The organism is Actinomadura coerulea (assembly GCF_014208105.1).
GTDB classification, from domain to species: Bacteria; Actinomycetota; Actinomycetes; order Streptosporangiales; family Streptosporangiaceae; genus Spirillospora; species Spirillospora coerulea.
In genome coordinates this window covers 5,893,779-5,947,398 of the sequence record NZ_JACHMQ010000001.1, presented here as the reverse complement: position 1 = coordinate 5,947,398, position 53,620 = coordinate 5,893,779, and the positions used below count along the sequence as shown (strand labels likewise).

Annotated in this window: 61 protein-coding genes, 2 tRNA genes, 1 other RNA gene and 1 pseudogene (1 of these 65 running past the window's edge); 31 read left to right on the top strand and 34 right to left on the bottom strand. The window is 72.4% G+C overall.

From position 1 onward, the window contains the following. On the bottom strand, window positions 1–220 hold the start of the coding sequence (locus BKA00_RS27410; RefSeq protein WP_185029643.1) for a DUF4097 family beta strand repeat-containing protein. It extends 233 nt beyond the left edge of the window; only the first 220 of its 453 coding nucleotides appear in the window; it begins with the start codon at window positions 218–220; its stop codon lies beyond the left edge, outside the window. A 102-nt stretch (window positions 221–322) separates the two neighbouring features. Here BKA00_RS27410 and BKA00_RS27405 point away from each other — a divergent pair, with 102 nt between their 5' ends. Then, window positions 323–1,711, top strand: a complete 1,389-nt coding sequence (locus BKA00_RS27405) for an MFS transporter (RefSeq protein WP_185029640.1) — start codon at window positions 323–325, stop codon at window positions 1,709–1,711. A 9-nt stretch (window positions 1,712–1,720) separates the two neighbouring features. Next, the gene (locus BKA00_RS27400) at window positions 1,721–2,476 is read left to right on the top strand and encodes an SDR family NAD(P)-dependent oxidoreductase (RefSeq protein WP_185029637.1); all 756 of its coding nucleotides are present in this window, start codon (window positions 1,721–1,723) and stop codon (window positions 2,474–2,476) included. A gap of 68 nt (window positions 2,477–2,544) precedes the next feature. On the opposite strand, the gene BKA00_RS27395 is transcribed toward BKA00_RS27400, so the two are convergent. Further along, on the bottom strand, window positions 2,545–2,907 hold the full coding sequence (locus BKA00_RS27395; RefSeq protein ID WP_185029635.1) for a nuclear transport factor 2 family protein: 363 nt from the start codon (window positions 2,905–2,907) through the stop codon (window positions 2,545–2,547). A gap of 91 nt (window positions 2,908–2,998) precedes the next feature. On the opposite strand from BKA00_RS27395, the gene BKA00_RS27390 reads away from it, so the two are divergent. The 3 genes from BKA00_RS27390 to dnaN all read left to right on the top strand — a co-directional run bounded on the left by BKA00_RS27390 (window position 2,999) and on the right by dnaN (window position 6,299). Then, the gene (locus BKA00_RS27390; protein WP_476692263.1) at window positions 2,999–4,558 is read left to right on the top strand and encodes an AlkA N-terminal domain-containing protein; all 1,560 of its coding nucleotides are present in this window, start codon (window positions 2,999–3,001) and stop codon (window positions 4,556–4,558) included. Window positions 4,559–4,568: 10 nt separating this feature from the next. Continuing rightward, a complete protein-coding gene (locus tag BKA00_RS27385; protein WP_185029632.1) occupies window positions 4,569–5,078 on the top strand; it encodes a methylated-DNA--[protein]-cysteine S-methyltransferase in 510 nt (169 codons plus the stop codon). Between the two features lie 75 nt (window positions 5,079–5,153). Continuing rightward, window positions 5,154–6,299, top strand: coding sequence for a DNA polymerase III subunit beta (gene dnaN / locus BKA00_RS27380; RefSeq protein WP_185029628.1), 1,146 nt, complete (start codon window positions 5,154–5,156; stop codon window positions 6,297–6,299). Here the strand turns inward: dnaN and BKA00_RS27375 are convergent. Beyond that, complete coding sequence (locus BKA00_RS27375) at window positions 6,296–7,135, bottom strand: hypothetical protein (RefSeq protein WP_185029625.1); 840 nt, start codon at window positions 7,133–7,135, stop codon at window positions 6,296–6,298. The genes dnaN and BKA00_RS27375 overlap by 4 nt on opposite strands. 456 nt (window positions 7,136–7,591) lie before the next feature. Then, window positions 7,592–8,155 carry a helix-turn-helix domain-containing protein gene (locus tag BKA00_RS27370; protein WP_185029623.1) on the bottom strand — a complete coding sequence of 188 codons (564 nt, stop codon included), beginning with the start codon at window positions 8,153–8,155 and terminating at the stop codon, window positions 7,592–7,594. 169 nt (window positions 8,156–8,324) lie between these two features. Between BKA00_RS27370 and BKA00_RS27365 the strand changes: the two genes are divergently transcribed. Both BKA00_RS27365 and BKA00_RS27360 read left to right on the top strand, forming a co-directional pair. Next, entirely contained in the window at window positions 8,325–8,996 is a 672-nt protein-coding gene (locus BKA00_RS27365; RefSeq protein WP_230298632.1) for a B3/B4 domain-containing protein, read from the top strand. Continuing rightward, on the top strand, window positions 8,996–9,871 hold the full coding sequence (locus tag BKA00_RS27360; RefSeq protein WP_185034869.1) for an EamA family transporter: 876 nt from the start codon (window positions 8,996–8,998) through the stop codon (window positions 9,869–9,871). Before BKA00_RS27365 ends, BKA00_RS27360 begins: the two co-directional genes overlap by 1 nt. A gap of 106 nt (window positions 9,872–9,977) precedes the next feature. On the opposite strand, the gene BKA00_RS27355 is transcribed toward BKA00_RS27360, so the two are convergent. The 3 genes from BKA00_RS27355 to BKA00_RS27345 form a co-directional block, all read right to left on the bottom strand. Then, window positions 9,978–10,062 (bottom strand) — tRNA-Ser (locus BKA00_RS27355). A 10-nt stretch (window positions 10,063–10,072) separates the two neighbouring features. Next, window positions 10,073–10,510: a tRNA adenosine(34) deaminase TadA gene (tadA, locus tag BKA00_RS27350; RefSeq protein ID WP_185034867.1), complete on the bottom strand. Its 438-nt coding sequence runs from the start codon at window positions 10,508–10,510 to the stop codon at window positions 10,073–10,075. Window positions 10,511–10,547: 37 nt separating this feature from the next. Further along, window positions 10,548–10,985 (bottom strand): tRNA adenosine deaminase-associated protein, encoded by a 438-nt coding sequence (locus BKA00_RS27345; protein ID WP_185029620.1) that lies wholly within the window; start codon window positions 10,983–10,985, stop codon window positions 10,548–10,550. A 185-nt stretch (window positions 10,986–11,170) separates the two neighbouring features. On the opposite strand from BKA00_RS27345, the gene BKA00_RS27340 reads away from it, so the two are divergent. After that, window positions 11,171–12,490: an alkaline phosphatase family protein gene (locus tag BKA00_RS27340; protein ID WP_185029614.1), complete on the top strand. Its 1,320-nt coding sequence runs from the start codon at window positions 11,171–11,173 to the stop codon at window positions 12,488–12,490. A gap of 39 nt (window positions 12,491–12,529) precedes the next feature. Here BKA00_RS27340 and BKA00_RS27335 read toward each other — a convergent pair whose 3' ends face one another. Next, complete coding sequence (locus BKA00_RS27335) at window positions 12,530–13,015, bottom strand: tRNA adenosine deaminase-associated protein (RefSeq protein ID WP_185029612.1); 486 nt, start codon at window positions 13,013–13,015, stop codon at window positions 12,530–12,532. A 154-nt stretch (window positions 13,016–13,169) separates the two neighbouring features. Further along, window positions 13,170–13,382, bottom strand: a complete 213-nt coding sequence (locus BKA00_RS27330) for a hypothetical protein (RefSeq protein ID WP_185035393.1) — start codon at window positions 13,380–13,382, stop codon at window positions 13,170–13,172. A 191-nt stretch (window positions 13,383–13,573) separates the two neighbouring features. Here BKA00_RS27330 and upp point away from each other — a divergent pair, with 191 nt between their 5' ends. From upp to BKA00_RS27295, 7 genes and pseudogenes are all read left to right on the top strand, one after another. Continuing rightward, a complete protein-coding gene (gene upp, locus BKA00_RS27325; protein WP_185029610.1) occupies window positions 13,574–14,212 on the top strand; it encodes a uracil phosphoribosyltransferase in 639 nt (212 codons plus the stop codon). Window positions 14,213–14,377: 165 nt separating this feature from the next. Beyond that, the gene (locus tag BKA00_RS27320; protein ID WP_185029609.1) at window positions 14,378–14,638 is read left to right on the top strand and encodes a hypothetical protein; all 261 of its coding nucleotides are present in this window, start codon (window positions 14,378–14,380) and stop codon (window positions 14,636–14,638) included. Between the two features lie 101 nt (window positions 14,639–14,739). Next, on the top strand, window positions 14,740–14,898 hold the full coding sequence (locus BKA00_RS27315) for a hypothetical protein (protein ID WP_185029606.1): 159 nt from the start codon (window positions 14,740–14,742) through the stop codon (window positions 14,896–14,898). Window positions 14,899–14,904: 6 nt separating this feature from the next. After that, window positions 14,905–15,414 (top strand): annotated as a pseudogene (locus BKA00_RS27310) (PH domain-containing protein); the annotation flags it as partial. Between the two features lie 665 nt (window positions 15,415–16,079). Continuing rightward, window positions 16,080–17,522 carry a helix-turn-helix domain-containing protein gene (locus BKA00_RS27305; protein WP_185029597.1) on the top strand — a complete coding sequence of 481 codons (1,443 nt, stop codon included), beginning with the start codon at window positions 16,080–16,082 and terminating at the stop codon, window positions 17,520–17,522. Window positions 17,523–17,743: 221 nt separating this feature from the next. Further along, complete coding sequence (locus BKA00_RS27300; protein WP_185029584.1) at window positions 17,744–18,442, top strand: FadR/GntR family transcriptional regulator; 699 nt, start codon at window positions 17,744–17,746, stop codon at window positions 18,440–18,442. A 165-nt stretch (window positions 18,443–18,607) separates the two neighbouring features. Then, entirely contained in the window at window positions 18,608–19,861 is a 1,254-nt protein-coding gene (locus BKA00_RS27295; RefSeq protein WP_185029568.1) for a CynX/NimT family MFS transporter, read from the top strand. On the opposite strand, the gene BKA00_RS27290 is transcribed toward BKA00_RS27295, so the two are convergent. From BKA00_RS27290 to BKA00_RS27280, 3 genes are all read right to left on the bottom strand, one after another. Next, window positions 19,862–20,170 (bottom strand): type II toxin-antitoxin system VapB family antitoxin, encoded by a 309-nt coding sequence (locus tag BKA00_RS27290; protein ID WP_185029566.1) that lies wholly within the window; start codon window positions 20,168–20,170, stop codon window positions 19,862–19,864. It lies immediately after the preceding gene. Between the two features lie 139 nt (window positions 20,171–20,309). Further along, entirely contained in the window at window positions 20,310–20,699 is a 390-nt protein-coding gene (locus BKA00_RS27285) for a cytidine deaminase family protein (protein ID WP_185029564.1), read from the bottom strand. 388 nt (window positions 20,700–21,087) lie between these two features. After that, on the bottom strand, window positions 21,088–22,032 hold the full coding sequence (locus tag BKA00_RS27280; protein ID WP_185029562.1) for an NADP-dependent oxidoreductase: 945 nt from the start codon (window positions 22,030–22,032) through the stop codon (window positions 21,088–21,090). Window positions 22,033–22,357: 325 nt separating this feature from the next. Here BKA00_RS27280 and BKA00_RS27275 point away from each other — a divergent pair, with 325 nt between their 5' ends. Together BKA00_RS27275 and BKA00_RS27270 are read left to right on the top strand one after the other, a co-directional pair. Beyond that, complete coding sequence (locus tag BKA00_RS27275) at window positions 22,358–22,810, top strand: AsnC family transcriptional regulator (RefSeq protein ID WP_230298633.1); 453 nt, start codon at window positions 22,358–22,360, stop codon at window positions 22,808–22,810. Between the two features lie 59 nt (window positions 22,811–22,869). After that, a complete protein-coding gene (locus BKA00_RS27270) occupies window positions 22,870–23,880 on the top strand; it encodes a hypothetical protein (RefSeq protein WP_185029560.1) in 1,011 nt (336 codons plus the stop codon). A gap of 253 nt (window positions 23,881–24,133) precedes the next feature. On the opposite strand, the gene BKA00_RS27265 is transcribed toward BKA00_RS27270, so the two are convergent. After that, window positions 24,134–24,218 (bottom strand) — tRNA-Ser (locus BKA00_RS27265). A 10-nt stretch (window positions 24,219–24,228) separates the two neighbouring features. After that, complete coding sequence (locus BKA00_RS27260; RefSeq protein WP_185029558.1) at window positions 24,229–24,573, bottom strand: DUF952 domain-containing protein; 345 nt, start codon at window positions 24,571–24,573, stop codon at window positions 24,229–24,231. Between the two features lie 59 nt (window positions 24,574–24,632). On the opposite strand from BKA00_RS27260, the gene ffs reads away from it, so the two are divergent. The 5 genes from ffs to BKA00_RS27235 all read left to right on the top strand — a co-directional run bounded on the left by ffs (window position 24,633) and on the right by BKA00_RS27235 (window position 28,703). Next, window positions 24,633–24,728, top strand: an RNA gene (gene ffs / locus BKA00_RS27255) — signal recognition particle sRNA small type. Window positions 24,729–24,813: 85 nt separating this feature from the next. Continuing rightward, window positions 24,814–26,955 carry a DNA polymerase III subunit gamma and tau gene (locus BKA00_RS27250; protein ID WP_185029556.1) on the top strand — a complete coding sequence of 714 codons (2,142 nt, stop codon included), beginning with the start codon at window positions 24,814–24,816 and terminating at the stop codon, window positions 26,953–26,955. A 187-nt stretch (window positions 26,956–27,142) separates the two neighbouring features. Further along, window positions 27,143–27,511: a YbaB/EbfC family nucleoid-associated protein gene (locus tag BKA00_RS27245; protein ID WP_089310737.1), complete on the top strand. Its 369-nt coding sequence runs from the start codon at window positions 27,143–27,145 to the stop codon at window positions 27,509–27,511. Window positions 27,512–27,553: 42 nt separating this feature from the next. Beyond that, entirely contained in the window at window positions 27,554–28,153 is a 600-nt protein-coding gene (gene recR / locus BKA00_RS27240; protein WP_185029554.1) for a recombination mediator RecR, read from the top strand. Next, window positions 28,146–28,703, top strand: a complete 558-nt coding sequence (locus BKA00_RS27235) for a DUF5063 domain-containing protein (protein ID WP_185029552.1) — start codon at window positions 28,146–28,148, stop codon at window positions 28,701–28,703. Before recR ends, BKA00_RS27235 begins: the two co-directional genes overlap by 8 nt. 16 nt (window positions 28,704–28,719) lie before the next feature. On the opposite strand, the gene BKA00_RS27230 is transcribed toward BKA00_RS27235, so the two are convergent. Further along, window positions 28,720–29,019, bottom strand: a complete 300-nt coding sequence (locus BKA00_RS27230) for a hypothetical protein (protein WP_185029550.1) — start codon at window positions 29,017–29,019, stop codon at window positions 28,720–28,722. 480 nt (window positions 29,020–29,499) lie between these two features. Here BKA00_RS27230 and BKA00_RS27225 point away from each other — a divergent pair, with 480 nt between their 5' ends. Then, on the top strand, window positions 29,500–30,348 hold the full coding sequence (locus BKA00_RS27225; protein ID WP_185029548.1) for an LLM class flavin-dependent oxidoreductase: 849 nt from the start codon (window positions 29,500–29,502) through the stop codon (window positions 30,346–30,348). 92 nt (window positions 30,349–30,440) lie between these two features. On the opposite strand, the gene BKA00_RS27220 is transcribed toward BKA00_RS27225, so the two are convergent. The 3 genes from BKA00_RS27220 to BKA00_RS27210 all read right to left on the bottom strand — a co-directional run bounded on the left by BKA00_RS27220 (window position 30,441) and on the right by BKA00_RS27210 (window position 33,168). Beyond that, a complete protein-coding gene (locus BKA00_RS27220) occupies window positions 30,441–30,701 on the bottom strand; it encodes a peptidoglycan-binding domain-containing protein (RefSeq protein WP_230298634.1) in 261 nt (86 codons plus the stop codon). Between the two features lie 13 nt (window positions 30,702–30,714). Next, window positions 30,715–31,878 (bottom strand): hypothetical protein, encoded by a 1,164-nt coding sequence (locus BKA00_RS27215; RefSeq protein ID WP_185029544.1) that lies wholly within the window; start codon window positions 31,876–31,878, stop codon window positions 30,715–30,717. A 270-nt stretch (window positions 31,879–32,148) separates the two neighbouring features. Beyond that, window positions 32,149–33,168 (bottom strand): hypothetical protein, encoded by a 1,020-nt coding sequence (locus tag BKA00_RS27210; protein WP_185029542.1) that lies wholly within the window; start codon window positions 33,166–33,168, stop codon window positions 32,149–32,151. 218 nt (window positions 33,169–33,386) lie between these two features. On the opposite strand from BKA00_RS27210, the gene BKA00_RS27205 reads away from it, so the two are divergent. Both BKA00_RS27205 and BKA00_RS27200 read left to right on the top strand, forming a co-directional pair. Further along, window positions 33,387–34,661, top strand: coding sequence for an aspartate kinase (locus tag BKA00_RS27205; protein ID WP_185029540.1), 1,275 nt, complete (start codon window positions 33,387–33,389; stop codon window positions 34,659–34,661). Window positions 34,662–34,835: 174 nt separating this feature from the next. Further along, a complete protein-coding gene (locus BKA00_RS27200; RefSeq protein ID WP_185029531.1) occupies window positions 34,836–35,930 on the top strand; it encodes an aspartate-semialdehyde dehydrogenase in 1,095 nt (364 codons plus the stop codon). Here the strand turns inward: BKA00_RS27200 and BKA00_RS27195 are convergent. Further along, window positions 35,920–36,339 carry a nuclear transport factor 2 family protein gene (locus BKA00_RS27195; RefSeq protein WP_185029519.1) on the bottom strand — a complete coding sequence of 140 codons (420 nt, stop codon included), beginning with the start codon at window positions 36,337–36,339 and terminating at the stop codon, window positions 35,920–35,922. The two genes, BKA00_RS27200 and BKA00_RS27195, sit on opposite strands and share 11 nt — an antisense overlap. 92 nt (window positions 36,340–36,431) lie before the next feature. Between BKA00_RS27195 and BKA00_RS27190 the strand changes: the two genes are divergently transcribed. Then, the gene (locus BKA00_RS27190) at window positions 36,432–37,100 is read left to right on the top strand and encodes a TetR/AcrR family transcriptional regulator (RefSeq protein WP_185029517.1); all 669 of its coding nucleotides are present in this window, start codon (window positions 36,432–36,434) and stop codon (window positions 37,098–37,100) included. On the opposite strand, the gene BKA00_RS27185 is transcribed toward BKA00_RS27190, so the two are convergent. The 3 genes from BKA00_RS27185 to BKA00_RS27175 all read right to left on the bottom strand — a co-directional run bounded on the left by BKA00_RS27185 (window position 37,078) and on the right by BKA00_RS27175 (window position 40,391). After that, complete coding sequence (locus tag BKA00_RS27185) at window positions 37,078–37,806, bottom strand: hypothetical protein (RefSeq protein ID WP_185029515.1); 729 nt, start codon at window positions 37,804–37,806, stop codon at window positions 37,078–37,080. The two genes, BKA00_RS27190 and BKA00_RS27185, sit on opposite strands and share 23 nt — an antisense overlap. Window positions 37,807–37,953: 147 nt before the next feature. After that, complete coding sequence (locus BKA00_RS27180; protein ID WP_185029513.1) at window positions 37,954–39,717, bottom strand: S9 family peptidase; 1,764 nt, start codon at window positions 39,715–39,717, stop codon at window positions 37,954–37,956. A gap of 293 nt (window positions 39,718–40,010) precedes the next feature. Next, a complete protein-coding gene (locus BKA00_RS27175) occupies window positions 40,011–40,391 on the bottom strand; it encodes a hypothetical protein (protein ID WP_185029511.1) in 381 nt (126 codons plus the stop codon). A 63-nt stretch (window positions 40,392–40,454) separates the two neighbouring features. Here BKA00_RS27175 and BKA00_RS27170 point away from each other — a divergent pair, with 63 nt between their 5' ends. Further along, window positions 40,455–40,943, top strand: coding sequence for a MarR family winged helix-turn-helix transcriptional regulator (locus BKA00_RS27170; protein WP_185029509.1), 489 nt, complete (start codon window positions 40,455–40,457; stop codon window positions 40,941–40,943). Between the two features lie 28 nt (window positions 40,944–40,971). On the opposite strand, the gene BKA00_RS27165 is transcribed toward BKA00_RS27170, so the two are convergent. Continuing rightward, window positions 40,972–41,835 carry a serine hydrolase gene (locus BKA00_RS27165; protein WP_185029507.1) on the bottom strand — a complete coding sequence of 288 codons (864 nt, stop codon included), beginning with the start codon at window positions 41,833–41,835 and terminating at the stop codon, window positions 40,972–40,974. Between the two features lie 68 nt (window positions 41,836–41,903). Further along, complete coding sequence (locus BKA00_RS27160) at window positions 41,904–42,677, bottom strand: MerR family transcriptional regulator (RefSeq protein WP_230298635.1); 774 nt, start codon at window positions 42,675–42,677, stop codon at window positions 41,904–41,906. A gap of 129 nt (window positions 42,678–42,806) precedes the next feature. On the opposite strand from BKA00_RS27160, the gene BKA00_RS27155 reads away from it, so the two are divergent. Continuing rightward, on the top strand, window positions 42,807–43,037 hold the full coding sequence (locus BKA00_RS27155; RefSeq protein ID WP_185029503.1) for a hypothetical protein: 231 nt from the start codon (window positions 42,807–42,809) through the stop codon (window positions 43,035–43,037). A 30-nt stretch (window positions 43,038–43,067) separates the two neighbouring features. On the opposite strand, the gene BKA00_RS27150 is transcribed toward BKA00_RS27155, so the two are convergent. The 3 genes from BKA00_RS27150 to BKA00_RS27140 form a co-directional block, all read right to left on the bottom strand. Beyond that, entirely contained in the window at window positions 43,068–43,211 is a 144-nt protein-coding gene (locus tag BKA00_RS27150; protein WP_185029501.1) for a hypothetical protein, read from the bottom strand. Between the two features lie 13 nt (window positions 43,212–43,224). Beyond that, window positions 43,225–43,497 carry a hypothetical protein gene (locus BKA00_RS27145; protein WP_185029499.1) on the bottom strand — a complete coding sequence of 91 codons (273 nt, stop codon included), beginning with the start codon at window positions 43,495–43,497 and terminating at the stop codon, window positions 43,225–43,227. 99 nt (window positions 43,498–43,596) lie between these two features. Then, window positions 43,597–43,767 (bottom strand): hypothetical protein, encoded by a 171-nt coding sequence (locus BKA00_RS27140; protein WP_338072166.1) that lies wholly within the window; start codon window positions 43,765–43,767, stop codon window positions 43,597–43,599. An 86-nt stretch (window positions 43,768–43,853) separates the two neighbouring features. On the opposite strand from BKA00_RS27140, the gene BKA00_RS27135 reads away from it, so the two are divergent. Continuing rightward, entirely contained in the window at window positions 43,854–44,975 is a 1,122-nt protein-coding gene (locus BKA00_RS27135) for a diaminopropionate ammonia-lyase (RefSeq protein WP_185029497.1), read from the top strand. A 133-nt stretch (window positions 44,976–45,108) separates the two neighbouring features. Next, complete coding sequence (locus BKA00_RS27130; RefSeq protein WP_185029495.1) at window positions 45,109–45,561, top strand: PucR-like N-terminal domain-containing protein; 453 nt, start codon at window positions 45,109–45,111, stop codon at window positions 45,559–45,561. A gap of 216 nt (window positions 45,562–45,777) precedes the next feature. Here BKA00_RS27130 and metG read toward each other — a convergent pair whose 3' ends face one another. Further along, a complete protein-coding gene (metG, locus tag BKA00_RS27125; RefSeq protein ID WP_185029493.1) occupies window positions 45,778–47,235 on the bottom strand; it encodes a methionine--tRNA ligase in 1,458 nt (485 codons plus the stop codon). 181 nt (window positions 47,236–47,416) lie between these two features. Further along, a complete protein-coding gene (locus BKA00_RS27120; protein ID WP_221493308.1) occupies window positions 47,417–49,393 on the bottom strand; it encodes an AfsR/SARP family transcriptional regulator in 1,977 nt (658 codons plus the stop codon). Between the two features lie 25 nt (window positions 49,394–49,418). Here BKA00_RS27120 and BKA00_RS27115 point away from each other — a divergent pair, with 25 nt between their 5' ends. Further along, window positions 49,419–50,291 (top strand): alpha/beta fold hydrolase, encoded by an 873-nt coding sequence (locus BKA00_RS27115; protein WP_185029490.1) that lies wholly within the window; start codon window positions 49,419–49,421, stop codon window positions 50,289–50,291. Window positions 50,292–50,316: 25 nt separating this feature from the next. Here the strand turns inward: BKA00_RS27115 and BKA00_RS40070 are convergent, their stop codons facing one another. The 5 genes from BKA00_RS40070 to BKA00_RS27100 form a co-directional block, all read right to left on the bottom strand. Continuing rightward, entirely contained in the window at window positions 50,317–50,445 is a 129-nt protein-coding gene (locus BKA00_RS40070) for a hypothetical protein (RefSeq protein ID WP_268248206.1), read from the bottom strand. Window positions 50,446–50,527: 82 nt separating this feature from the next. Beyond that, entirely contained in the window at window positions 50,528–51,313 is a 786-nt protein-coding gene (locus tag BKA00_RS27110) for an N-acetylmuramoyl-L-alanine amidase (protein WP_185029488.1), read from the bottom strand. Between the two features lie 100 nt (window positions 51,314–51,413). Then, window positions 51,414–52,085 (bottom strand): esterase/lipase family protein, encoded by a 672-nt coding sequence (locus BKA00_RS27105; protein ID WP_185029486.1) that lies wholly within the window; start codon window positions 52,083–52,085, stop codon window positions 51,414–51,416. Between the two features lie 229 nt (window positions 52,086–52,314). Continuing rightward, the gene (locus BKA00_RS40910) at window positions 52,315–52,557 is read right to left on the bottom strand and encodes a DUF6411 family protein (protein ID WP_221493306.1); all 243 of its coding nucleotides are present in this window, start codon (window positions 52,555–52,557) and stop codon (window positions 52,315–52,317) included. Window positions 52,558–52,722: 165 nt separating this feature from the next. Then, entirely contained in the window at window positions 52,723–53,604 is an 882-nt protein-coding gene (locus BKA00_RS27100) for a phosphorothioated DNA-binding restriction endonuclease (protein WP_185029484.1), read from the bottom strand. Window positions 53,605–53,620 lie beyond the last annotated feature (16 nt).

Genomic DNA, 53,620 nt, shown 5'->3' with positions numbered 1-53,620 from the left:
TGCCCACCTTCGACAGGGTGATGGACCCGTTCGAGGTGCTGCCGGACACGGGGACGCCGGCCGGAAGTTCGACCGTGTAGCTCACCGAGCAGTCGGAGCCGCAGCCGCGCAGCGTCAGGACGCCGTTCTCGATCTGGTGCGTGGGCCCGTCGGGCTTGTCACCGCGGTACTTGACCTCGCGGTGCAGCGTCATCTTGGACGACCCACCGCGCAACGTCACACCGCCGGATCCGATGCTCTCCGGTCGCTGAGCCTGCTACTGGGAGTGGTACGAACGGGCGGGGACTGGGTACGCGCGACCGGCGCAGCGAGAGTCTCTGCCATGACCGCACTCACCACCGCCGTGACCGCTCCCCCAGAGCGGATGTCGTCACGGAACAAGCTGGTTCTGACACTCCTCCTCGGCGCGCAGTTCATGCTCGCCATCGACTTCTCCATCCTGAACGTGGCGATGCCCATCGTGGGCAGAGGGCTGGGCTTCGGACTGGACCAACTCCAGTGGATCGCCACGGCGTTCGCTCTCCCCGCCGCCGGATTCACGCTGCTGTTCGGCCGCGTGGCCGATCTGTCCGGTCGGCGCCGGATGCTGCTCGTGGGCATGGCGCTCCTGGCCGCGGGGTCCCTGGTCGGCGGGCTGGCCACGTCGCCGGCGATGCTGCTCACCGGACGCGTCCTTCAGGGCCTCGCCACGGCGATCGCGACCCCGGCCGCGCTGTCGCTGCTCACCACGTCGTTCCCGGAGGGTCCGCTGCGGACGCGGGCGCTCGGGCTCAGCGGCGCGCTGATGTCGGCCGGGTTCACCGTCGGCGCCATCCTCGGCGGGGTGCTGACCGACCTGCTGAGCTGGCGCTGGGCCTTCCTCGTCAACGTGCCGGTGGCGGTGCTGATCTTCGCGGTCACGCCCGCCGTGGTCGCGGAGAGCCGGTCCCGGGACCGGGCGAGGCTGGACGTCCCCGGCGCGGTGACCGTGACCGGCGGCCTCCTCGCCCTCGTCTACGGGATCACGTCCGCCGGGTCGGCCGGCTGGGGCTCCCCGGCCGCGCTCGGCTCGCTGGCCGCCGCCGCGGTCCTGCTCACCGCGTTCATCCTGGTCGAGCGGCGGTCCCCGGCCCCGCTCGCGCCGCTGAACGTCCTCACCCGGCGCACCGTCACCTGGGGCAACGTGGGCGGGTTCGTCGCGTTCGCCACGGAGACGTCGCTGGTGTTCCTGATGACGCTCTACCTCCAGAAGGTCCTGGGCTTCTCGCCGCTGGCGACCGGACTGGCGCTCGGCGTCCTCGGCGCCGGGACGTTCGCCGGAGGCGTCGCCGCGCCCCGTCTCATGGGACGGCTCGGCGGCCGGGCGACGCTCGTGTCCGGGCTCGTCCTGCAGGCCGTCGCCACCGCCGCGCTGCTGGGCCTCGGGGACTCGCGCGGCGCCCTCGGCCTGCTGCTCGCCGCCACCGCCATCGGGGGGTTCGGGAACCTCGTCGCGATCGTCGCCTTCATGGGGATCGCGACGTCCGGTCTGCCGGACCGCGAGCAGGGCCTCGCGACCGGGCTCGCCACGATGACGCAGCAGGTCGCGATCACTCTGGGCATCCCGGTGATGAGCGCGGTGGCCACGGCGAACGCGTCCGTCCTCGGCGGCATCCACACGGCGACGGCCGTGAACGTCGCCCTCGTCCTCGCCGGCGCGGCCCTCGCCGGGTCGTTCCTGCGCCGCTCGTAGGGGACCGCCATGAATCTCGAACTCGAAGGCAGGGTCTACATCGTGACCGGCGCGTCCGCCGGGATCGGCGAGGCGACCGCCGCCCTCCTGGCCCGCGAGGGCGCCCAGGTCGTGCGGGTGGCGCGCTCCCCCGTCGACGTGGCCGCCGACCTCACCCGGCCCGACGCCGCGCAGCACGTCGTGGACGTCGCGCTGGATCGGCACGGGCGCCTGGACGGCCTCGTCAACAACGCGGGCGCCCTCGAATCCCGGATCGGGTTCCTCGACGTCACCGACGCCCAATGGCACGCGACGTTCGAGCTGAACCTGCACGCCGCCGTGCGCATGGCCCGTGCCGCGCTGCCCGCACTCATCGACCAGGGGGCGGGGAGCATCGTGCACGTCTCAAGCGAAGCCGCACGTTTTCCCGATACGCCACTGGTCGACTATGCGGCGTCCAAGACGGCGCTTCTGTCGGTGTCCAAGACGTTGGCGGGGGAGTTCGGGCCTTGCGGGATCCGCTCCAACGTCGTCGCGCCTGGCCCGACCCGTACGCGGCTTTGGGACGAGCCCGGAGGGTTCGCCGACCAACTGGCCGACCAGTACGGCCTACCGGTGGAGGAGGCGATCCAACGGTTCGTCCAGGACGAACGGCGTCTCCCCACCGGACGCCTTGGCACGCCCCAGGACGTCGCACGGGTCATCACTTTCCTGCTGTCACCATTGGCCGCCCAAGTCACCGGGGCCGAATGGGCCGTGGACGGGGGAGCACTACGGCAGCTCTGAGCCGGCGTGCCGGACGTCACGGGCGTCCGGCACGCTGCCCCCCGGGGCGTACAGACCGGCGGGCAGGGTCAGGCCGGCACCTTGTCGAGGAAGCCGGTCACCCGGTCGAAGCGGCCCTCGTCGTCGAACGTCGCCACATCGAAGCCGACCACGATCGCCTCGCCGCCCTCCGGGCCGAGCTCCCAGGTGAAGCGGGCCACGTTGTGGTGGGCGTCCACTGTTCCCGCCGCGCGGAAGACCAGGCCGGGGAACTGCTGCTGCGCGGCGCCGACGAACGCGTCGATCGCGTCGCGCCCCTCCGCCACGCCGAGCGGGTCGACGTAGACGGGGCTCTCCGTCCACAGCTCGTCGATCGCGGCGCGCCGGGCGGCCGGGTCGGTCTCGTTCCACACGGCCAGGTAGCGCTCGACCCGCTGCTGCACATCGCTCATGTCATGACTCCCGTCTGATTGTTCGGGTTCGTCGCCCCGATGACCGCTACATTGCCGGGCCCGCCACGGAAGATCGATTACCTGGGAGGTCATGCCCGCGCGTCCGGTGGCCTGGGTCGTGACGATGGTGTCGGATTTCTGCCAGTGGGGACCCCTGACCATCGGCGATGCTGGAGGCATGCACGAGGACGTGGAGAGGTGTGTGCGGGCCGTCCAGTCGAAGGACGCCCGCTTCGACGGATGGTTCTTCACCGGGGTCGTGACCACCGGGATCTACTGCCGTCCAAGCTGCCCCGTGGTCCCGCCCAAGCCGGAGAACATGCGCTTCTACCCGAGCGCCGCAGCCGCCCAGCAGGCCGGGTTCCGGGCTTGCAAACGGTGCCGTCCCGACACCTCCCCAGGCTCCCCCGAGTGGAACCACCGCGCGGACGTCGTTGCTCGGGCCATGCGCCTTATCGCCGATGGCGTCGTCGACCGAGAAGGCGTTCCCGGCCTCGCGGCACGGCTCGGCTACAGCACGCGGCAGGTAGAGCGCCAGCTCAATGCCGAGCTGGGCGCGGGCCCACTCGCCCTGGCGCGAGCCCAGCGCGCGCAGACGGCGCGGCTCCTCATCGAAACCACGCTCCTTCCCATGGGGGACGTGGCGTTCGCGGCGGGGTTCGCCAGTATCCGCGCCTTCAACGACACCGTCCGCGAGGTTTTCGCGCTCACCCCGTCCGCCCTGCGCGACCGCGTCGCGAAGGGGCATCCGCCCGCTGGGGCCGGTGTGCTGTCGCTGCGGCTGCCGTTCCGGGCCCCGCTGTGCCCGGACAACCTGTTCGGGCACCTCGCCGCCACCGCCGTCCCCGGCGTCGAGGAGTGGCGGGACGGCGCGTTCCGCCGCGCCCTGCGGCTGCCCCACGGGCACGGCATCGCCACCCTGCGGCCCCAGCCGGACCACGTCGCCTGCACGCTCAGCCTCAGCGACCTGCGCGACCTCCCCATCGCCATCAGCCGCTGCCGCTGGATGCTCGACCTGGACGCCGATCCCGTCGCCGTGGACGACCTGCTCCGCACCGACCCCGTTCTCGCACCGCTCGTCGACAAGGCCCCTGGGCGCCGCGTGCCCCGCACTGTGGACGCCCCCGAGTTCGCCGTCCGCGCCGTCCTGGGCCAGCAGGTCTCGACGGCCGCGGCCCGCACTCACGCGGCGCGTCTGGTCACCGCCTACGGCGACCCCGTCGAGGACCCAGGCGGTGGCCTGACACATCTCTTCCCGACACCCGCCGCCCTTGCCGAACTCGACCCGGATTCCCTCGCCTTCCCCAAGACCCGCCGCACCACCCTGATGACCCTTGTCGACGCTCTCGCCAAAGGGGAGATCGACCTCGGCGTAGGCAGCGACTGGGACGAGGCCCGCGCGCGCTTGTCCGCCCTACCCGGCTTCGGTCCGTGGACGGTCGAGACCATCGCGATGCGAGCCCTCGGTGACCCGGACGCCTTCATCCCCGGCGACCTCGGCATCAGGGCAGCCGCCGCGATGCTCGAACTTCCCGTCACGCCTGCGGCCCTCACCCGACGCGCCGCACAATGGCGGCCATGGCGCGCCTACTCCGTCCAGTACCTGTGGGCCACCCTCGACCACGCCATCAACCTCCTTCCCGCGAACTGAAGGAACCGCTGTGGAAACAACGCACGTCGTCATAGAGAGCGTCGTGGGACCGCTCACCCTGGTCGCCACCGACGGCGCTCTGTCCGGGCTCTACATGGAGATGCAGCGGCACCGGCCAGCCCAGGAGACCTTCGGCGCACCAGGCGACCCCGAAGAAGAACCCTTCGCGACCGTCGCCGCGCAACTCTCGGCGTACTTCGCAGGCGATCTGACCGAGTTCGACCTGCCGCTCCGCCTCCACGGGACGCCCTTCCAAGAGCGCGTCTGGACCGCCCTACAGGAGATCCCCTACGGCCAGACCATCACCTATGGCGAACTCGCCGTCGAGATCGGCAGCCCGTCCGCGTCCCGCGCGGTCGGCCTCGCCAACGGGCGCAACCCGGTCGGCGTCATCGTCCCCTGCCACCGCGTCGTCGGATCCACCGGCTCCCTCACCGGCTACGGCGGCGGCCTCGACCGCAAGCGCTACCTCCTCGACTTCGAGCGCAAGGTCCGGGCCACCGAGAACGCGCTCTTCTGACCCGCCCGGAGGAATGTCGGAGCCGCGGGCTACCGTGCTCGTGATGGCCGTCCAACCGGAGAAGGGCTGATCGAGGTGGAGTTCCGAGTCGAGCGCCAGACGCTGGCAGACGCGGTGGCGTGGGCTGCGCGGACGCTGCCGGCACGTCCCGCGCTCCCCGTCCTCGCGGGCATGCTCATCGAGGTCACCGAGCAGGGCGGGCTCACCCTCGGCGCGTTCGACTACGAGGTGTCCGCCCACGCCACCGACGAGGCGGCCGTGGCGGAGCCGGGCCGCGTCCTCGTCCCCGGGCGGCTGCTGTCCGACATCGTGCGCAACCTCCCGAACCAGCCCGTTGACGTCCTCACCAAGGGCTCCGAGGTCGTCGTCCGCTGCGGGCCCGCCGAGTTCGGCCTCCTGACGCTCCCCGTCGAGGACTACCCCACCCTCCCCGAGCCGCCCGCCCGCGCCGGCACCGTCCCCGGCGACCTGTTCGCCGCCGCCGTCGCGCAGGTCACCCCCGCGGCCGGACGCGACGACACCCTGCCCATGCTCACCGGCGTCCGGATCGACATCGAGGGCGACACGATGTGGCTCGCCTGCACCGACCGGTACCGCATCGCCGCCCGCGAGCTGACCTGGTCCCCCGAGGAGCCCGGCTTCACCGCCGGGGTCGTCGTCCCCGCCCGCACCCTCGCCGACACCGCCAAGGCGATCAAGCGCGGCGCGGACGTGTCCATCGGCCTCGGCGGCACCGCCGACACCCTGATCGGCATCTCCGGCGGCGGCCGCAGCATGACCAGCCGGCTCCTCGACGACCAGTACATCAACTACCGGTCCCGCCTCACCGGCACCTGGACGTCCGTCGCCGAGATCCGTGTGGCCCCCTTCGTCGAGGCGATCAAGCGCGCCGCCCTCGTCACCGAGCGCGGTACCCCGGTCCGGCTGGCCTTCACGGCCGACGAGGTCCGCATCCGCGCCGCCACCGGCGACTCCGCCCGCGCCAACGAGAGCGTCGGCGCGCACCTCGACGGCGACGACATCGACATCGCCTTCGCGCCCCAGTACCTGCTCGACGGCCTCGCGGGCATCGACACCGAGTACGCCCGCCTCGAATGCACCGGCCCCACCAAGGCCGCCCTCCTCACCGCCATCCCCGACAAGAAGGACGGCGAGCCCGACCCCGATAACACCGACACCGGCTACCGCTACCTGGCCATGCCCGTCCGCCTGACCAGCTAGCCCCGCCTTGGCGCGCCCCACCAAGTCCCGTTCTGATGGTGGACGCGGTTCCAGTCGTCGCCGGAGGCGTCGTCGGGCACTGGGACGAGCATCGCTTCCGCCTCGGCGCACACGTGCTCGATCTGGCTCGCCCTCAGACGTCGACAGTCCCAGAGCAACTCAGCCATCTCGGCCGCCAGCGGATCCTCAGGCGGTGTCGCCTCGGACAGGTCGGCGCCGGTGATGGCCGCGAGGTCGGCGGCGGGGATGCCGAGGGCGGTCGCGAAGCCGCCCACCCAGGTCGGTCTCAACGGAACGGCGCCCGCGGCGATGTGGCCGTAGGTGGTGCCGGCCAGGTACATGCGACCTCGGGTCAGCAGGTGAAGTGTCTTGGCGGCGTCGACCGGGGAATGGAGGTTCCGGTTGGCGCACAGCATGGTGACGAGCATCGCGCCCAAGCCACCGTCCCCCTGGTAGAAGGCGCGCGGCGGATCGGCCGGACGGATGCGGGGCAGTTGGGGCAGACGTTCAACCGTTTCGTGGATATGGGTCCGCTGATCTGCCGGCAGGGCCATCACGACATGGATGAGGTCCACGAGTCCGGAGCCTGCTGCCGCTTCGCAGGGCCGAAGGGCCTCCGGCACCGAGAGTCCGGCGATCACGAAGAGGTCGGCGGTGCGGAAACCCAGCGCGGCGGCAAGGCCATCGACCTGCGACGCGGACGGGGGCACGCCGTCGGCCACCGAGCGCAGGTCGGATTCCGGGATGCCGGACGCTGAGGCCAGCCAGGCGATGTCCGTCTGGCGGTAGTCGAGGAGCCGCGTCAATAACACGCCAAAGTCGGGATAGTTCGCCATGCCGCCAACTTAATCCGACGAGGACCCAACGGCCGGACAGGCGCGGCGCCGGCTGGGCACCTGCTCCGACACCCATGAGATCATCACCGCCGCTCACCGCTACCAAAAGCTCCTCACGGGCCATCCCGACCCGGAATGGATCATCGAGAGCCTTCAATCGGCCTGGCAATCACCCACCGTCTGGGAGAACCCGGCCAAGACCGGCAACCCGGCTCCCGGCTGTTATGGGGACAGCGCGACGCGCTCACCCGATGGGGCGACACCCGTCGATGCCGGTTCAGTGCCGTCCGGCGGCACCGTCAAGCTGGACAGCAGCGGCACTGGTTCGCCATACCAGTCCCGGGAAAGGCCACTTCAAATGGGACAACCGCCCGCCCACATGTCCGGTGGGAAGTGGTCAACCGGAGGTCAGAGACATGGGCGGTGGCCTCCCGGACCTCACAGTGAGGCGTGTGGTCAGAGGTCCAGGACGGCCAGGACGAAGCGAACTTCCCGGGTGCTCGCGTTGCCGTAGGAGTGGGGGCGGTCGCCGACGAAGACGGCGGCGGCGCCGGCCTCGACGAGGTCGGTCCGGCCGTCCACGCCCAGGGTGAGCGTGCCCTCCTGGACGTACACGATCTCCTTGGTGCCCGGTACGTGCGCGTCGCTCTCGCGCGTCTCGCCAGGCTGGAGCACCCAGTTCCACAGCTCCAGCGAAGGACGCGGGTCGCTGCCGGCCAGCAGCGTTCCCGTCCCGCCGAGCTCGCCCTGCCACAGCACGACATGCCGCTCCGGCCGGAACATCCGCACGGGCGGCTCCTCCTCGACCTGCACGAGCCGGGTGAGCGGCACCCCGAGCGCGTCGGAGATGCGGATGAGCGTCCCCAGGTTCGGGTTGCCGCGCCCCTGCTCGAGCCCGACCAGCACGCCCTTGCTCACCCCGGCGCGCCCGGCGAGCTCGTCCAGGCTCCATCCGTGCCCGGCCCGCAGCGCCCGCACCGTCCGCGCCACGGCCTCGCCGATCGCCTCCTGACCGCTCAAGGGCCCTCCAGCCGCCTCGCTCCGGTCCGCCGCCCGCCAGTCTCCCGCATACCCGGGGGCGCCTCGCCTGGGACTGGAAACCGGACGGCCGGACGTCGCGTCACTTGGGACCCCCGCCGTCGGTCGGTATGATGACATGCGAATGTCATTAAAGTGACCGTGCGGGAGGATGAGGATGCTGGAGCGGATCGTGGTGGACGAGGCCGTGCGGGAGCTGCGTCCCGACTTCGCCGTGCTCGTCATGACCGCCGAAGGGCTGGAGAACGGGCCGAGCGACGAGGCCGGCGAGGGCTGGCTCGCCGAGGCGGCGAAGGCGGCGGACGCGGACGACCCGCACGTCGAGGCGTGGCGCGAGGCCTACCGGGCGTTCGGGGCCAAGCCGCAGCGGACCCGGCCCTCCGTCGACGCGCTGCTGCGCCGCGCGGACGCGCTCCCGTCCATCAACAGGGTCGTGGACGCCTACAACGCGGTGAGCGTCGAGTACGCGCTGCCCATCGGCGGCGAGGACCTGGACGCCTACCGCGGTTCGGCGCGGCTGGTCAGGGCCACCGGCGACGAGCCGTTCGACGTGGTGGCGGGCGGCGAGCCCGCGGTCGAGCACCCGAACCCCGGCGAGGTCGTCTGGCGGGACGACCGGGGCGTCACCTGCCGGCGGTGGAACTGGCGCCAGTGCGTCCGGACGCGGCTGACGGAGACCACGAAGAACGGCCTGTTCCTCCTCGAACGCCTTGAGCCGTACCCCCTCGACCGGCTGGGCGAGGCCGGCGACCGGCTCGCCGGGCGGCTGCGGACGATCTCGCCCGGCGTGCGGATCGAGACCAGGCTGATCGGCGGGCGGTGATGGTCACGGTCCTCGCCCTGGCCGCCGCCCTCGCCTACGGGGTCGCCGACTTCCTCGGCGGGACCGTGACCCGCGGATCGACCGCGATCAGAGCGCTGACCTGGTGCGTCCCGATCGGGCTGGCGGTCGTGCTGGTGGCGGCGCTGCTCACCGGCGGGGACGCGAGCCCCGGCCCGATGGCCTGGGGGTTCGTGGCCGGCCTCTGCGGCGGCAGCGGGCTGATCGCGTTCTACCGGGCCCTCGCGCGGGGGCCGATGAGCGTGGTGGCGCCGGTGTCGGCGCTGGCGGCGGCGGTGATCCCGGTGGCCGTGGGCGTCGCCCAGGGCGAGCGGCTGGACGCGTCCGTGCTGCTCGGCGTCCTGCTCTGCCTCTTCGCGATCGGCCTGGTCAGCATGGAGTCCGGCGGCGCGGAGGAGCCCACCGCGGGCGCGGTCGGACGGCGGCTCCTGGACTCGGGCCCGGTGATGGCCGGCCTGTCCGGGAGCTGCTTCGGTGTCTTCTTCGTCCTGTTGAAGGAGGCGGGGGACGGCACCGGGCTGTGGCCGATCGTCGGCGCCCGCCTCGGCAACCTCGCCATCGTGGCGGTCGCGCTGCTGTTCCTGGCGGCCCGCGGTGCCGGCGCGGGCCCGAGGCTGTCCGGACGGACGCTGATCGTCCTGGCGCTGCTGTCCGGGAGCCTGGACGCGGGGGCGAACGTCCTGTACTTCCTCGCGGTCCACAACGGCATGCTCAGCCTCGCGGCCGTCCTCACGTCCCTCTACCCGGCGATCACCGTCCTGCTGGCGAGGGTCGCCTACAGCGAGCGCCTGCGGGCCGTCCAGCGCGTCGGCATGGCCGTCGCCGTGGCCGGCGTGGCCCTCGTCACGGTCGGCTGACGGATCCCCGCCGCCGATCACGCCGCCTCTCCGGCGGGCGGAGGCGACGGTGCCCGCACAACGCGAAGGCCGCCGACCCGAAACGGGGCGACGGCCTTCGCGGCGGCGGTGGTGGTGGGATTCGAACCCACGGAAGCTTGCACTTCACACGCTTTCGAGGCGTGCGCCCTCGTCCACTAGGCGACACCACCGCGGGAGAGCCTACCCGACTCTGCGGCGCGCGAAGAACTCGATGAGGGGGGCGGCGCACTCGTCGGCCATCACCTCGGCGATCACCTCGGGGCGGTGGTTGAGGCGCCGGTCGCGGACGACGTCCCACAGGGAGCCGACCGCGCCCGCCTTCGGGTCGACCGCGCCGTAGACGACGCGGTCAAGCCGGGCCTGGACGGACGCCCCCGCGCACATCGTGCACGGCTCCAGCGTCACGACGAGCGTGCAGCCGGACAGCCGCCACCCGCCGAGGACGCCCGCCGCCCGCCGCATCGCGACGATCTCCGCGTGGCCGGTCGGGTCGGCGGTCCGCTCGCGATCGTTGCGGCCCGTTCCGATGATCTCGCCGGACGCGTCGAGGACGACGGCGCCGACCGGGATCTCGCCGTCGGCGGCCGCCTCGCGGGCCGCTTCGAGGGCCCGGAGCATCGCCGGCCGGAAACTCGCGACGACCGGGTCGCGCGCGTCAGTCACGGAGGCGGTCGAACTCCTCGCCGAATCCGGCCTGCTCGGCGACGGCGAGGAGCGCGTCGCCGGGCAGGGCGCGCTCGCCGAGCTCGCCGAGCCGCCCGGCGTCGATCCCGAGGTCTTCCAGCAGGGCCGCGTCGCCCGCGGCGTCGCCGTCCGGCACGTCGCCGACGAGCTGCTGGAACAGCGAGGCGAGGCCGTCCCCGCGGACGGCGGAGATGTAGGGGCGCGGCTCGTCGTCGCGGTCCAGCCGGACGATCGCGAACCAGTCGTCGTCCTGCTCGACCAGCAGCACGACCGGGTCGCCGTAGGACTCGACGGCGGCCTCCCGCATCAGGTCGGCGATGTCGTCGACGCTCTCCGCCTCGTCGAGCACGGCCTCGGTCCCGACCCAGCCCTGGGGGGTCTGGGCGAACACGGCGGCGAAGTAGGACACGTGCTCATTGTGACCCACGCCGTCCGCGCGCTCACACCCCCTGCGCGGGAATCGGCGCCCGGCTGCCCGGAAGCGGTTGTGAACAAACTTCGCATTCTTGTCCGGTGACGGACGCCCCGGCGTCCTTCCCCCGGTTCACCCGAGTCCGCATACTGCTCAGCGATCGTCATCCCGGGAGGAGTGCCATGGGTGCGGACGAACTGACCAGGCGCGGGTTCCTGGCGGGGACGGCGGGCGCCGCGGCGATCATCGCGGCGGGCACCGCCTCCGGGTCGTCCGCCCAGGCCCACGCGGCGGAACTGGCCGCCGCCAGGCGCGCCCCGGTCGCCGAGCTGCCCGATCCGGAGGAGTCCGGCATCGACCACATCGTCGTGGTGATGATGGAGAACCGGTCCTTCGACCACTACCTGGGCTGGCTGCCCGGCGCCGACGGACGCCAGGCCGGGCTCACCTTCACCGACGCCGAGGGCGACGCGCACGACACCCACCACCTCAAGGTGCCGTGGGGGTGCGGCTTCAACGACCCCGACCACTCCTATCAGGGCGGGCGGACCGAGTACAACGGCGGCCGATGCGACGGCTGGCTGCGCGCCGGCGACAACGACGTGTTCTCCATCGGCTACTACGAGGGCCCCGACCTCGGCTTCCACGGCCGGGCCGCGCTCGACTGGACGGTCTGCGACCGCTACTTCCCCGCGGTCATGTCGTCCACCTTCCCGAACCGGATCTTCCAGCACGCCGGGCAGACCGACCGGACCTCCAACTCGCTGACGATCTCGGAGACCACCACGGTCTGGGACCGGCTCAAGGCGGCGGGGATCTCCTGCCGGTACTACTTCAGCGACGTGCCGTTCACCGCGCTGTGGGGCCTGCGGCACCTCGACATCAGCCGGAGCATCGCCGAGTTCCGCGCCGACGCCCGCGACGGCCGGCTCCCCGCGGTCAGCTTCGTCGAGCCCGGCTTCCTCGGCGAGCTGCTCCTGCCCGGCATGTCAGAGGACGAGCACCCGCTCGCCGACATCCGCTTCGGCCAGGCGTTCCTCAACGAGGTCTACACCGCGCTCGTCACCTCGCCGAACTGGCCCCGCACCCTGTTCGTCATCAACTACGACGAGTGGGGCGGGTTCTTCGACCACGTCCCGCCGCCGGAGGGACCCGACCCGCGGCCCGACCTCGGCACCGGGCTGCGCGGCTTCCGCGTCCCCTGCCTGCTGATCTCCCCGCGGGCGCGGCGCGGGGCCGTCGCGCACGAGGTGTACGACCACACGTCCGTCCTGAAGGCGATCGAGTGGCGCTGGGGCCTGGAGCCGCTGACCGTGCGGGACGCCGCGGCCCGCAACATCGCCGAGGTGCTGAACTTCACCGACCCCCCCGACACGCGCGCGCCCCGCTACGACGCCAGGCGGCCGATCAGCCTCGGCTGCCTCGACCCGCAGCACAGCCACACCGGCGACGACTGGGCGGGGCTGAGCGACTACGCCCGGCGCAACGGCTTCCCACGCTGACCGCCTTGGGGACGGGCACCGGGCCGGGCGGCGGACGGGTCAGGGGACGGCGTCGAGGGCGCGCTCGAAGGCCGGGGCGAACCCGATGCGGCCGGCGATGCTGAGGAGCATCTCGTCCGGATAGAGCTCCAGGTCGCCGGAGATCGCGCCGAGCTCCATCTCGTCCAGCCCGAGGTCGGCGAAGATCGACATGTCGCCCACCGGGAGGACCTGGTCGAGCTCCTCCTCGTCCGGGATCGGGATGTCGAGGTACTCCAGGACCTGGCCGGCGAGCGGCCAGTCGACCGAGGCGGTCACGTCCGACAGGAACACCATCACCTCGTCGCCGAGCAGGCGAATCGCGACGAAGAAGTCGTCGCCGACCGACACCAGCCCGACCGTGCCGCCGAGGCTCGGCTGCTGGCGCAGGGCATGGATCAGCCCCGCGAGGTCCTCGGTCAGCGCGACCGGAAGGATCTCGGCCTCCCAGCCCTCGTCTTCCCGATACACCACAACGGCGAAGTCCGTCGCGTCCACATCCGTCATTTCCACCCCACCGGCACGTCTCCTGCCAGGGCATGGTCGCAGATGCGGCGCGCGCTCGCGTGCCCCACCACCAAACTCGCCGCCGCACCCGGAGGTGAGGCCGGGAGCCTGCGCCGATCACGGTGCCCGGCGGCATGAACCTAACCGATCTGGATCAATTGATGCGGAACGTGCGGCGGCGAAGTGCCGCGTGGATCCGCGCGCGGCGGGACCGGTGCGGCGTGACGCGGCGGCGCAGCTCGCGGGCCTCGGCGAGTTCGCGCAGGAAGACCGCCCTGCGGCGCAGGTGCTCGCGCACCTGCTCGGGGGAGATGTCGCCCTGCGGGCCGGGGCGCCGCGGGGAGTCCTCGCCTGTGACTTCGGTCACGGCGGGGTCGGCGGCCGAGGGCCCGCCGCCGGAAGCCGAAGCGCGAGCGGGCGGATCGGGCGCGGATTCCCGGGCCCGCGAGCCGCTCGGCTGCTGATCGCTCTCGCTGTTCATACCGCCATCCTGCCCAGCTCAGCGGCGACCTATCCTGGCGCCCCGAACCGCCCGGCGGGGTGGGCTACCGTGAGCGCATGCAGACCCTCGCCGTCGACCACCCGCTCGTCGCGCACAAGCTCACGACCCTGCGGGACGTCCGCACCGACTCCCCGACGTTCCGCCGGCTGGCCGACGAACTGGTCACCCTGCTCGCCTACGAGGCGACACGCGACGTCAGGGTCGCCGAGGCCACGGTGCAGACGCCCCTCGTCCCGGCGCAGGGCGTCCAGCTCGCGAGCCCGAAGCCGCTCGTCGTGCCGATCCTGCGCGCCGGCCTCGGGATGCTGGACGGGATGACGCGGCTGCTGCCGACCGCCGAGGTCGGCTTCCTCGGGATGATCCGTGACGAGGGGACCCTGCAGGCCGAGACCTACGCGTCGCGGCTGCCGGACGACCTGTCCGGGCGGCAGTGCTACGTCCTCGACCCCATGCTCGCGACCGGCGGGACGCTCGCCGCGGCCATCCGGCTGCTGTTCGAACGCGGTGCCGACGACGTCACGGCGCTCTGCCTCCTCGCCGCACCCGAGGGGCTGAAGTACCTGGAGCAGGCCTTCTCCGACATCTCGGCGCCCATCAAGGTGGTCACGGCCGCGATCGACTCGCACCTCAACGAGCAGGGCTTCATCATGCCGGGCCTCGGCGACGCGGGGGACCGGCTCTACGGCGTCGTCTGACCGCTCGGGCAGGAGTCCGTTTCCCCGACGTGACCTGCGATGTTCGTTCCCAGCGGCATGGGGTACCACCACCTCTACGGAACGCGAGCGCGCGTTCCCCTCCGCCGTCCCGGCACAGGGGACCGTCACGGACCGGACGGCGCGAGCGAGCTTCGGGGACACATCATGGCTCACCCAGGGGATGGCGACCTTCCGCGCTACACCGAGATCGGCGAACGGCTCACCGAGGAGTTCCACGAGATCCACAACGCCGCCACGGTGGAACGGTGCGTCTCCGCCGCGCGCTACGGCGCCGAGGAGGTGACCGGGGCGGCTCCGCCCGACCTCGTGGAGCGGATCGCGCGCCGGCATCTGGAGGTGCTGGCGACGGTCGCGGCCGAGAAGCGCCGCAGGGCGCGCCGCTCCTCGCTCGACAACGCGCCCTGACCAGCGGACGTGCGGCGCGCGCCGTCGCGCTGCTTTGCCGCCCGTGTGGGCTGTGCGAAACTGAAACCGGGGTCCGTGGGTCTACGCTCCGGGAGGCAGTCGTGCCGGCCAAGAAGTACCTCACGTGGGCCGCCGCGGCTTTCGTGGCGTTCTACGTCATCACGCAACCGAACGGCGCCGCCGAAACGGTGGACAGCGCCGCGACGGGCATCTCCTCCGCCGCCGACTCCATCGCCACCTTCGTCAACTCGCTCGCCTGAGGCCGCATGAGACTCGTCACCCCCGGCGACTCCGCGCCGGCGTCCGTCAACAAGTACCTGCTCCCCCACGAGAACCAGGTGATCACGGTGCGGCGCCACCCGGCCGTGCTGATGGTCCCCGTCGGCCTGCTGCTCGGCGGCCTGATCCTCGCGGGCCTGCTGAGCCAGACGCTCGCCGAGAACGGCGGCGCGGTCTTCAGCTGGGTCTGGTGGGGCTGGCTGATCCTTCTCGCCTGGTTCGTCTGGCGGGTGGCGGAGTGGTCCGTCGACTATTTCGTCATCACCAACCAGCGGATGCTGCTCACCACGGGCCTCATCACCCGCAAGGTCGCGATGATGCCGCTGGCCAAGGTCACCGACATGAGCTTCAAGCGGACGATCGCGGGCCGCATGCTCGGCTACGGGGAGTTCGTCCTGGAGTCCGCCGGTCAGGACCAGGCCCTCACGAACGTGCCCTTCCTGCCCTACCCCGAGCAGCTCTACCTCGAAGTCTGCGAGATGATCTTCCCGAACAAGAATCCGGCGCCCGAGGAGGCGCTCCCCCCGCCTCCGCCGCCGCGCCGGCGCCGTCCGCCGGAGGACGCCCCCGACCCCGACGCGCAGGACGCCCCGACCGCGACGCTGCCCAAGGGCGACGACCCCGACGGGGAGATATAGCTCCGCACCGTCGCCGACGAGGAAAGCCGGGCACCTCGTGCCCGGCTTTCTCGTTTCCGCAGGGGGACGACGAGGCCCTCGCGGTGATCTGAGACGATGCAGGGCGGCCCGACGCTCCCGGAACACGTCAGCGACCGCGCGGCCGGAAGCCGGTGCACGGCGGTGCTCAGGTCGGGCGGGCCGGCGCCGTCCGGCATCGGCCGGAACCACTGGGAGCGGTCCCAACCTCGCCGAACGCGGGGCCGACCGTCCGGTACTGGCCGGAATGCGAGGGAGGCTGATCAATATCGGCGGTCCCTGCGATCTTGCCCGGACGGTCGGATACCGTCGGCGAATGACAGACGTCGCGATCGACGGGAGGGCCCGCCGGCGCGAACCGGCGAATCCCGCCGAGGCGCCGTGCGCACGGGCCTGCCGGCCGGTCTCTTCTCCTGTCGCTTCCTTGCTCTCGATGTGTGATAACCCGCAATGTGCAATCATGTCGGCACCCCAGCCGCCTGTTTACTTCCGCTAAGTGAGTCCACATGCCGGGTCCAGGCAATGTCGGCGAACGTGTCCGCAACCTGCGGCTGACCAGACGCTTGTCGCAGGCACAGCTCGCCGGTCACGACCTTTCCGACAGCTACATCTCCTTGATCGAGTCGGGCAAGCGCACGCCGACGCCGACCGTCCTGCGCATGCTGGCCGAGCGTCTCGGCTGCACCCCCGAGTACCTCGCCGAGGGCGTCGAGCCGGAGCAGCGCGCCCACCTCGAGGTGCGCGAGCGGCACGCCCATCTGGCGCTGCTGCGCGGCGACCCCGCCACGGCCGAGGCCGGGTTCGACGAGGTGATCGCCCGCAGTGACGATCCCGACCTCACGGGCCGCGCCCGGCTGGGCCGCGCCCGCGCCCTTGAGGAACTGGGCCGCACCGACCGCGCGATCGAGCTGTTCGAGGAGCTGCGCGAGCAGGCCGAACGCGACCCGGGCCGGGGGAGCTGGCTGCCCCCGGTGATCGCGCTGGCCCGGTCGTACCACACCGTCGGCGACCTGGGGCAGGCCGTGGCGCTGGGCGAGCGCGCCCTCGAACGGCTGGAGCGGCTCGGCCTCCACGCCGGCCACGAGTACACCGAGGCCGGGCGCATCCTGCTGCTCGCCTATGTGGATCGCTCCGACCCCGTCCGCGCCCACGAACTCGGGCGGCGCCTCCTGCATCCGGTCGGCTCCGAGGACACCGAGCCGCTGGGCGTCCACTACCAGCGGGCGAGCATGCGCGCGCTGGAGGAGGGAGCGGTGGGCGACTCCCTGTACTTCGCCGATCAGGCCCTTGCCGCGCGCACGGACACGACCCCCGTGCAGGCCCACGCGCGCCTCGCCCTCGCCGGGGCGAAGGCGCTGCTCAGGGGCGTCGAGCCGTTCTCCGCCGCCGCGCGGCCCGGTGCGGTGCCCTCCGGGGAGTACGGGTTCGAACGCCCGCGTCAGGAAGGGACCCGCGAAGCGGCCCGGGAGGCGCTCGCCCTCCTCCAGGACGCGACCGGCCTGGACGACGCCGAATCCACCGAGTGCACCATCGCCAAGGCCCGCGCGCTCGTCCTCGTCGGAGACCTGGACGAGGCGATCGCCGCGCTCGAACAGTTCCTCGACACCGGCATGGCCCTCTCCGCCCCCACGAGCGGACGCACCATGACGCCCCAGCCCGCCGACGAGCTGGGCGTGCGCACCCAGAAGACTGTTCTGGCCCGCCTGGTCCTGGCCCGCGCACGGGTGGCCCAGGGGAACACCAACGCGGCCCAAGTCGTCCTTCGCGCGGCCTCGGAGCAACTGGCGACCCTCCCCGAGGGACGTCCGGCGGCGCACCTCTACAGGGAACTCGGCGAACTCTACGAACTCATCGAGTCCCCCGAAAGCGCCGCCACCGCTTACCGCCAGGCCCTTGAGGCGGCCGGTCTGTCGGTCTTCAACCGCGTTCCCTTGACCGCCCCCCACTAGACCGCTCGCCTGCGGGAAGGCGAGGCGGCTCGGTAGACGCGCGCCGCCTCGCCTTGCGATCGGGGCGTGCCGTCGCTTCGTTCGCCGCGCTGACGCCATGCCCCCGGGACCGGCGCTGCTCGGACGTCTCCGCGAACCGGACGGCGGTGGGGTGGAATAAAGCACGGGTCATGGATGTCGTATGATTCAGACATGGGATGACTGGTTGACTGGAGGTTCGGGTGACTCTGCGGACGGCACGGCGGTCGTCGCTCGTCGACCAGGTGATCGACCAGCTCAGAGGCGAGATCACCGGCGGCGGATGGCCGGTGGGCGCCAAGATCCCGCCGGAGCCGGTGCTGTCGGAGACGCTCGGGGTCGGGCGCAACACCGTCCGGGAGGCGGTGCGAGCGCTGACCCACGCGGGGCTCCTGGAGAGCCGCCAGGGCGACGGGACGTACGTGCGCGCCACGAGCGAGCTGTCCGGCGCCGTCAGGCGGCGGCTGGAGACCGCGGAACTCGTCGAGATCCTCGAGGTCCGGCGGGGGTTCGAGGTGGAGGCGGCCAGGCTCGCCGCCACCCGGCGCACGGACGCCGACATCGCCGCCATCGCGGTCGCGCTCGCCCGCCGGGACGCGGCATGGGCGGCGGGCGAGCACTCCGCGTTCGTCGAGGCCGACCTCGAATTCCACACCTCCGTGGTCGAGGCCACCCACAACCGCGTCCTGACGGAGCTGTACCGCGACTTCAGCGCGGCGCTCCGGGCCAGCATCGGCGCGGCCGGGAGCCTGCTCGAACACGCCGACGTCCCGCACGGCCCCATCGCCGCGGCCATCGAGGCGGGGGACGCCGACGCCGCCACCCGGGCGACCCACGCGTGTCTCGACCAGATCCTCGCCTCGACCGTCCCCCCGTCCGGAACGGCTCCGCAGGAGACCTAGCGCGGGAGCGCGAGCCAGCACCATGGCCGGGGGCGTGACCCGCCACCCCATGGGCGGCCGTCGTGGTGCCCGGCGACAGGCGGGACATCGGCACCGGAACGCGGAAGAACCGGCTTGACGCAGTAGACCCTGCGCTCGAAGCGACCGAAGAACAGCGAAGGTGACATGAACAGCTCTACGACTCCGGGTTCCCGGGCCGCGGCCGTGTGGTCGCTCGTCGGCCTGGTGCTGCTGACGATCAACCTGCGTGCCGCGATCACCGGGATCTCGCCGGTGCTCGGCGACCTCAGGGACGCGTTCGGGCTGTCGGGCGCGGAGACCGGCGTCCTCACCACGCTGCCGGTGCTGTGCCTGGGAGTGTTCGCGGCCGCCGCGCCGGTCGTCGCGCGCCGGTTCGGCACCGAGACCGCGATCGCCGGCTCCCTCGTCATGATCACGGCGGGGATCGTGCTGCGGGTCGTGCAGTCCCCGGTCTCGCTGTTCGTTGGAACGGTCCTGGCCGGGGCGGGGATCGCGATGGGCAACGTCCTCATGCCGGCTGTGATCAAGCGCGCGTTCCCGTCCCGCCTGGGCTCGCTGACCGGCCTCGCGATGATGCTGATGGCGGCCAGCGGCGCGGTCGCCGCCGGGCTCGCGGTGCCGCTGGAGGAGGCGGGCGGCTGGCGGCTCGCGCTCGCCGTCTGGGCCGTCCCGTCGCTGGTCGCCGCGCTCGTGTGGGGTCCGCTCGCCCTGCGCGGCCGCCGCGCCCCGACGCCGCCCGTCACCGCCCCGCGCGCCGGGGGATCGCTGCTGCGCTCCCCGACCGCCTGGTCCGTCGCCGCGTTCATGGGCCTGGCGTCGCTGATGTTCTACGTGCTCCTGTCGTGGCTTCCGGAGATCATGCGGGACGCCGGCCACCCGGCCGCCACCGCCGGGATGATGGTCTCCACCATGATGATCGTCGGAATCCCGCTGGGCTTCCTCGTGCCGGTGTTCGCCGCCCGCCTGCGCGACCAGCGCCCCCTCGTCGTCGCCGTCGCGGCCACGATGGTCGTCGGCCTGGTCGGGCTGCTGCTCGCCCCGTCCGCCGGATGGACGTGGGTCGTGATCCTCGGCATCGGCACCGGCAGCGCGTTCCCGCTGGCCTTCACGCTGCTCAGCCTCCGCTCGCCGAACCCGGCGACGGCCGCGGGCCTGTCGGGGATGGCGCAGACGGGCGGCTACCTCCTCGCCGCCGCCGGCCCGCTCGCGGTCGGCGTCCTGCACGACGCCACGGGCGGCTGGAACGTGCCAGTGAGCCTGCTGCTCGTCCTGGTGGTGCCGGAGGTCGTGGTCGGGCTGCTGGCCGCGCGGCCCGGGTTCGTCCACCCGGCCCGGCCGGCGGCGCCGCTGGTGGAGCCGAAGGCCCTCCCGGCGCCGGAGCCCGCCCGCACCCACTGATCAGGACATGTCGACGGCGTCCAGGTCGAGGACGCGCGCGTGCAGGACGAGCCGCTGGTGCAGCGCCGCCCGGAGCGCCCGGTGCAGGCCGTCCTCCAGGTAGAGCTCGCCCTGCCACTGGACCACGTGGGGGAACAGGTCACCGTAGAACGTGGAGTCCTTCGACAGCAGCGACTGGAGATCCATCTCCCGCTTGGTGCTGACGAGCTGGTCGAGGCGGACCTGGCGAGGGGGGATCTTGGCCCAGTCCCGGGACGAGAAACCGTGCTCCGGATAGGGCCTTCCTTCACCCACCGCCTTAAAGATCACACTTCGAGTCTAAGGGCTCGCCGGTGCGCGGAGAAGGCGCGCAACAACATGCGTCACTCTGCTTTCCGCGTCCGGTAAACCAGTTACCCCGCAGCTCAGCCCGCCGGTGACTAAATACCGGGCGGGGTGGTGTGGCCGCTCACGACTGGTGGTCAGACCAGATGTAGGCACCCGGAAGCAACTCGGTCACGGGCACGGAGCGCAGCGTTCCTCCCATGTCGACGATGACGCGTATGGACGGGAAGTAGTCGAAGAGCACCTGCCGGCACCGTCCGCAGGGGGACATCACCCCGCGCTCGCCGCCCCCCACCGCGACGACCATGTCCAGATCGTGGGCGCCCTGGGCGGCGGCCGCGCCCATCACGGCCAGCTCCGCGCACGGGCCGCCGGTGAAGTGGTGGACGTTCATCGCGGTGACGATCCGCCCGTCCCGCGCGCGGGCGGCGGCCGCGACCGTGTGCTCGTCCCCGCGGCTGTGCTCGGCGGCCACACGCGCGGCCGCCTCGACGAGTTCACGGTCGACGGTCATGTCCTTCTCCAAGCGTTCGAGAGGTGCTCAGTTCTTGGCCGTGTGCCGGTCAGTCGTCCACGCGGGCGAGGAGCTCGCGGCTCCACGAGCCGAAGCCCTTGCGCTCGTACAGCCGCACCGCGTCGTGATGGGCCTTCCGACAGCCAGGCCCGGTACTGCGCGCGGCACTGCTCCCCGGAGTCGGCGGCGCCGCGCACCGGCCACCGCTCGCCGACCACGCGGCGATGGTGTTCGAGCACCGCCGGCCACAACGGTCCCAGCGACTCGATGCCGGCCGTCGTCCCCGTGGTGAGGTCGAAGTCCATGATCGCAGCCTAATCACCGTGATCTTCGTGAGCCGGGCGGCGGTCGCCGCCGACTTCGGTGCCGCTCCAGCACCCAGGGCGGGTCAGGCGGTGGCCGGCAGGACGATGACCTTGCCCGGGAGAGCCCCCGCGGCCGCCCGGGCGTGGACCGACGCCAGGTCCGCCAGCGGGACGCGCTCGGAGACGTCGACGGTCAGCGCGCCGCGGTCCACGCGCGCCACGAGTTCCGCCAGCTGCCCGGCGTCGCTGCGGACGTAGACGTCGACGGCTCGCACGCCGCGTTCCTCGTCGGCCGGGGCGGGCATCCACACGGTCGTGCCGACCACGACGCCGCCGTCGCGGACCAGGCCGGCCAGCGCCGCGTACTCGGCGGGATCGATCGGCGCGAGATTGAGCAGGACGTCGACCGGCCCGGTCACCGCGGTGGTCACCTCGGTCGCGGTGTGATCGATGACCTCGTCGGCGCCCGCGGCCTTCACCTGCTCGACGCTGCGGGGGCTGCCGGTGGCGATCACGTGCGCGCCGGCGGCCTTGGCCAGCTGCACCGCGTAGCCGCCCACGGCTCCGCCGCCGCCGCTGATCAGGATCCGCTGCCCGGCCTTCAGCCCGGCGTGGTCGAAGAGCGCCTGCCACGCGGTGAGGCCGACCAGGGGCAGCGCCGCGGCGTCGGCGAGCGGGATGCCCTCCGGAGCCGGCGCCAGGCTCTCGGCGGGCGCGAGGACGTACTCCGCCGAGGCGCCGTCGTCGACGAACGGCAGGAAACCGACGACCCGGTCGCCGATCTCACGTCCGCCGACGCCCTCACCGAGCGCGTCGATCGTTCCCGCGACGTCCAGGCCGGGAATGTGCGGCAACGTCAGGGGCATCGGGCCCTGCATGAACCCCGCGCGGATGTTGCCGTCGACGCCGTTGAACGACGTCGCGGCGACGCGCACCCGCACCTGCCCGGGGCCGGGCTCCGGCAGGTCGACGTCCTCGTAGTGGAGGACGTCGGGCTCGCCGTACTCGTGGAATCGCACTGCCTTCATTTGGGACGCCTCACTTCCGATGAGCATGTGCTTCGAAACCGAAGCACATGCGTCAGCGTAGCAGTGCTTCGAAATTGAAGCAAGAACTTCGAAACTGAAGCAGGTGCGTCATGTCGGATGCGGCGGCGAGGCGAGGCGGCAGCGCCGGGTCGCGTCGGTTCCCGATCACTCGGAGTTTTCGGCGCGGCGTCCGGCGCGGAAGCGATCGTCCAGAATCTCGTCCAACCCGTTGGCCGCTTACCTGGGCAATGTCTCGCGTCATGCCAATAACACTGAAGATTATTCAGTCCAACTTCGGGATGATCGTACGCGATACAGTCATCCTGTGAGGAACGTGGATGACATCGATCGTCAGCTGCTGGAACTCCTCCAGCAGGACGCCACCCGCTCCTACGCGGCGCTCGGCACGGCGGTGGGCCTGTCGGCCGGGGCCGTCCACGAGCGGGTCCGGAAGATGCGCGAGCGGGGCGTCATCCGGCGGACCAGCGTGGACGTGGAGCCGGCCGCGCTCGGCCAGGGCGTGCTGGCCTTCGCCCTGATCGACTCCTCGGTCTGGATGGGCGACCGGGCCGCCGAGTTCGCCGCCATACCGGAGGTGCAGGAGGCCCACGTCGTCGCGGGCAGCGCGTCCGTGCTCGTCAAAGTGCGGACGTCGACGACCGCGCGGCTCCAGGACGTCCTGCGGCGGCTCTACGACATCCAGGGCGTCAGCGGGACGAAGGCGACGGTCGTCCTGGAGACGTTCTTCGAACGCCCCGTCTCCCCCCTGGGCCAGTGACCCCGCCCTCCCCGAAGTCCAGGCCGGAACCAGTGTGATCGTCTTTTCGTCGGAACGGCATGACCGATATCGATCCATCGGCCGTTCCGGATACGCCCGATGCCTGGCGCGCCCTCGCCACCGCCTGGGCCGAGACCGTAGGCGTCCGCTCGCAGCGGTACACGGACCTCATACAGGGAGCGGCCGCCCAACTGGACGCCGCCCCGCAGGGTCCGCACGCCCTGGCGTGGACACTGGGCGTCCTCACGCTGACGGCTCGTCTGGAGGGAGCGGCTCTGCCCGATGGGGCGCCCGTGGCGGCGGCCCTGAGCACGGCGGCCGAGCGGCTGGGCGGCGCGCCCTGCGACCACGCCGATCACCCGTATCTGACGGACTTCGACGTCGAAAATCTCAACTGGAGGTTCCGCCCGGAGGAGATGGCGCTGCGAGTCGTGGGCGCCGGTCCGCCCCTGGACGATCCCGGCCGGTGGAGCTGCCCGCGCAATGTCGCCGGGTTCGCGCGGGCCGCGGCCGAGGCGGTGTCCCCCGGCACCTTCGACGATGTCCCTGTTCGGGCCCCCGCAAGTGTCGGGAGGGGGCTGGAGTACCTCTCCGGCGTGATCTATGACCACCCCCACGGCGACCCGTACGAGATCCTCGTCGACGAGGCCCGTGCCCTGCTGGAGGCCGCGCGCGAGGACACGCCCGAACTGCCGGGCCTGGTGGTCGCCAACTGCGCGCTGCTTCCCTACGCCGTTTCCGAGCGGGTCGAGTCCGTCGAGGTCCTGGACGAGATCATCACGGCACTCGAAGCCGCCGCGCGGCGCTGCGACGACGTCCCGGCGTGCGACCACTCGACCCACCCGGACCTCGACGACTTCGAGGACTACCGCAGAGACGCCGAACTGATGCTCACCCCCGGAGGGCGGCGCGCCTACCGATGGCGGCAACGATCACTGGGCGGCCCCCCTCTGGAAGCCTGGACCTGCCGCCACCACTTCGGGATCGAGGCCGAGATCGCGCTGGACGAGCTCCGTGAAGCCCGTGCGGAGGTGGCCGACGAAGCCGCGCAAGCCGACGAAGAGGGTTAGAAGCTCCGGACAGGACGCGGCCGGCGCCGACCACGCGCGCCGGCCGCATCCGAACGCCGTACGGCGATGGCCTCGTCTCCTACGGCGGCCCGCTGTCACCGTTGGCCGTCCGGTTGCCGCTCACGGGCGCACAGGTCCCAGCGCGCGTGGGGACTGGAGGATGCTCAGCCGAAGCAAGGCGCCTGCGCCCAGAAGTGCGGAAGGGCGGCACCTGTAGGTGCCGCCCTCAACGTGTTCCGCCTGGCGAGGCGAGCGGAGGATACGAGATTCGAACTCGTGAGGGCGTGAACCCAACACGCTTTCCAAGCGTGCGCCCTAGGCCACTAGGCGAATCCTCCACGGGGTAGCCTACCGGTTCTCGGGCAGTGACCTGACATCAATAACCGCGTCGACCGGGATCGGTCCGTAGACGTGGGGGAACAACTCGTCCCCGGCGGGCTCGTAGCGCACGGGCGCGTCGAGGCGGGACACGTCGATGACCAGCAGGACCAGGTCGTCGCGGGAGACGCCGCCGTAGAAGCGGCCCAGAACGCCGCCCACCTGGGCGATGTCGGACGAGCAGTGGATGAAGCCTTCCTCGTCCAGGGTCCGGCCCAGGGTGGACATGGTGTACGCCACGCCGATGCTCCGGGCGGATTCCCAGTGGGTTCGTTCGGCGATGTGCAGGAGCGTGTCCTGGGGAGAGGCGGGCATGGGCGGAGACTACGCCGGAATGCGTGGCGATCCGGGGCCGGGGATGCCATAGACTTTGGGTAGACCCCTCGCACGGCGTCACCCTGTGAACCTCCCCAGGGCCGGAAGGCAGCAAGGATAAGCAGGCTCTGGCGGGTGTGCGGGGGGTCCCTTGGTTTCACGGCGACCGGTCCGCGACGGCCGGTCCACGGCGACACGGCGCTTCTGACGCTCTGCTTCTCGAGGGAGGGCGGACCCCCGATGAGTCTGGCTCTGTACCGCAAGTACCGGCCAGCGACGTTCGCCGAGCTGAAGGGGCAGGAACACGTCGCCGAGCCCCTCCAGCAGGCGCTGCGCAACGGCCGGATCAACCACGCGTACCTGTTCAGCGGGCCGCGCGGCTGCGGCAAGACGTCCAGCGCCCGGATCCTCGCCCGCTCGCTGAACTGCGAGCAGGGGCCGACCCCCGACCCGTGCGGCACGTGCGACTCGTGCGTCGCGCTCGGACCGTCCGGGAGCGGGCACATCGACGTGATCGAGATCGACGCCGCGTCCCACGGCGGTGTGGACGACGCCCGCGACCTGCGGGAGCGGGCCTTCTTCGCCCCGGTCGCGGCGCGCTTCAAGGTGTACATCATCGACGAGGCGCACATGGTCACCCGCGAGGGTTTCAACGCGCTGCTGAAACTCGTCGAGGAGCCGCCGCCGCACCTGAAGTTCGTGTTCGCGACGACCGAGCCGGAGAAGGTCATCGGGACGATCCGGTCCCGGACCCACCACTACCCGTTCCGGCTGATCCCGCCGGGCGTCCTCCAGGACCTCGTCGAGGAGATCCTCGAGAGCGAGGACGTCCCGTACGAGGCGTCCGCGCTGCCTCTGGCCGTCCGGGCCGGGGCCGGTTCCGCGCGGGACACGCTGTCGATCCTGGACCAGCTCCTCGCCGGGTCGGACGAGAAGGGCATCACGTACGCGCGGGCCGTGTCGCTGCTCGGCTACACCGACTCCGCGCTGCTGGACGAGGTCGTCGCGGCCTTCGCGTCCCGGAACGGCGCCGCCGTGTTCGCCGCGATCGACCGCGTGATCGAGAGCGGTCAGGACCCCCGCCGCTTCACCGCCGACCTGCTGGAACGCCTCCGCGACCTGGTGATCCTGGTGAACGTCCCGGAGGCCGGGGGCTCGGGGCTGCTGAACTTCCCGCCGGACGAGCTGGAGCAGATGCGGCGCCAGGCGTCCTCGATGGGGCCCGGGGAGCTGACGCGTGCGGCCGACCTGCTGCACACCGGGCTCACGGAGATGCGCGGCGCCACGTCCCCGCGGCTGCTCCTGGAACTGATCTGCGCCCGGATCCTGCTGCCGGCCGCGTACGAGGACGAGGCGTCCATGTTCGCCCGCCTCGACCGTCTGGAACGCCAGGCCGGCCAGGCCGGCCAGGGCGGCTTCGGCGGCGGGCAGGGCGGTGACCCACTGCCGCAGGCCTTCGCGTCCGCGGCGCCGATCGCGGGCAACCCCGGCCCCGGCTCGGCACCCGCCGAATCCAGTTCTGTGGATAACCGCGCGGCCACCCCGACCACCGCCACCCCGCCCACGGCCAGCCCGACCACCGCCACCCAGGCCACGGCCGCGGCCACGGCCAGCCCGACCACGGCAGCCCAGCCTCCGGCCGCGGCCACGGCCAGCCCGACCACGGCAGCCCAGCCTCCGGCCGCGCCGGCCGGCGCCCGACCCGCCTCCAGCGCGCCCGCACCCTCCAGCGCACCGCCCGCACCTGCCGGCGCGCCACCCGCAACGGCCGCGTCCGGTGCGGGAGGTGGAGGGGCGGACTTCTCCACCATCCAGCGGCTCTGGCCGGACGTCGTCGAGGCCGTCAAGCAGAAGAGCCGCGCCACCTGGATGGTCATCATGTCCGGGGTGCAGCCGATCTCGCTCGAGGGCAGGATCCTCACCCTCGGCTTCGACGCGGAGGGACGCCGCCTCGGATTCGTCAACGGCGGTCGCGACGCCGTCCTGCGCGAGGTTCTCAAGGAGCGGATGGGCGTCGACTGGCGGATAGAGACCGTCGTCGGCGGAGCCCCCGGCGGGTCATCACCGGGGGCGAGGCCGGGCCCTAGCGCGGGGTTCGGTGGGGCGGCCACACCGAACCCGGCACCGCAGCCGAGGCCGCCCGTCCAGCCGTCCGCGCGACCGGCCGCGCCGAGGGCCGACCGGGCCCCGGAACCGCCGCCTCCGCCGCCGGACGAGCCTCCGCCGCCGGACGAACCCCCTCCCGTGGACGAGAGCGACGAGGTCGACCCGGAGGGCGACGCCGACGCCGACGGCACCGAGGCCGAGATGAGCGGAATGGCCCTCATCCAGCGCGAACTCGGCGGTCAGATCATCCGCGAGATCGACAACTCGGCTTCCTAGGCCGCCGGCCGGCGCCCCGCGGCGGGACCGGGAGGACGGCGAAATCCCGGATGTGCCTCCGAAATGGCGCGCTGGGGTCCTCGCGTACCGAAACGGCCTGGAAACCCGTAGTCTCGGGGGACGGACGTCCGGTGGCTGGCGGAGCGCCAGAGAGAAGGCCCTCGGGGGCCGGAAGAGGGAGTGCACCGTGGAACCCGGTGGTCAGCTGAACATGCAGGAACTCCTGCAGCAGGCGCAGGCCATGCAGGAGCAGCTCTTCAACGCCCAGCGCGAGCTCGCGGAGACCGAGGTGACGGGGACCGCCGGCGGCGGGCTCGTGACCGCGACGGTCAACGGGCAGGGCGAGGTCACGGGGCTGTCGATCGACCCGAAGGCGATCGACGCCGACGACCCGGCCGACACGGCGGAGACGGTCGCCGACCTGGTGCTGGCCGCGATCCGCGACGCCGCCCGCGAGGCGCAGGAGCTCCAGCAGGAGAAGATGGGCCCGCTCGCCCAGGGGCTCGGCGGCGGCGGGGGCATCCCCGGCGGCTTCCCCGGCCTCGGCGGCGCCTGAACCGGGCCGCGGGCAGAAGACGACCAGTAAAGGAGGGGTCCGTTGTACGAAGGGGTGGTTCAGAACCTCATCGACGAGCTGGGCAGGCTGCCCGGCGTCGGCCCCAAGAGCGCGCAGCGGATCGCCTTCCACCTCCTCGCCGCCGATCCGGCCGACGTCGAGCGCCTCGGCAAGGCGCTCAAGGAGGTCAAGGACAAGGTCCGCTTCTGTAAAACCTGCGGGAACGTCGCGGAGGAAGAGGAGTGCCGGATCTGCCGTGACGCGCGCCGCGACCCCCACGTCATCTGCGTGGTGGAGGAGTCCAAGGACGTCGTCGCGATCGAGAAGACCCGCGAGTTCCGCGGCCGCTACCACGTGCTCGGCGGCGCGATCAGCCCGATCGAGGGGGTCGGGCCCGACGACCTGCGCATCCGCGAGCTGATGCAGCGGCTCGCGGACGGGGCGGTGACCGAGCTGATCCTCGCCACCGACCCCAACCTGGAGGGCGAGGCGACCGCGACCTACCTCGCCCGGCTGGTCAAGCCCATGGACATCACCGTCACCCGACTGGCCAGCGGCCTTCCGGTGGGTGGCGACCTCGAGTACGCCGACGAGGTCACGCTGGGCCGCGCATTCGAAGGACGGAGGCTGCTCGATGTCTGACTCCAACAGCCCGCAGGACTGGAACGCCCTCGCCGAACGCGTGGCGTGCCACGTCGACAACTACCTGGACGGCCTGGAGGCGGTCGCCCGCGGCGACGGCGGGACGCACACGATCCCGCTGCTCCTGCTGGAGGTGTCGCAGGTCATCCTGGCGGGGGCGCAGCTCGGTGCCAGCGCCGACGTGATCCTCCCGGACAACTGGGAGCCCGAGGTGGGCGACGACCCCGACCTCGACTCGATCCGGCAGGGCCTGGCCGAGCGCCTCCAGGCCATGGACGAGTACGTCGAGGTCTTCGACCCCTACAAGGACACCGAGGCGACGTCCTACCGGCTTTCGGACGACCTCGTCGACGTCGCCAGCGACCTCGTCCACGGTCTCCGCCACTACAACCAGGACCGCCCCCTGGAAGCCCTCTGGTGGTGGCAGTACTCCTACTTCAACCACTGGGGCAACCACGCCGGCGCCGCCCTGCGCGCGCTGCACGCCTTCGTCGCCGACGCTCGCCTCGGCGTCGCCACGGAAGCGGCCACGGAAGCCGCCCCCGCCTGACCCGGCCGTGCCCGGCCTAGCCGGACGCGGCGGGGCCGGTTCGCGCGCCGAGTGCCCACGCGATCAGCTCCGCCGCCTTCTCGACGTCCGAGCCGATCTGACCGCTCCCTCCGGAGCGCCACGCGAACTGCCCGAGTTCGTCGTCCCAGGCGACCCGGGCCTCCTGCCCCCGGTAGGAGACGCGCAGTGGGCCCCCGCCGTCCGGTCGCGCCGCCGCCACCTGCGGGGCCTTCCGGCGCAGCGCGGCGTACAGGGACGTCAGCGGTCCCCGGCGGACCTTCGGCAACTCGTCGAACCCGGTCATCAGCTCTCCCATCGACTCCCTCACCGCCGCACCGCACCGCCCCGGACCGTGGCACGGACACGACGGATCCCCGGTGGACGAGATGGCCCCGACATCCCGCCAACGCCTGCCTTTACATAGACGCTTGACCTCGCGTCCGGGTGGTCCTCAAAAATGATCTGTCCGGTGGCCGGGACGGTTCTTACCGCTTACGGCACGGCGACCCTCGTGTCACCGGCGCCCCACAGAACCCCTCAACCCGACGTTCGGTCCCGGCCCGCCGAGCACTTGGCAGGTCGATCCTTCAGCCGTGGCCGGCAGGTGCGTGCGATGTCGCGGGCAGTCGGGTAGCGCCGTAGGCGGTGCCGAGGGTCTGGCTCAGCAGCAGCGCGGCGCGCTCGCGGATGGCCGGGGCGTCCGGGCCTTTTCCAGGGCGGGAACGATCTCCTTGTCGAGGACGGCGTGGACGCGGGCCGGTTGCCGTAGACGCGGGGGACGGCGCAGGATGCGGGGATGCGGTACTCGATCAATATCCCGAACTTCGGGGACTTCGCCGACCCCCGAACGGTCGCGCGCGTCGCCGAGGCGGCCGAGCGGGCAGGGTGGGACGGGCTGTTCGTGTGGGACCACGTCGTCCATGTGAAGAGCGATCGCAAGTCCTTCGGTGACCCGTGGATGCTGCTGACGGCGGCGGCGCTCGCGACCAGCCGGATCAGGCTCGGCACGCTGGTCACGCCGGTCCCGCGGCGGCGTCCGCAGCAGCTGGCCCGCCAGGTCGCGACGCTGGACGTCCTCAGCGGCGGGCGGGTGATCTTCGCGGCGGGGCTCGGCGGTCCGGTCGCCGACGAGTACGGGGCGTTCGGCGAGCCCACCGACAAGGCCGTGCTGGCCGAGCGCCTGGACGAGGGGCTCGGCCTGCTCGAACGCTTCTGGTCCGGCGATCCGGTCACCCATCACGGGCGGCACTACCGGGCCGAGGACGTGGCGCTGCTGCCCGCGACGGCGCAGCGGCCGCGGCCGCCGGTGTGGATCGCCGGATTCTGGCCCAACCGGCGGCCGATGCGGCGGGCCGCCCGCTGGGACGGCGCCGTCCCGCTGTTCGGGCCCGGCTCCCACGGCCACGCGCCCGCCCCGGACGACGTCCGCGATCTGGCCGCCTACGTCCGGCGGCACCGGGAGGGCGACGGGCCGTTCGAGATCGTCGTCGGCGGCGCCAGCCCCGCCGACGCCCGCGACGTCGTCGGCCCCCTGGCCGACGCCGGCGCCACCTGGTGGGACGAGCGCCGGATCATCGGCACCGAGGAGAACGAGCGCCTCGACCCCGTTCTGCGCCGCATCGAGCAGGGGCCGCCGATGCTCTGACGCCACCTCCCTTCCGAGAAGGTTTCCCGTGAAACCGGCAGGTGACCTCGGGCGCCGGCCGGCACGCCCGCTCGATGGCAGCGCGGAAGGCGCTACGTGATCGGCGCCTTCCAGGTCGCCTCCCAGGTCTGCGGTCCGACGATGCCGTCGACGTTCAGCTGCTTCTCCCTCTGGAAGGCCACGCAGACCTCCTCGGAGCGGGTGCCGTAGATGCCGTCGACCACGAGGCTGGTCCAGCCGCGCTTGAGCATCTTGTCCTGCCAGGTGCGGACGTCGTCGCCCTTCATCAGGGCGAGGAACCGGCCCGGCCAAGGCGGAGCCTGTACCGCTTCCTGAACGTTCTGCTGGGTCATGCCGATCGCCTCCTCATGAAGTGGTGGTCTCACTTTTCGTGCTCGCGGAGGACCGGCCATCGCCGCCGCTCGTCCCCGGCGGCGACACCGGTGCCGTCACGGCGGCCGCGGCCGTCGCCGCGGCCTCCGAAGCGGAGGTCTCCCGGGGCGTCTTCGGATCGGCGGTGCCGTGCACGCCCTCCAATATCTGGCGGCCCTGCTTGTCCACGAAATTGGTGAACAGTTCCTGCGAATAGCCGAACAGGACCGCCCAGGCGATGATCTGGCCCGACGAGTCGAGAGCGCTCAGCCCCGGCACGATCTGGCCGCGCAGGAGCATGATGCCGAGCACGGCCACGAGTGCCCCGGTGGGCAGTTTCAGCAAGGCCAGCGCCACGGGGATGCCGTAGTTGGTCGTGGAACCCCGGACCTTCCGGAGAGCGGTGGCCGCCGCGATACAGGCCGCCGTCAGACCGGCGATCTCGACGATGGCGTAGTCCCCCCGCGAGGCCACCGCGTCCAGCGAGCGCCCGCCCGCGAGGCTTTCGGTCCTGCTGGGGCAGGCGATCTCGTTGTCGGGCGTGAAGCACAGAGGCGCGGCCGACTTCCAGATGGCCCCGGCCACGGCGAGGACGAACGCGAGGCAGGCCAAGGCGAGCGCCGTCATGAAGACGATCCGCGCGAAATTCGCGGCGCGCAGCCTCTCCCTCAGGGAGGCCTCACGCGCGGCGTCGACCGCGTCCAGCACGGTCGCCAGTTGCGGGATCGACAACGACGAGGAGCGGTCGGCGCCGCGCGTCACCGTCCACCAGTGGTTCCGGCCTGCTCCGTCGTGGGCCGCCTGGTTCACCGAACTCGCACGCTGCAGTTCCCACCCGGCCTTCTCGGCGGCGATCCGGCGAGTGTCGTCCGGAGGGAGGTGCTGCTTGACGATGGAGATCAGGTCCGGCAGGTGGGGGATGAGGTCCTCGGGGGGAAGTGTCCGCAACCACATGGTGCGCGCGGAATTGAGGTGCATCTGGGCCGCGTCCACCTGTGTCGTGGTCCGTCCCCGCGAGTCCTCGTAGGACTCGATGACGCGGCAGGCGTTGTCCAAGGCCAGGCAGGCGTTCGAGATGAGTTGCGCCTGCTCGGTGGAAGGCGGATGCGTACCCTCGGGGGGCAGTTGGGCGTCCAATTCCAAGGCGTTCGCCTGCACGCCCTCACAGAGGACCCAGTTAGGCTGTTCGCGGAACCTTTTAGTCGAACGGGATTCGCGTATCCGCGATAGCCGGCGCCACATCGGCACTCCCTGGATACTGCACTCGCCCGCTGCACCGCCCTTACTGCCGAGTTTTTCGCGCGCATTGGCGATCGGGAATCCATGGCGCGTACATTCTGCGCCACGGTCGTCCATACCGCCCGGGCCGCCGCGCAGGGCCACGCCACCGGCCGGTGACGCCAGGGCCCTCCGGGCGGCCGCGGGCGGTCAGTCCTGGATGGTGATCTCGGTCGTCACCGGGGACGGGCCGAGGACCCAGCTAGCGGTGATCTTCACCTTGGTTCCGATCGGGACCGACGGATCCACCTCGACGGGGAAGGTCCGCCCGAGTTCGGAGGACGACAGCCGCAGCTCGGACGGGACGGTGACGCCCGGCGTGTCGCTCGCCAGCCTGATCACGGCGCCGAACGGGTGCCAGATGTCGCCGAGCCCCACCGTGCCGTGGTTCGGCCAGTATCCGGGCGTGTTCCGGATCTCCCTCACCTGGCCGACGGAGAACTGCGCGGGCACCCCGATCAGGCTGGAGGTCAGCACGTTGTTGCCGAGGTCCGCCGTCATCCCGACGTACCGCGGCTCCTTGTCGGCGGTGGCCCTGATCGGAAACGTGGCGCTGGTGGCGCCCGCGGGCACGACGACGTACGGCGCGGCGTAGGCGGTGGTGTTCCAGACCGGGTCGTTGCGGAGGTCGACGGCGAGCCCGCCGACGGGCGCCGGGGCGGTGATGTGCACGGTGCCGGTCACCGTGGTGCCGGTCACCGCGAACGCCTGGCCGTACTGCTGCTTCACCCAGAAGCCCGTCACCGCCTGGTCGCTCCAGTTCGGCGGCTCGACGGTGATCGCGGTCTCCGCCGCGGTCCCGTTGGCGGACGCCTGGAGGCGCGTGACGGTCGTCCTGTCCTCCGATTCCACCCGGATCGGGAAGGCGACCGTCCGCCTGCCCTCCGGGACGGTGACCTTGCGGCCGGTCGACCAGGCGTAGTTGGGGTCCCCGAACTCGGTCAGGTCGCGCAGTTCGACGACGGTGCCTCCGGCGGGCGCGGGCTCGGTCAGCGTGACCTTCTGGAGTGCCTCCTCACCGGCGCCGATGGTGGACGGTGAAACGCTCGTCGACTCGACGGCGACGGCGGCGGCCTGCGCGGCCAGGGGGGTGGCGAGGCCGAACAGGAGCGGTGCGGCGGCCAGCGCGGCGAGGCGGCGGCCCGCGGCGGCCGTGGAGAGGTTTGCCATGATCGCTATCCAAAGATCAATGGCCGCCGGCCCGCCAGTCCGGGGAGCCGCACGTCAGACACTCGTAATAACCGGTCGGGCCGGAGACGTGCCCGAGGAGGCGGGCGCGTCCGGTGGGCTGCGGCGGCGAGAGAGTTACCTGGTCGTGATCCATGGGCCGCGGCTCTGTAGACTCGACGACCAGAAACGCCCGACCCCGATCCGAGGAGCGCCCACTCGTGGCTCTTGTCGTGCAGAAGTACGGTGGCTCCTCCGTCGCCGACGCCGAAGGCGTCAAGCGGGTCGCCCAGCGCATCGTCGCAACGAAGAAGGCGGGCAACGACGTGGTCGTCGTGGTCTCCGCCATGGGCGACACGACGGATGACCTCATCGACATGGCCAAGCAGGTCAGCCCCCTGCCGCCCGGCCGTGAGCTGGACATGCTGCTCACCGCCGGCGAGCGGATCTCGATGGCGCTGCTGGCCATGGCCATCGCGAACCTGGGCCACGAGGCCCGCTCGTTCACCGGCTCCCAGGCCGGTGTCATCACCGACGGCTCGCACGGCAAAGCCAAGATCATCGATGTGACGCCGGGACGGATCCGGACGGCGCTGGACGGCGGCTCGATCTGCATCGTGGCCGGGTTCCAGGGCGTCTCGCAGGGGACCAAGGACATCACCACGCTCGGCCGCGGCGGGTCCGACACCACGGCCGTCGCGCTGGCGGCGGCCCTGGACGCCGACGTCTGCGAGATCTACTCCGACGTCGACGGCGTCTTCACCGCCGACCCGCGGATCGTGACCGCCGCCCGCAAGCTCCCGAAGATCTCCTACGAGGAGATGCTGGAGATGGCGGCCAGCGGGGCGAAGATCCTGCATCTGCGCTGCGTGGAGTACGCGCGCCGCTACAACATCCCGATCCACGTGCGGTCCTCGTTCAGCCAGAAGGTGGGGACGTGGGTCGTCGACAGCAGCGAGATCGAAGGACAGGACATGGAGCAGGCGATCATCTCCGGCGTCGCGCACGACCGGAGCGAGGCCAAGATCACCGTGGTCGGGGTGCCCGACAAGGTCGGTGAGGCCGCCACGATCTTCACGGTGCTGTCCGAGGCCGAGATCAACATCGACATGATCGTGCAGAACGTGTCGGCGGCGTCCACCGGGCGCACCGACATCTCGTTCACGCTGCCGTCCACCGACGGGCAGAGCGCCCTCACCGCGCTGAACAAGGTCAAGGAGAAGATCGGCTTCGAGTCGCTGCGCTACGACGACCGCATCGGCAAGGTGTCGCTGATCGGCGCGGGGATGCGCTCGCACCCGGGCGTCACCGCCTCGCTGTTCGGCGCGATCGCCGAGGCCGGGGTGAACATCGAGATGATCTCCACGTCGGAGATCCGGATCTCGGTCGTCGTCGCCCAGGACGACATCGACACCGCGGTCGCCGCCGCGCACCACGCGTTCGACCTGGACGCCGAGCAGGTCGAGGCCGTCGTCTATGGGGGCACCGGCCGCTGACCGCACGCCTCAGCGGGCCGCACGGAATCCGTGCGGCCCGCTTCGCGGTGCCGTCCTGTGGCGCATGACGCTGACGCCCCTGGCCCGCGCCGGCAGGGTCGCCTGGGGAACCGCCCGCGCGCGGCGGAAGTTGGACGTGCGGACACGACTCGACGGCGAGAGGGTGACGCGACCATGGCCCCGAATGCCCGGCCGGCCGGAGCGAGGAGCAGGGGGACGGGCAAGCCGACGCTCGCCGTCGTCGGAGCCACGGGGGCCGTCGGGGCCGTGATGATCGATCTGCTGTCCACCCGCCGCGACGTGTACGGGGAGATCCGGCTGGTCTCCTCGCCGCGGTCGGCGGGGCGGACGCTGCCGCTGCGCGGCGCGGACGCCCGGGTGGCGCCGCTGGCGCCCGAGGTGTTCGACGGCGTCGACATCGCGGTGTTCGGCGTGCCGGACGCGGTGGCCGCGCGGTGGGTGCCGGTCGCGACGGAGCGCGGCGCCGTGGCGGTCGACAACTCCGGGGCCTTCCGGATGGCGCCGGACGTGCCGCTCGTCGTCCCCGAGGTGAACCCGGAACGGGTGCGCCGGCGCCCGCGCGGGATCGTCGCGAGCCCGAGCTGCACCACGCTCTCGCTGGTCATGGTGGTCGGTGCGCTGCACCGGCGGTACGGGCTGCGCGAGCTCGTCGTGTCGTCCTACCAGGCGGCGTCGGGCGCGGGGGTGGAGGGCGTCGACACCCTGTACGAGCAGATGGAGAAGGTCGGCGGCGACCGCGCGGTCGGCAACCGGGCGGGCGACCTGCGCCGCGCGGTGGGCGAGCTCGGGCCCTTCCCGGCGCCGCTCGCGATGAACGTCGTGCCGTGGTCGGGCGAGGTGCGCGACGGCGGCTGGAGTTCGGAGGAGCTCAGGATCCGGGAGGAGTCGAGGAAGGTGCTCGGCCTGCGCGACCTGCGGGTGACGGCGACCTGCGTCCGCGTCCCGGTGGTGACGGCGCACTCGCTGTCGGTCCACGCGGTGTTCGAGGACCGGGTCGACCAGCGGGAGGCGCAGGCCGTCCTCGCCGGGTCGCCCGGCGTCGTCCTCTGCGACAACCCGGAGACGCAGGAGTTCCCGACGCCCGCGGACGTCGTCGGTACCGACCCCGCCTGGGTGGGTCGCGTGCGGCGCTCGCTGGACGATCCGCGGGCGCTCGACCTCTTCCTCTGCGGCGACAACCTCCGCAACGGCGCCGCGCTGAACACCGCGCAGATCGCCGAGATGGTCGCCGCCGAGTTCACCCGTTGAGGGCCGCGAGGACGGTGGCCGTGTCCAGGTAGAAGGGGCGGAACTCGCTGACCAGGCCGTCCCGTACCGTGATCCACTGCAGGACGGACGTGTCCACCTCCCGCCCGGTCGCGCGGGCCCGGAAGACGCAGTCGTTGCGGACCATCACCGTCTCGCCGTCCACCGCGTAGTGCTGTTCGCGGAACGTCAGGTCCGACCACAGCTCGCTCATCACGGCCATGAACCGCTCCATGCCGTCGTGGCCGCGCCACGTCCCACCGTAGGGGAGGCTCGGCGCCTGGTGCATCACGACGTCAGGGGTGAGATGGGCGGCCATCACGGAGAAGTCCCCCTTGCCGGGGCCGCCGGCGGCGAGGTAGTCCGCCTCGGCGGCGTAGAAACGTTCGAGGGCTTCCAGGGCATTGGTCATACGGCGTGAACACCGGGCGCGGTCGCCGGGTTGCGCCGCACGGCGGGCGGGGGCACGAGCGGAAGGCCGTACTCGGGCTTAGGGTGGCATGCGTGACCGAGACGAAGGCCGTGAAGTCCGAGCAGACGCGCGCCCTGATCGTCGAAACGGCGCTGCGCCTGTTCCGGGAGCGCGGATACGAGCAGACGACCATGCGGGCGATCGCCAAGGAGGCGGGCGTCTCGGTCGGCAACGCCTACTACTACTTCGGGTCCAAGGAAGAGCTGATCCAGGCGTACTACGACGAACTGCAGGACGAGCACGTCGCCGCCTGCAGGGCCGTCCTGGACAGCGAGCGCGAGTTCGCGCCCCGGCTGCTGGGCGTCCTGAAGGCCCGGGTCGACACGATGGTCCCGTACCACGAGTTCGCCGGGAAGTTCTTCAAGTTCGCCGCCGAGCCGACCAGCCCGCTCAACCCGTTCAGCGCCGAGTCCGGGCCCGCCCGCGACTCGGCGGTGGCGATCTACCGCGAGGTCGTCGAGGGCTCCGACCTGAAGGTCGACAGGGAGTTCCGGGCGGAGCTGCCCGAGCTGCTGTGGATCTACTCGATGGGCATCGTGCTGTACTGGGTGCACGACAGCTCCCCCGGCTGCCGCAAGACCTACCTCCTCGTCGAGCGGACGGTCCCGCTGGTCAACCGCATGGTCGCGATGTCGCGCATTCCGGGCTTCAAGTCGGTGACCCGCGAACTGGTGGGCATCATCCGCGAGGTCCGCGCCTGACCGTGATGTCCCAGTGGTCCTTCTCGCGGGCGAAGACGACGCCCCCGGGGGACCGGTGGAGCCGCGCGCCGTCCCCCCGCACGCCGGTGAACGGGTAGCGCCGCACCGCCTCGTCGACGCAGGCTCCGGTCGCGATGTCGATCTTGTAGCCGTTCGCGTGGCTGTAGGTGCCGCCCGCGTGCCCGTGCTCGGTGCCGCCGGTGACGGTGACCTCGCAGCCGCTCGACTCCGCGAACTCGATCAGGCTCTTGATCGTCCCCCACCGGATGCCCTCGAAGGAGGTGCAGGTCCGCACCGTCCGGTCGGAGCAGCCGCCGGTGGAGCGCCAGCCGATGCCGCTCGCCCGCAGCGCGTACTCGGCGAACTGCTGGTCCAGGCGTTGCGAGCCCGGCAGGTCCGGTGGAACGTCCCGCGGGGGGACGGTCCTCTTCCGCGCGGCCGGCAGCCGGGTCGTCCGGCGGGACGCGGGCGCGGGGAGGAGCAGGCGCCCTGCCGGGGCCGGCGGCCCGGCGGCGGACGCGGCACGCGGACCGGGAGGAGGGCGGGTCGCGGCGGACGCGCGCGGAGAGGCGAGCGCGAGCGTGGTGGCGGCGGTGGCGAGGGCGGTCGCGGCGGCGGCCCGGCGGAAGGCCGGGTGGCCGGCGAGGCCGGGCGCCCGGCCGCACCCGGACGGCATGACGCGATGGATGCTGCACGGCCGTGGCATGAGAGATCCCCCCGATCGGTGATGTCCGGGGGGCGAGAGCCGGTCCTCGCTGGACCGGTGGTGCGTGCGGCCGATCGGAGGGATGCCCGAAGGGTCGATCTTGTAAACCCGGGACGGGCGGGGCGTCCCGCCCGTCCCGGGGAAAGATCACGACATGCCGAGATGTTTCCGGGCGAAGCCGATCTCGGCGGCCATCTGGGTGATGCGCTCCTCGACGACGAGGGAGCCGTGGCCGGCGTCGTACCGGTACACCTTGTGCGGGAGCCCCAGCTCGGCGAGCCGCCCCAGATAGTTGTCGATCTGCCGGATGGGGCAGCGCGGGTCGTTCTCCCCCGCCAGCACCAGCACCGGCGCCTTGACCTGCGCGACGTAGGTGATGGGGGACGACTCGCGGTACCGCTCCGGGACCTCCTCGGGCGAGCCGCCGAACAGGGACCGGTCGAACGCCTGGAGGCCCTCCATCTCGTCCTCGTACGCGGCGACGTAGTCGGCCACCGGAACGGCCGCGACCGCGACGCTCCAGTCGTCCGGCTGCGTGCCGATCCCGAGCAGGGTGAGGAACCCGCCCCACGACCCGCCCGTCAGCACCAGCCGCTCCGGGTCGGCGAGGCCCGACTCGACCGCCCAGTCGCGGACGGCCTTGATGTCCTCCAGCTCGGTGATGCCGACGCGCCCCTCGATGGCGTCGCGCCACTCGGAGCCGTAGCCGGTCGAGCCCCGGTAGTTGACGCGGACGACCGCGAACCCGTGGTCGACCCAGGCGGCGACGGTGGGGGCGAAGGAGTCGTCGTCCTGCGCGGTCGGGCCGCCGTGGACGTCGAAGACGGTCGGATGGGGACGGTCGCCCTCCGGCCTGCTGACCAGCGCGTGGACGCGGCCGGCCGGGCCGTCCACCCACACGTCCTCGACCGGGACGGACGGCGGCGCCGTCGGCCCGGGCGGGGTGAGCACGACCGCGCCGGACGTCGAGCGGATCACCGGCGGCTCGGCGGCCGACGACCAGGAGAACTCGACCGTCCCGTCCGGCCGGACGTCCGCCCCGCCGAGCACCCCGCGCGGCGTGTCGATCCTGGTCAGGCCCCCGTCGGTGAGGTCGTAGCGGTACAGCTCGTCGCGCGCCTCGTGCGAGTGGGAGACCAGCAGCGCGGCCCCGTCCGGGTACCAGGTCGCGCCGATCTCGCCGGGCAGGTCGAGGACGATCTCCTGCTCGGTGCCCGCGACCGGGTCCCAGATGAGCATCTCGTCCCGTCCGCGCCGCTCGTGGTGGACCAGGAGCCGCGGATCGCCGTCGACCGGGGCGAACCCGGCGCCGTAGACGCCCTTGCCGGGCCCGTCCCACAGGTCGGCGACGGGGGAGCCGTCCTGCCGCACGACCCGCAGCGCCATGTGGCGGCTGTCGCCGTGCTCGCTGTGCCCGATCGCGATCAGGGACTCGTCCCGCGAGGCGCCGGCGACGTGGGCGTCCTCCGCATGGTGGTAGATCACCTCCGGCGCGGCGCCCGCGCGGCACAGGTGGACGGTGTTGCCCTCCCCGGTCGTCCGTCCGATCACGGCGAGGCCGCTGCGGCCCAGGGCCAGCCCCGACGGGTACGACGGCTCCAGCTCGGGGACGGCCGGGACGCTCTCGGTCTCCCCGAACGGGACGCGCCTCCAGACGCCGAACTCGTCGCCGTCCGTGTCGGCGAACCACCACACCCATTCGCCTGACGGGTCGACGGTTCCCTGCCACGTCCCGTTGGGACGGTCGGTCACCTGGCGCTGCTCACCCGTCTCGCGGTCCCACGTGTAGACCTCCCAGGTCCCGCTCACGTTGGAGCGGTAGATGCTGCGGCTCGGGGCGTCACGCGCCCATCGGGGCAGGCTGATCCGCGCGGCCCGGAAACGCGCCTTCCAGCGCTCGTCGTCCACCATCCCCCCAGTATCGCCGAGCCGTCGAGGTCAGGTCGGGCGGTCGGCGGGGGCGAGGACGAAGGTCGTTCCCTTGCCTGCGGGCGTCGCTCAGGGACGCGAACCACGAGCCCCTCCAGGGCGATGACCGACTGGATCTCCGCGGGAAGGCCGCCGCGCCAGCGGACGCCGACGTCCCGGAGCAGGGCGCCGCCGGGGGCGAAAGCGTCCGAGAAGTCCGCCGGGAGGGCACCGTGATGACTCGTCCCCGCCGTGTCTCCGGTTCGCCGACATTATGATCACGTGACCGCCGCCGGTCAGGGGGCGGGGGCACCGGCCACGAAGGTGCGTTCCTGAGGCGAGGCCACCAGTTCCACCGTGGTGCCGGGGCGGACGTCCTCGCCGAGGACGGCGGTGACGGCGCCGGTGAGGGCGGCGGCCAGGTTCGCGCTGATCTCGGCGGCGTCGGGACGCTCGAAGGCGGCGGCGCGCACGCCCATGACCAGCGAGACGTCCGTGTCCACGGCCTTCCCGCCCCGCGCGAAGCGGCCGGCGGGGACGCCGGACAGGCGGATGCCCACGAGCTCGCGGGCCCATTCGCCGTAGACGCCGACGATCGCCTCGGTCAGCGCGGTGAGGAGCGCGGGCTCGTTGCCCGCCAGCTTGTCTTCTGGCAGGTGGGCGGTCAGATGCGGCACAGTGGTCCCCGTTCTCTTTGACCTAAAAGGCTTTGACATCAAAGGTAACTGTGGAGGGTGACGATGTCCAGCGGATCGGGCGGTCCGGCCGTCGACGAGGCCGTCCGCACCCTGCTGCTGCTCATGCCGCGGCTCGTCGGCCGCGCCAAGCGCCTGCCCATTCCGCCGGCGCTCCAGGGCCTCGACCTAGCGCCGCGCCACCTCGCGCTCCTGGCCCATCTGGAGTACGACGGCCCGGCCAGCGTCAACGAGCTGGCAGCCCGGCTGGAGGTCGCCCCGACGACCGTCAGCCTCATGGTGAGCGACCTGTCGCGGCCGGGCGTCCTGGAGCGCACCGCCGACCCCGCCGACCGCCGCCGCCGCATCGTCGCCATCGCGCCCGCCTTCGCCGCGCCGATCGGCGAATGGCTCTCCGGCAGCGCCTCCGCCTGGGAGCGCGTCATGCGCGATCTCGCTCCCGCCGAACGCGCCACGGTCATCAGCGCCCTGCGCGCCTATGAGGCCGCACTGGAGCAGGGCCCCGCCGAGCGTCAGGGCACCGAGCCGCGTTAGCGGTCGCCCTCGGCTGGCCCGGCGCCGGTCAGAGGGCCTTCCATGAACGGTCGGGCGGCGTCGGGAGCTTCGTCCTGGCCAGGGTGTGGTGGACGGTGCGGGCCACGCGTTCGATGGTGGCGACTCCGTAGGCCATGGACGGGGTGTCCCGCGTGAGGACCACGATCATGTAGTCCTCGCCGCGCCCGTCGAAACTGCCGATGCTGTGGACCCGCCAGCGCCGCCCCGGGCGCGGCAGCCAGCCGTTCTTCACGTGCCAGGCGACGCCCGCGGGACGTCCCGCTGGGGTCCCCCACCGCTGCGCCGGGACGACCTCGTGCATCAGCCTCAGCGTGTACGCACGGGCCTTGCCGGGCAGGAGCGCGTTCGGCGCGGTGAGCCGCCTCAGCAGTTCCATCTCGTCGTGCGCGGTGATCTGGGTGAGTCCCCAGCGGCCGCCGGGGTCCAGCCCGGTCCGCGCCATCCCGGCCTGGTCGATGAAGTCCGCGATGCGCGCACGTCCCACCGAGCGCCACAGCTCGGACGTCGCGCGGTTGTCCGAGCGGGTGATCATCCTGCGGGCCCGGACCCTCTCGGCCGCCGTCAGCGGGCGGTCCTCGTCGACCGCCCGGCGCAGCAGGGCTCCGAGGACCGTGACCTTGACGACGCTCGCCGAGTCGTAGCGGCGCCCGGCCGCGACCGCGCAGCGGATGCCGCGCCCGCGGTCGTACACGGCGACGGACTCGGTACCTGCGCGGCCGCGCAGCGCCTGCCTGATCCGCGCGCCGAGCCGCTCGGCCGCCTTCGGGTGCCGGGACGACCAGCAGGGGCCGTCCGCGGCCGCGGCCCGGGCGGGCGCGGCGGCCGGCAGCAGCGCGGCCGCGAGCGCGAGCGCGGCGATGGATCGTGACATCCGGCCACGCTAATGATCACGGAAGCCGGGGCGGGGCGTCCGCGGGCCGCGCTTCGGTAAAGGACGGCTCAGGGAGTGGCCAGGCGGCCGAGCAGCTCGTCGATCGCGGCGCGGACCTGCCGGTCCATGGCCCGGGCGAAGCCGGCCTCGACCGTGACCTGGGCGCCGGGGCGCAGCCGGGCGATGGTCTCGGTGAGGGCCCCGAGGTGCCGGTCGTCGGCGGCCTCGTCCAGCCGCCCGACGACATGCGTCGTGATCAGCCGGACGAACATCCCGGCGAGGTCGTCCATGCTGCGCTGGAGCTCCTGGCCGGCCGCGAGCACGGCGTCCAGCGGCACCCCCGCCCGCACCAGCGTCACCGTGGCGTCGAGCTGGCGGCGGCTCCAGTGGGTGACGCGGTCGCCGTCCACCTCGACGTGACCGAGCGCGACGGCCCGCTCGACGGCGTCCGGGCCGACCTCGCCGGGGAACAGCGCGGCCAGCTCGTCCAGCGTCATCGTCACCGGGACCTCGTTCGACCACGGGGTCGTGACCGCCTTCTCGACGCCGAGCACGGTGCCGATGTCGCGGCCCTGCTCCCAGGCGGCCAGCAGTTCGCGGATGCCCTCCAGGGTGTGCCCGCGGTCCAGCAGGTTCCCGATCATTCGGAGGCGGGCCAGGTGGTCCTCGGAGTACAGGCCGATGCGCCCCTCGCGGCGGGGCGGCGGCAGCAGCTTGCGCTCCTGGTAGTAGCGCAGGGTCCGCACCGGGACCCCGGCGGTCGCGGCGAGTTCGCCGATGCGGTACTCGCGGGTCCCGGCGCCGGGACGGCCGCCCTGTCGCTCCGTCGGCTCTTGGCTCACGGCGGCCAGCATAGTTCGCGGCCGGTCCCGGCCACGTCCCGTATCGTGCGGCGACGGAACGCCGGCGCGGCCGCGCGCGTCAGATCTCCCGTCGTTCCCGACGCCCCCTGCCGGAAAGAAAGGCGAAAGATGCTGAAAACCCGTTCCGCGGCCCTCGCGCTCGTCGGTCTGGTCGCCGCGTTCGGGCTGACCGCCTGCGGTCAGGACCGGTGGTGCGAGCACGATGCGACCGACACGAAGGTGAGCGACCGCTTCTGCAAGAGCAACACCCCCGGGTACGAGTGGGAGCCGGACGGCGGAGGCCACAAGAAGAAGTCGTCCAAGCACAAGACGGTCAAGAAGACCAAGTCGCGCCACTGACCCCCGGCCGGCCGGACGCCTGCGCGGCGGCTACGTGACGCGCCGGGCGGTCATGGCGCGGCGCTGCCGGCGCCGGGGCGCCTCGTCCTCGGCGCCGGACGACTCGGCGGCGAGCAGGTCGGCGAGCGAGCGGGGGAGGATGTCCTCGCGGCGGTCGGCGAACGGTGAACGCATGATCCCTCCCGGGTCAGGCGGCGGTGGTCAGGCCGGGGTAGGCCGCGTACACGGTGGTGAGCGCCCAGCGCATCCGCGGCAGGTAGGTGTCCGGATGGTCGCCGGCCTCCTGGGCGACGGCGGCGATCCAGCGGGAGCTGTCCCCGCGGCAGGCCCCGAACCGGTCGTTGATCGCGGTGCGGACCTGCTCGGCGGAGGGACGGTCGGATTCCTGCAGCGGGGAGGTGAACAGGATCTCGGCGAGGTCGGACGCGTTCATCGAGGTGAAGCTCGGCATGGTCGACATCGGAGTGCCTTCTTCCTGCGGGAGACTTCCTCGTCACCCTTCTGCTGCTTACGACTCTGCCTCCCGCGCGAATTCATCGCCATAGGGGAAAACCCCGATTCACGGTGGAGTTTCCCCCCGGGGCACCTCGGTGTGCGCGACCAGCTTCTCCAGGACGGAGAGCTGCTGCGAGATCGAGGACGGGCTGTAGGAGAGGGGCTCGGCGACGGCGGCGAGCGTCCCCCGGTGCTTCGGCTCGCGCAGGAGCCGGAGCCGGTGCAGATCGAGCATGCCTCTCATCCATCGGCTTGAGTGACGATTATCGCTCGTAAACATTCGCTGGACCGATCGGAAGTCGGTGCGGCACGGTGTTCGCCATGGTCACGACCCCCGCCTCGCCTGCCCGTTCGTCCTGGTTCGCCCGTCCGGCCGCGCGTGACTGGACGTGCCCGCGCGCGCCGCGCGACGTCGCCGCCTTCCACCGGACCCTCCCCGGCCACGCCCCGACGCCGCTGACCGAGCTCCCGTCGCTGGCGGCCGCACTCGGCGTCCGGCGGCTGTTCGCCAAGGACGAGTCGGCGCGCCTCGGCCTGCCCGCCTTCAAGATCCTCGGCGCCTCGTGGGGCGTCCACCGGGCGCTCTGCGACCGCCTGGGCCTCGCCCCCGGCGCCACGTCTCCCGCCGACCTGGGGTCCCTGCGGCCGGACGTCCGGCTGGTCACGGCGACGGACGGCAACCACGGGCGCGCCGTCGCGGCGATGGCCGGGCTCCTGGGGCTGCCGGCGGAGGTCTACCTCCCGCACGGCGTCCATCCCGAGGCGGTGGCCGCGATCAAGGCGGAGGGCGCGGCCGTGACCGAGATACCGGCGCCCTACGACGAGGCGGTGCGGGCCGCTTCCGATGCCGCGGCCGCCGATCCCTCGGCGCTCCTCGTCCAGGACACCGCATGGCCCGGCTACGAACGCGTGCCGCAATGGATAGTCGAGGGTTACTCCACCCTCTTCACCGAGATAGACGAACAACTCGCCGAGGCGGGGGCCGCCCCAGCGGGCCTGGTGGCCATTCCAGTGGGGGTGGGGTCGCTGGCCCAGGCGGCTGTGACCCATTACCGGTCCCGGCGGTCCGCCCCCACGTTGCTCGCCGTCGAACCCGACGCGGCGCCCTGCGTCTTGGCGAGTCTCCACCAGGGCAGGCCACTGACCGTGAGGACGGGGCCGACCACCATGGCGGGCCTGAACTGCGCGACCCCGTCGTCTCTCGCTTGGCCCGTCCTGCGCTCCGGCCTGGACGCCGCCGTGGCGGTCACCGACGCGTCCACGGCACGCGCGGCGCGCGACCTGGCCGACCTCGGGGTGGCGGCCGGCCCCTGCGGCGCGGCCTCCCTCGCCGGGGCCCGCGCCGCGCTGGCGCCGGACCGCCGCCCGCTCCTCGCGTCCGGGCACGGGGAGACGGTCGTCCTTCTCGTCACGGAGGGACGGGCCGCCAACCCCGCTCAATGACGTTTCGGAAAAGGGGGCAGCGCATCCGACCTACGCGCCGGTAACATATCTTCACCGCATCCGCCTGGATCGGTGTGCTCTCGGCCAACGCTCCCGGTCGCGCCCGGGGACGAGCAACGAGAGGGGACGCCCCATGCAGCCCACTCTGGACCAGTTCCTCGCCGACCGCCTCGACGAGATCACCGCCGAGGTCGCCGGAGAGATCGCCGAGCGCGTCCCCGCCTACACGCACCTGCGGGCGCGCGAGATCCTCGCCCTCGTCCGGGACGCCCTCGCCGCCTACACCGGCGCCCGCGAGACCGGCACCGTGCTCGACGTGTTCCGCGCCCTCGGCGCCAGCGAGGCACGCGCGGGGCAGGACGTCCGCCACTTCGAGTCCGCGCTGCGCACCGGCGCCCGCGTCCTCATCCGCCGGACGGCCGGCGCCGCCGCCCGCCTCTACCCGCCCACGGCCGAGTACGTCACGGTCATGGAGCACGCGTTCAGCGCCGAGGGCCGGATCGTCCAGGCCGCCGTCGAGGGCCACCGCCGGGCCGGGCGGCGCGCCGGGACGCGCCGCCTCCCCACCCTCGTCTCCGAGAACTAGCGCCGCCGGACGGCCCTCTCGTTCGGCACGCAGTGCGTCATCTTCAGGCCGTCGACCTCCCGCGGACCGTTCTGGCCGAGATCGTCCTCGACCAACAGGAAGTGCCACACCATCCGCTCCTGGACGGGCCGCGCGCACTGCTGGTTGTCGTATACCGGGTGGCCCTGCCCTGCCCGGCGAGGGCCCGGAGGCGGGTACCTCCGGGCCCGCCTGACGTCAGCGGAGCCGAGGGAAGAGCGGTTCCGGAGGAGGCAGCCGCTTGCCCGCGCACTGCCGCCGGACCCGGGCGGCCGCGTCCGGAAGGAACGGTTCCAGCAGCTCACCGGCCGTCCGGCACGCAGCCACCAGCTCGGCGAGCACGCCGTCCAGGTGCGGATCGCCCGCCTTCGCCAGGTCCCATGGGCGGACGCGGTTGACGTGGCGGTTGGCCTCGTCGACGACCTGCCAGACCGCCGCGGTGGCCCGGCGGAAGTCGAAGTCGGCCAGCGCCGCGTCGACCGCCGCCGGCGCCTCCCGGCACACCGCGCCGAGTTCGCCGCCCTCCCCGCCGGGGACCACGCCGTCCCGGTAGCGGTGGACCATGGAGACGACGCGGTGCACGAGGTTGCCGAGGCCGTTGGCCAGTTCGTCGTCGGCCCGCGCGACGAGCCGTTCGGCGGTGAAGTCGGCGTCGCCCGATTTCGGGACCTCCCGCAGCAGCCACCACCGCACCGCGTCCACGCCGAACTCCCGGACGAGCCCCACGGGATCGACCGTGGTGCCGCCGGACTTGCTGATCTTCCGCCCGCCGACCGTGAGGTACCCGTGCACCAGCACCTCGTCCGGCAGCGGCAGCCCGGCGGACAGCAGCATCGCCGGCCAGTACACGGCGTGGAATCTCACGACCCCCTTCCCGACGAGGTGGACGCGGCGTGCGTCGCCGTCCCACCACCGCCGGTACTCCCGCCCGCCGCGCCCGTAGTCGAGGGCCGTGACGTAGTTGCCGAGGGCGTCCCACCACACGTAGATGACTTGGCCTGGGTCACCGGGGACCGGGATTCCCCAGCCCCGGGCACGATCGACGGACCGTGAGACGGAGAAGTCCTCCAGCCCGCCCGCGATGAAGGAGAGCACTTCGTTGCGGCGCTCGGCGGGCTCGATCCGGAGTTCTCCCGAGGAGATCAGGTCGTGCAGCCGGTCCGCGTACCGCGACAGCCGGAAGAACCAGTTCTCCTCGGAAATCCGCTGCGGCACCGTCCGATGGTCGGGACAGCGCCCATCGAGCAGTTCGGCCTCCCCGTAGAACTGTTCGCAGCCGACGCAGTACAGGCCCTCGTAATGGCGCCGGTACAGGTCGCCCGACTCGGCGCAGGCGCTCCACAACCGCTCCACTCCCGCTCGATGGCGCGGGTCCCGGCTGGTGCGGATGAAGTCGTCGATCGACAGGGACAGCGGCCCGGCCAGGCCGACGAACTCCTCGGCCAGACCGTCCACGAACTCCTGCACACCGGCGCCCGCCGCCTCCGCCGCCAGGACGCTGTTCAGCGAGTTGTCGTCCGTGCCGGCCTGGAATCTGACGTCCCCGCTCCGCCGGTAGTGCCGCGCGAGGACGTCCGCCTGGACGAGTTCCAAGGCGAATCCCAGGTGCGGGCGGGCGTTGACGTACGGAATGGTCGTGGTGAGGTAAACGTCCATGGGAACCTCCGGAAGAGAACGGAGCCCCAAAAGAAAAGAGGCCCCGCGTACAGGGCCTCGGAAAACGTCCAGCGTCAGCGACCCCGCGAGCGGGGCATCATCACCTGTCCACTGGAAGTCGTCATACGCACAGCCTAACCGACGAATCGCCGGAAGGCCCGGCGTTATCCGCGCGGCGATGTCATCCGGTGAGGGCGAAGGCGAGGTCGTCCAGGTGGCCGGAGACCGGGCCCAGGGTGAGCAGCCCGCTCTGCGCGCCCGCCAACTCGCCCGCCGCCGGGACGAGTTCGTCGTGCGCGCTCCGCATCGCCGCCCGGTCGCCCGACGCGATGGCAGCCTGCGCGGTGAGGCACCACAGAGCCTCGAACAGCAGGTCCCGTGGCGGGTCGGGGACGTCCCGCAGCGCCGCGGCGGCCTCGCCGGAACGTCCCCGCGCCAGCAGCACGAGGGGACGGGCCCACGGCAGGTACGGTCCCCAGGCGGCGGGCTCGGTCTGAGCGGGAAGCCGGTGCTGGACGCGCAGGCAGAGGAGGGCGAGCGGCAGCAACCCGTCCTCCAGACCGGGCATGCCGCACCCCTCCATGTGCGCGGCCGCGCCCCGGTAGGCATCCTCGGCCTCCTCGAACGACGCCTCGCCTGACGCGGCGAGCCGCAGCGCCCGGTACCAGGTCGTGAACACGCCGACCAGCGGGCGTTCGTGCCGCTCGGCGAGGCGGTCGGCGGCGTCCGCGTGCCGGTCGGCGCCGCCGAAGTCGCCGAGCGCGCCGCGGGCCTGGAGCCGGACGAGATGACCGAGCACCTCGTAGCTCGACAGGTCGTTGCGCGCCGACAGGTCCACCAGCTCCGCGCCGATCGCGTCCCGCCGCGGCGCCAGTCCCGCCCGGTCGAACGCCTGCATGAAAGCGCCGTTCAGCGCGAACGCCAGAAGCGCCGGATCGTCCAGCTCGCGGGCCGTCCGCACCGCCGCCCGCGCCGCCTCGCGCCCCCGGTCGCCCCGGGCGCCGCGCGACTCCAGCGCGATCGTGGCCAGCAGGCGGGCGCGGGCGGCCTCGTGCCCGTCCGGCGGCAGCCCGGCGAGGGCGCGCTCCGCCGCCGCCACCACCCCGGCCGCCTGGCGCGGATCGTCCGACCGGGTCCAGATCGCCGGGACGTCGAACGCGCCGATCACCCGGGCGGTCAGCTCGGCGTCGCCGAGGTCCTCGGCCGCCGTGACCACTGCCAGGCGCTGCTCCCGGGCCGCCTCCAGGCCCCCGGCGCCGGTCACCGCGAGGCTCCGCAGGAGGCCGACCGTCGCCTCAAGCCGGGCGCGCGCGCCGGACGCCACCGTCCGGTCGTATGCCTCGGCCGCCTGCGCCCACACCCGCGACGCCGCGTCCCGGGCGGGTTCCAGGTGGTCGGCCTGGCGGAGGATGTCCTCCTCTAGGCGGCGCAACGCCGGAGTAGCGTCCAACCCCAGTTCCTCGACCAGAAGGGTGCGCGCCCTTTGGAGGACGGCCAGTGCGTCTCCTTGGCGGCCCGTTCGGTAGAGGGCGAGGGCCAGGAGACGCCATGCGTCCTCGCGCCAGGGATGGTCGGCGACATGCGCGTCCAGATCCGGTATCGCCTCGGCGGCCAGACCCTGCGCGAGCCGCGCCTCGGCCTTCCGCTCGACGGCGCGCAGCCGCAGCTCGGCCAGCCGTGAGTGCTCCGCCCGCGCCCACGGCTCGTCGGCGAACTCCGCGTAGGCGGGGCCGCGCCACCAGCCCAGCGCCTCGTCCAGCGCGCCCGCCAGTTCGGCGGGGGGACGGTCCGAGGCCACGACCCGCTCGAAACGCCAGGCGTCCACGGCCTCGGGCCCGGCGCGCAGCGCGTACCCCGGACCCTCGGTGACCAGCAGCCGGGGCGGCGTCCTCGGCGGACGGTCCGGTTCGAGGACGCGCCGCAGGGCCGCCACGAAGGTGCGGACGGCCCCGACCGCGTCCGACGGCGGATCGGCCCACAGATCGTCCACGATCCGGGACACCGGCACCACGCGCCCGCGCGCGACGATCAGCCGGGCCAGGACGGCGCGGTGCCGCGGCCCCTTCAGGGCGATCGCGCTCCCGTGCCCGTCCCAGGCGGTCACCGGCCCCAGCACCCCGAACAGGACCTCCACGCCCCCACGGTATAGCGCGCTCATCGAATGCTCATCCGCGCCCGGCAGCATGGGACCCATGCCAACGATCAGCGATTTCGACTACCAGCGCGTCCCCGTCGCCGACGGCGTGTCCCTCAACGCGGCGGTCGGCGGATCGGGCCCCCCGATCGTCCTGCTGCACGGCTTCCCGCAGACCCACCTGATGTGGCGGCACGTCGCCCGCGACCTCGCCGCCGACCACACGGTCATCGTCCCCGACCTGCGCGGATACGGGGAGAGCGACAAGCCGTCCCACGGCTACTCCAAGCGGACCATGGCCGCCGACACCGTCGCCCTCGCCCGCGCCCTCGGCCACGACCGCTTCGCCCTCGCCGGCCACGACCGCGGAGCGCTCGTCGCGTTCCGCGCCGGCCTCGACCACCCCGGCACGATCACCCGTCTCGCCTGCCTGGACGTCCTGCCGACGCTGGACATGTGGGACGTCATGCGCGGCGCGTCGGCCGCCGTCGGCTTCCACCTGTACCTGATGGCGCAGCCGCCCGGCCTCCCCGAGCAGCTGATCGCCGGGGCCCCGGACGCCTTCTTCGGCCACTTCCTCGACGTGTGGACGAACGACCCGTCCGCCATCCCGCCCGACGTCCGCGCCGCCTACCTGGACGCCTGCCGCGCCGCCGTCCCCTCGATCGTCGCGGACTACCGCGCGTCCGCCGGCGTCGACGTCAAACACGACACCGCCGACCGGGAGGCGGGCAACCGCCTGCGGATGCCCGTCACCGTCCTGCAGCAGGACTGGGGCGCCGCCCTCGGCTACGACGCCGTCGCCCTGTGGGAGGCCTGGGCGGCCGACCTCCGGCATGAGACGGTCACCTGTGGACACTTCATCGCCGAGGAGGCGCCCGCGGAGGTGGCGAAATCCCTCAGGGCGCTCCTGGAGCGGTAAGCGAGACGCAGGGGCGGCCCCGCCGCTACCAGAAGGGCGGGCCGCCCTGCGTCGCCGCCCACACCCACACGTAGATGATGAAACCGGTCGCGACCAGCCCCACCAGGAGTTCCCAGTTGGGCGGCGACGCGCTCCGTCCGCGCCTACGGCTCATGGCGATCGTCCATTCGTCCGGTGTGGCTCGTTGTGACTGATCTAGCCGGAGGCGTCCCGGACAATCCCTGCAACGGGCAAACTCAGCGGAGGTAGTCCTCGAAGCCCTTCGCCAGGGACTCGGCCATGACCTGCCTGAACGCCGCACTGGACATCCTGGCCGCGTCCCCCGGGTTCTTCATGTTCCCGCATTCGATGAACACGGCCGGGACGGTGGACATGTTCAGCCCGCCGAGATCATCCCGCCGGTCGAGGCCGTCCTTCCCGAGGTAGTCGGCGTAGGGCATGCCCGTCCCCGACCGGTAGGCGTCGCGGATCGCCGTCCCCAGGCGGGCGGAGGGCGCGACGATCTCCTTGTTGCCGCCCACGGGCATCGGCAGGATGACGTGGAAGCCGTGCCCGGCGGCCGCCCCTCCGTCGCCGTGGATCGACAGCGCCGCGTCGGCGTGCGCGCGGTTCCCGATCGCCGCCCGCTCCGTGACGCAGGGCCCCACCCCCGTGTCGCTGCCGCGCGTCAGTGCCACCCGGGCGCCCCTGGCCCGCAGCGCCTTCGCCAGCCGGTTCGAGACGTCCCAGGTGAAGGCGTGCTCGGCGTAACCGTCCGCGGTGGCGGTCCCGGTCGTGTTGCAGGCCTTGCGGCCGTTCCCCACCCACACCGGCTCGCCGATCACGTCCGGGTGGGCCGCGTTCCCCCCGTTGTGCCCGGGGTCGATCACGATGACCCTTCCGCTGAGCCGTCCCGGCGCGGCGGAACCGCTGTCCTCCGCCACGGGCGGCGGCTCGCTGCCCGCGGCGGGGGAAGCATGGCAGGCGGTCAGGCTCAGGCAGACCAGGCCGGCCGCCACGGGCCTCCCCGCGAGCTTGTCCACAGGCCGCCTCCCCTCCACCGGATTCCTGCGCCGCCCTTCGCGGCGCCAAACGGAACGGGCGGGAGGTCGTCCCTCCCGCCCGTTATGTCCGGCGCCGGACTCAGCTCTTCGTGAACTGGGCGATGGCACCGAGGACCACCGCGTCCGCGAGGTAGCCGAGGTGGGTCTGGCAGGCCACGTAGTGGTTGTTCGCGCCGTCCAGACGGGTGCTGGTGTAGGGGATGATGATGCCGTCGCACGGCGAGTACCAGGTGGCGTACTGCGTGCTGCCGGGCGTCTCGTCCCCCGCGCTGATCTGCTGGACGAACGTCGACCCGGGGAGCATCTGCCGGCACGTCTCGAAGACGGTGCAGGCGGTGGCGTACGTCGTCCCGTGGTTGGCGCCCGCGATCGACGCCAGGTGCGCGACGTTCGGGTTCCCGTTCAGCACCTTCAGGTAGTACTGGCTGACCAGGCCGCCCATGGAGTGGTTGACGATGTCGACCTGGGAGGCGCCCGTCCGCGACTTCACCTGGTTCACGTACGACGCGAGCCCCGCCGCGTTCTGCTTGTTGTCGCCGTAGGAGTTGTACTCGTAGGCGAACAGCTGGTCGCTGCTGTAGCCCGCGGCGCGGAACACCGACATGGCGGTGACCCAATTGGACGCGTTGCCGGTGTACCCGTGCACGAACACCACGGGCCGCGGCCCCGCCGCCTGCGCCGGCGCGAGGCCGACTCCGAACGCCGCCAGCGCCGCGAGCAACGCGACGAGGGAACCGAGGGCCTTTCTCATGAAACCTCCAGGGGTGGGACAGCCAACGCCCCGGAGTCTGACCCCCGCCGTACGGGCGGGCATCGGCGAAATCACCGGCCTCTGAGCGGAGCCCCCGGTCAAACGCGCGGATGCGGCAGGACGCGATCGGGCAGGCCAGGCGGCCGTCAGCCCCCGCCCAGAAAAGGGCTGCCGCCCGCCTCAAGCTGGGAGGCGGGCGGCGAGAGATGCCACGGTTACGGGCTGGGAATCAGAACGGGGAGCGGCCGCGAGCGCGCCGACCGGCCTCCCCGCTGCGGCCGACGGCACGCGAGGAGCTGCGGAACGGCTTGCTCAGCAGCCGTCCGAGCCCGCCCGGAGCCGAAGAACCCGCACGTGACCCCACCCCCAGCGCGCGCTGAGTACCTCGCTGCGGATGCCGCGACAATCTCGGCAGCAGGAACGCCAGAACCAACAGAACAGCACAGACGCCCACAATGGCGACAATAACCATGAAACCCGCCCTTTCAGCCGTTTACGGTCAAAGCCGCTCTACCCTCACTTGACCGAGGCATGCAGCCCGCCCCTCAGAGCCGCGACGGCGACCCGGCGAACGTGACCACCCCCATGCCGGAGTGGACGGCGGGCCGGACGTGCCGCCGATCCAGGCTGTGCCCCGTCACGCCGCCCGGGCAGGGGAGCGAAATACCTCGCGGGCGTGCCAGGCAATGTGCTGGTCATCCACGTCGGGGAAGGCTCTCTGCGGCGTGCTGATCGGACGTCCCGCCAGAGCGTGAACCTGATGGCGGGCGGCCGGACCGCGCCCGACGTAGTGCACCGACACGGTGACCCGCCGATCCTCGGCTATGCCGAGGGCGCCCTTGTCGAAGAGCTTGTGGTGCAGCGCGCACAGGCAGATGCCGTTGGTGATGTCGTCGGGACCGTCGAAGGCCCACCAGCGGACGTGCGCGGCGTCCAGCCCGACCGCGGTCCCGTTCAGCCAGCCGTCATAGCCGCAGAACGCGCACCGGTACTCATAGGCGACCATGATCTGCTCGCGGAAGGCCCGGTCGCGCCGCCGCGGGATCACCGCGCCCGCAGCCTCGACCGACTCCAGGTCGATCCCAGCGGCGGCGCAGATGTCGTCGTGCAACGAGGGCTCGAAGTTGACGTCCAGGATGGCGCGGCACAGCTGCGGCAACAGCCGCGGATCATCACGCAGCGCGGCCGCCAGCTCCCCGGTCAGCCGGCCTCGCGCGGCCCGGGCCCTCAGGTCGCCGACACCGGGCCCCGGGCTGCCGTCCCCGTCGGCGGTCTGTACTTCCCACAAACCATCGCTGGTCAGATAATGGAAGGGGTACGAGGGACTGGTTCTCCGGGGCGGCCCGAACTCCCGCAACAGCCCCGCAAGGTGCTTCTCGACCTCGCTGTAGAACATCGGAGCATCGCCGAACCGCTGGTAATGCCCGAGCGCGTACAGCAACAGCAGAGGTTTGTGCGGTGCCCGCTCCCCACCCCGCGACCACCGGCGGACCTCCGTAACCCGCTCGACCCAGTCCACGCCCGGCAGCCTATGG

Coding starts and splice junctions, on each gene's coding strand:
- BKA00_RS27405 (WP_185029640.1), top strand. CDS start 323: ATGACCGCACTCACCACCGCCGTGACCGCTCCCCCAGAGCGGATGTCG.
- BKA00_RS27400 (WP_185029637.1), top strand. CDS start 1,721: ATGAATCTCGAACTCGAAGGCAGGGTCTACATCGTGACCGGCGCGTCC.
- BKA00_RS27395 (WP_185029635.1), bottom strand. CDS start 2,907: ATGAGCGATGTGCAGCAGCGGGTCGAGCGCTACCTGGCCGTGTGGAAC.
- BKA00_RS27390 (WP_476692263.1), top strand. CDS start 2,999: ATGCCCGCGCGTCCGGTGGCCTGGGTCGTGACGATGGTGTCGGATTTC.
- BKA00_RS27375 (WP_185029625.1), bottom strand. CDS start 7,135: ATGGCGAACTATCCCGACTTTGGCGTGTTATTGACGCGGCTCCTCGAC.
- BKA00_RS27365 (WP_230298632.1), top strand. CDS start 8,325: ATGAGGATGCTGGAGCGGATCGTGGTGGACGAGGCCGTGCGGGAGCTG.
- BKA00_RS27360 (WP_185034869.1), top strand. CDS start 8,996: ATGGTCACGGTCCTCGCCCTGGCCGCCGCCCTCGCCTACGGGGTCGCC.
- tadA (WP_185034867.1), bottom strand. CDS start 10,510: ATGCTCCGGGCCCTCGAAGCGGCCCGCGAGGCGGCCGCCGACGGCGAG.
- BKA00_RS27340 (WP_185029614.1), top strand. CDS start 11,171: ATGGGTGCGGACGAACTGACCAGGCGCGGGTTCCTGGCGGGGACGGCG.
- BKA00_RS27335 (WP_185029612.1), bottom strand. CDS start 13,015: ATGACGGATGTGGACGCGACGGACTTCGCCGTTGTGGTGTATCGGGAA.
- upp (WP_185029610.1), top strand. CDS start 13,574: ATGCAGACCCTCGCCGTCGACCACCCGCTCGTCGCGCACAAGCTCACG.
- BKA00_RS27320 (WP_185029609.1), top strand. CDS start 14,378: ATGGCTCACCCAGGGGATGGCGACCTTCCGCGCTACACCGAGATCGGC.
- BKA00_RS27305 (WP_185029597.1), top strand. CDS start 16,080: ATGCCGGGTCCAGGCAATGTCGGCGAACGTGTCCGCAACCTGCGGCTG.
- BKA00_RS27295 (WP_185029568.1), top strand. CDS start 18,608: ATGAACAGCTCTACGACTCCGGGTTCCCGGGCCGCGGCCGTGTGGTCG.
- BKA00_RS27285 (WP_185029564.1), bottom strand. CDS start 20,699: ATGACCGTCGACCGTGAACTCGTCGAGGCGGCCGCGCGTGTGGCCGCC.
- BKA00_RS27280 (WP_185029562.1), bottom strand. CDS start 22,032: ATGAAGGCAGTGCGATTCCACGAGTACGGCGAGCCCGACGTCCTCCAC.
- BKA00_RS27270 (WP_185029560.1), top strand. CDS start 22,870: ATGACCGATATCGATCCATCGGCCGTTCCGGATACGCCCGATGCCTGG.
- BKA00_RS27260 (WP_185029558.1), bottom strand. CDS start 24,573: ATGCCCGCCTCTCCCCAGGACACGCTCCTGCACATCGCCGAACGAACC.
- BKA00_RS27250 (WP_185029556.1), top strand. CDS start 24,814: ATGAGTCTGGCTCTGTACCGCAAGTACCGGCCAGCGACGTTCGCCGAG.
- BKA00_RS27235 (WP_185029552.1), top strand. CDS start 28,146: ATGTCTGACTCCAACAGCCCGCAGGACTGGAACGCCCTCGCCGAACGC.
- BKA00_RS27230 (WP_185029550.1), bottom strand. CDS start 29,019: ATGGGAGAGCTGATGACCGGGTTCGACGAGTTGCCGAAGGTCCGCCGG.
- BKA00_RS27225 (WP_185029548.1), top strand. CDS start 29,500: ATGCGGTACTCGATCAATATCCCGAACTTCGGGGACTTCGCCGACCCC.
- BKA00_RS27220 (WP_230298634.1), bottom strand. CDS start 30,701: ATGACCCAGCAGAACGTTCAGGAAGCGGTACAGGCTCCGCCTTGGCCG.
- BKA00_RS27210 (WP_185029542.1), bottom strand. CDS start 33,168: ATGGCAAACCTCTCCACGGCCGCCGCGGGCCGCCGCCTCGCCGCGCTG.
- BKA00_RS27200 (WP_185029531.1), top strand. CDS start 34,836: ATGGCCCCGAATGCCCGGCCGGCCGGAGCGAGGAGCAGGGGGACGGGC.
- BKA00_RS27195 (WP_185029519.1), bottom strand. CDS start 36,339: ATGACCAATGCCCTGGAAGCCCTCGAACGTTTCTACGCCGCCGAGGCG.
- BKA00_RS27185 (WP_185029515.1), bottom strand. CDS start 37,806: ATGCCACGGCCGTGCAGCATCCATCGCGTCATGCCGTCCGGGTGCGGC.
- BKA00_RS27180 (WP_185029513.1), bottom strand. CDS start 39,717: ATGGTGGACGACGAGCGCTGGAAGGCGCGTTTCCGGGCCGCGCGGATC.
- BKA00_RS27170 (WP_185029509.1), top strand. CDS start 40,455: ATGTCCAGCGGATCGGGCGGTCCGGCCGTCGACGAGGCCGTCCGCACC.
- BKA00_RS27165 (WP_185029507.1), bottom strand. CDS start 41,835: ATGTCACGATCCATCGCCGCGCTCGCGCTCGCGGCCGCGCTGCTGCCG.
- BKA00_RS27155 (WP_185029503.1), top strand. CDS start 42,807: ATGCTGAAAACCCGTTCCGCGGCCCTCGCGCTCGTCGGTCTGGTCGCC.
- BKA00_RS27150 (WP_185029501.1), bottom strand. CDS start 43,211: ATGCGTTCACCGTTCGCCGACCGCCGCGAGGACATCCTCCCCCGCTCG.
- BKA00_RS27145 (WP_185029499.1), bottom strand. CDS start 43,497: ATGTCGACCATGCCGAGCTTCACCTCGATGAACGCGTCCGACCTCGCC.
- BKA00_RS27140 (WP_338072166.1), bottom strand. CDS start 43,767: ATGCTCGATCTGCACCGGCTCCGGCTCCTGCGCGAGCCGAAGCACCGG.
- BKA00_RS27135 (WP_185029497.1), top strand. CDS start 43,854: ATGGTCACGACCCCCGCCTCGCCTGCCCGTTCGTCCTGGTTCGCCCGT.
- BKA00_RS27130 (WP_185029495.1), top strand. CDS start 45,109: ATGCAGCCCACTCTGGACCAGTTCCTCGCCGACCGCCTCGACGAGATC.
- metG (WP_185029493.1), bottom strand. CDS start 47,235: ATGGACGTTTACCTCACCACGACCATTCCGTACGTCAACGCCCGCCCG.
- BKA00_RS27120 (WP_221493308.1), bottom strand. CDS start 49,393: ATGAGCGCGCTATACCGTGGGGGCGTGGAGGTCCTGTTCGGGGTGCTG.
- BKA00_RS27115 (WP_185029490.1), top strand. CDS start 49,419: ATGGGACCCATGCCAACGATCAGCGATTTCGACTACCAGCGCGTCCCC.
- BKA00_RS40070 (WP_268248206.1), bottom strand. CDS start 50,445: ATGAGCCGTAGGCGCGGACGGAGCGCGTCGCCGCCCAACTGGGAACTC.
- BKA00_RS27105 (WP_185029486.1), bottom strand. CDS start 52,085: ATGAGAAAGGCCCTCGGTTCCCTCGTCGCGTTGCTCGCGGCGCTGGCG.
- BKA00_RS40910 (WP_221493306.1), bottom strand. CDS start 52,557: ATGGTTATTGTCGCCATTGTGGGCGTCTGTGCTGTTCTGTTGGTTCTG.